The organism is Pseudonocardia oceanicola (genome assembly GCF_047200735.1).
Lineage (GTDB): Bacteria > Actinomycetota > Actinomycetes > Mycobacteriales > Pseudonocardiaceae > Pseudonocardia.
This window is the reverse complement of sequence record NZ_JBJZON010000014.1, coordinates 114,086-171,271: the sequence shown is the minus strand read 5'-3', so window position 1 is coordinate 171,271 and position 57,186 is coordinate 114,086. Positions and strand designations below refer to the sequence as shown.

Here is a 57,186-nt window from a genome sequence, read left to right as displayed (position 1 = left end):
CGGCGGTGAGGGCGTGCTGGGCGCGTCAGCCCGTGCAGTGGCCGGGGACCAGCACCTCCGGTGCCAGCTCACCCGCCGGGCTGAGCGTGGGCAGGGCGGATCGGGTCAGGGCGGATCGGGTCGACCGCGGGCCCCTCGGCCGGCCGCGGGACGCTCCGCCCGACCTCGGCCCGGCCCGCGCGTTCGTCGCACACGGACCGACCGTAACGCCGCCGGCACCCCGCCGAACAGCCACCAGAGGACCGGCGGTCACGGCACGCCCGCCGCGGGGAGGCGATGATGACCGACGGCACGACGGCCCACGCCCGGCTCCTCCCGGCCCTCGTCCCGCTGGCGTCCCGGGCGACGACGCTGGTCCGCCGCACCCCGTTCACCAGCGCCGTCGTACTCGTGATGATCGTCGCCGGGCTCGCGACCGGCGCCTTCTGGCGGGCCGCGGCCGACCAGCCCTGGTACCCCTGGATCGCCTACGGCGTGCCGTCGCTCGAGAGCGGGCGCTGGTGGACGCTGCTGACCGGGCCGTTCCTCGCCGTGGTCCCGCCCTTCTACCTGGCCATGACCGGCAGCTTCGCGGTGTTCGTGGGCTGGGCGGAGTGGCGGCTGGGCACCGGGCTCGCCGCTCTCACGGCGGTCGCCGGGCAGCTGGTGGGCATCCTCGCCGCACTCGTCTTCCTGCTGCTGGTGCGCGGCACCGGCTGGCCGTGGGCGGAGGCGACCAGTCGACTGCTCGACGTCGGGTTCTCGGCGGGAGCGCTCGCCGCGCTCGCGGTGACCAGCGCGACCCTGCGCCCCCCGTGGCGGCTGCGGCTGCGGCTCGCGCTGACCCTCTACGTCCTCGCCTCGGCCGCCTACCTCGGCACCCTCGCCGATCTCGAGCACCTGGTCGCGGTGCTCATCGCGCTGGCGGTGGGGCCACGGCTCGTCCGCGGGCGCGCGGTGCCGGCCGGCCGGCCGAGCCGCCGGGAGTGGCGGCTGCTCGCGGTGTTCCTGCTGCTCCTCATGGCGGCCGGATCGGTGCTCGGCTTCCTGGTCCCGAACGACGGCCCGCTAGGCCCCACCGGGGACCCGGAGGCGAGCTGGCTGGATCTCGTCATCACCCTCGTCGGGGTGGCGCTTCTGGTGAACGGCCTGCGCAAGGGGTACCGGGTGGCGTGGCGCTGGGCGGTGGGGCTGGCGGGGGCCAACGTGGCCGTCGGCCTGCTCGCCGCGGTCGTGTTCGTCCTGGCGGCGCTGTTCGAGGACGCCACCGCGGTCCTCGACCAGCCGGGCATGTTCGTGGCCGACCGGCTCGCGTGGGCGGCCCTGCTGGTGCTGCTCCTCGTCGGGCGGCGGGCGTGGCGGGTGCCCTCGCGACGGGCCCGGCGGGCGGTCGGCGGGATCACCGACCGGGAGACGGCGGTCCGGCTGCTCGAGCGGCACGGCGGCGGGACCGTCTCGTGGATGGCCACCTGGCCGGACAACGAGTGGTTCGTGACGGCCGACGGCGAGGCCTGTGTGGCCTTCCAGCGGCACGCGGGCGTGGCCATCGGCCTCGGCGACCCGATCGGACCGGAGCCGCTCCCGGCCCTCGAGGAGTTCGCGGTGCGCAACGAGACGGCCGGGCTCGTCCCCTGCCTGTTCTCGGCCTCCGACGCGACCGCCCGCGCCGCTCGGGGGGCGGGCTGGCTCACCGCGCAGGTCGCCGAGGACACGCTGGTCGACCTGCCCGGACTGGAGTTCCGGGGCAAGGCGTGGCAGGACGTGCGGTCGGCGCTGAACAAGGCGGCCAAGCAGGGCATCACCCACCGGCTCGTCCGGCTCGGCGAGGAGCGGCGCGCCGTCGTCGACCAGGTCCGCGAGCTCTCCGAGCAGTGGGTGGGCGAGAAGGGGCTGCCCGAGATGGGGTTCACCCTGGGCGGCGTCGACGAGGCACTCGACCCGCACGTCCGCGTGGGTCTGGCCGTCGACGCCGACGGCCTGGTGCACGGCGTGACCTCGTGGCTGCCGGTCCACGCGCCCGGCGGGACCGTGGTGGGCTGGACGCTGGACGTCATGCGACGGCGCGAGGGCGGGTTCCGGCCGGTCGTCGAGTTCCTCATCGCCTCGGCCTGCCTGGCGTTCCGCGAGGAGGGAGCGAGGGTCGTGTCGCTCTCGGGTGCACCGCTGGCCCGCACCGACGTCGCCGGGGACACCGCGGTGCTCGACCGGCTCCTCGACACTCTCGGCGCGCGGCTGGAACCGCTCTACGGCTTCCGCTCGCTGCACGCGTTCAAGGCGAAGTTCCAGCCGCGGTACGAGCCCATGCACCTGGTGTTCCGGGACGAGGCCGACCTGCCGCGCCTGGGTGTCGCGCTGACCCGCGCCTACCTGCCGGACACCTCGGCCCGGGAGCTCGTGCGCCTCGCCCGTGGCTAGCGCGGACGTCTCCCCTGGTCAGGCGCTCTCGCTAGAGTCCGCTGCATGGCCGAGACCCCCGCTCAGGTGACCGACGAGGAGTTCGCGCCGACCGAGCGTGGTGCGGCCGAGCGCATGACGTTCTTCTCCGACGCCGTCGTCGCGATCGCGATCACGCTGCTCGCGGTCGACCTTCCGGTTCCCCAGGGCGACACCGTCGCCGAGCTGGCGGCCGGGTTCGCCGCCAACCGCGGCGAGTACCTGGCCTTCCTCATCAGCTTCGCGGTGATCGCCCGGCACTGGATCAGCCACCACCGGGTGTTCCGCTACGTCGGGCGCGCCACGCTCCCGCTGATCTGGCTGAACATGCTGTGGCTGCTGATCATCGTGCTCACGCCGTTCTTCACCCGGCTCATCGCCGAGGACCACATCGACTTCGCCCGCTTCGCCGCGTACGCCCTCGCCGAGACGCTGCAGATCGGGACGTTCGCCGCCGTCCTCGCGGTCCTCAGCCGCACCCGCGGGTTCATCCCGGGGACGCCGCAACAGCTCGTCCGCTACGGCTGGGTACCCTCGGCGATCACCGGATTCGCCTTCCTGGTGTCCATCCCGCTGTTCCCGCTGCTCGGCGCCTGGTCGTTCGGGGTCTGGGCGGTGGTGCCGTTCCTCGGCGACCGCGTCACCAACGCCATGGGCATCACCGGCCGGGACGACGTCTAGGGGCGCCCCCAGGCCGGCGGGGCGTCACCGCAGGACGGCCCCGACCCGCTCGGCGGCAAGGGCGACCGCGGCGTCGCGCGCCGCGTTCGCCTCCTCGTTCGTGAGCGTGCGGTCCGCCGCCCGGAACCGGAGCGCGTAGGCCAGCGAGCGGTTGCCGTCACCGACCTGTGCGCCGGTGTAGACGTCGAACAGCCGGACCTCCTCGAGCAGCTCGCCGCCGCCCTCGGTCAGCGCCGCGGCGACGTCGGCGGCCGGGACGGCCTCGTCCGTGACCAGGGCGACGTCGACCGAGACCGGCGGGTACGGCGAGATCCGGGGCGCGGGACGCTCGTCGCGCAGCGGGATCGCGTCGAGGTCGAGCTCCATCGCGCAGGTGCGCGGCGGCAGGCCCAGCGCCTCGACGACCTTCGGGTGCAGCTCGCCGGCGTGCCCGACGACCCACTCCCCCACCCGCAGGGCGGCGCACCGGCCCGGGTGCCACGGCGCGAGGTCGGCCTGGGTCACCCGCAGGACCACGCCCGCCGCCGTACCCACGAGGCGGCCCGCCTCGATCGCGTCCTGCCAGCCGGCCCGACGCCCCGGGCCCCACCATCCGCGCGGCTCGCGGTCCCCGGACAGCACGACGCCGACGTGCACGGGCTGCGCGGGCAGCGCCGCCCCGATCCTCGCGATCTCGGAGTCGGTCGGCCGCCCGTCGACGCCGGGGTCGGGCATCGGCACGGGATCGTGGTGCGGGAGCACGACCTGCCCCACCGTGTACAGCGCGAGGTCGTCGAACCCGCGGGCCTTGTTGCGCACCAGGATCTCGAGCAGCCCCGGCAGGAGCGTCGTCGCGAGCCGGTCGCGGTCGGCGTCGAGCGGGTTGGCGACCGTCACGGTGCGCCGCCGGACGTCGTCGGCGGGCAGGCCCAGCGCGTCCCAGGCCGCGTCGCCGACGAACGGGAACGGCTCCACCTCGACGTGCCCGGCCTCGGCAAGCGCGCGGGACACGGCCCGCTTCCGCAGCTGGGCGGGGCTGAGCCCGCGCCCGGCGGGCGCCGGCGGCAGGATCGACGGGATGGTCTCGAAGCCCTCGAGCCGCAGGACCTCCTCGACCAGGGCGGCGGGCAGGTCCAGGTCCGGTCGCCAGGAGGGGGGTGTGGCGACGACCGTGGTGGTCGAGCCGGTCCGGCCGACGCCGCTCGTCTCCAGCTCGACCGAGCAGCCGACCTGGGTGAGCCGCGCGACCGTGGCCCCGCGCTCGTAGATGACACCGGCGGTGCGGTCCGGCAGGTCCAGCGGCATCCGCACCGGCGGGAGCACCGGCGCGGCGCCGATGTCCGTGCGGCCCGGCTCGATCCGGCCGCCGCCGTGCTCCACCAGCAGGTTCGCGACGCGCTCGGCCGCGATCGGCGGCAGCTGCGGGTCGACGGACCGCTCGAACCGCTTGGCCGCCTCGCTGGGCAGCTTGTGCCGGCGCGCGGCGCGCGCGATCACGGTCGGCGCGAAGTGCGCGGCCTCGATCACGACGTCGACCGACCCGGTCTTGTCCAGCGGGATCTCGGTGGACGCGCCGCCCATGACGCCGGCGAGGCCGACCGTGCCGGAGTCGTCCGCGATGACCAGGTCGTCCGGGTCGAGGGTGCGCTCGACGTCGTCGAGCGTGCGGAGCTTCTCCCCCGCCTCGGCCCGGCGCACCACGATGTCGCCCTGCAGCCGGGTCGCGTCGTAGGCGTGGATCGGCTGGCCGAGGTCGAGCATCACGAAGTTGGTGACGTCGACGGTCAGCGAGATCGGGCGCATCCCCGCGGCGAGCAGCCGGCGCTGCATCCACCACGGGGTGGGCGCGCCGGCGTCGACACCGGTGACCCGGCGGGTGACGAAGCGCGGGCACGCCGCCTCGTCGGCGATGCGCACCGGCCAGGCCGGGCCCTCCGCCTCCGGGACCTGCACCCGTCGCGCGGGGTCGGTGTAGTCCTCGCCGAGCGAGGCGGCCAGCTCGCGGGCGATCCCGCGCACGGCGAAGCAGTAGCCCCGGTCCGGGGTGATGGCCAGCTCGACGACCGGGTCGTCGACCCCCAGGAGCGGCAGCGCGTCGTCGCCGGGCTCCGCGGTGCCGGGCGGCAGCACGAGGATGCCGGAGTGGTCGGCGCCGAGGCCGAGCTCCTTGGCGGAGCAGATCATCCCGTCCGAGGTGCGGCCGTAGGTCGTGCGCGCCGAGATGGGGAACGGCCCGGGCAGCACGGCACCGGGCTGGGCGACCACCACGAGGTCGCCGGCGACGAAGTTCCGCGCGCCGCAGACGATGCCCCTGGTCTGCCCACCCGCCCCGCCGCCGAGGTCGACCCGGCAGAACCGGATCGGCTTCTTGAACTCGGTGAGCTCCTCGATCTCCAGGACCCGCCCGACGGTCAGCGGGCCGGTGAGCTCCGGCGTCGCGTGGACCTCCTCGAGCTCCAGTCCGACGCGCACGAAGGCCTCGCCGACCGCCTCCGCGTCGACGGGCACCTCGGCGACGTGGTCGCGCAGCCAGGACAGGGGGACTCGCACCGAATACTCCTCAGATACCGAACGCGCGGCTGAACCGGACGTCGCCCTCGACCATGTCCCGCATGTCGGGCAGACCGTTGCGGAACTGCAGCGTGCGCTCCAGGCCCATGCCGAACGCGAAGCCGGAGTACACCTCCGGGTCGACGCCGCAGGCACGCAACACGTTGGGGTTGACCATGCCGCAGCCGCCCCACTCGACCCAGCCGGCGCCGCCCTTCTTCTCCGGGAACCAGACGTCCACCTCGGCGGACGGCTCGGTGAAGGGGAAGAAACTCGGTCGCAGGCGGGTGGTGGACTCCTCGCCGAACATGGCGCGGGCGAAGGCGTCGAGCGTGCCCTTGAGGTGCGCCATGGTGATCCCCTCGTCCACCGCCAGGCCCTCGACCTGGTGGAAGACCGGGGTGTGGGTCGCGTCGAGCTCGTCCGTGCGGAAGGTCCGGCCCGGGCAGACCACGTACACGGGCAGCTCGCGCTCGAGCAGGGCCCGGACCTGCACGGGAGAGGTGTGCGTGCGCAGCACCGTGCCGGAGTCCTGCCCGGCAGCCCCGGATCGTTCGTCGGCGAGGTAGAACGTGTCCTGCATGGTGCGGGCCGGGTGGTCCTTGCCGAAGTTGAGCGCGTCGAAGTTCAGCCAGGAGGACTCCACCTCGGGACCCTCGGCGACCTCGTAGCCCATCGCGACGAACACGTCCGCGATCCGCTCGGCGATCTGCGTGATCGGGTGCCGGGCACCGCGGGGCCGGCGGTCCCAGGGCAGGGTGACGTCGACGGACTCCTCGGCCAGCACACGCGCATCGCGCTCGGCGAGGAGCACCTCACGGCGGGCGTCGAAGGCGGCCTGGACCTCCTGGCGGGCGGCGTTCACGCGCTTGCCCGCGTCCGCCCGCTCCGGGCCGGGCAGGCTGCCGAGGGAGCGGCGGGCCAGCAGCACCGGGGCCTTGTCGCCGAGGTGCGCGGGCTTGACCGCGGCCAGGGCGTCGAGGTCACCGGCGGCGTCGAACGCCTCGACCGCGGCCTTGACGGCGGCGTCCAGCGACGCGGCGTCGAGCAGGTTCTCGGTCATCGGGTTCCCTCATGCACGGTCGGTGATCCTAGAACGGCGGGTCTGACGGAGTTGCGCGGCGCTGGCGTACAGGCAGATCGCCGCGGCGGCGGCCAGGTTGAGACTCTCGGCGCGGCCGTACAGCGGGACCCGGACGCGGTGGTCGGCGGCCTCCAGCACGGACTCCGGGAGCCCGTGTGCCTCCCCGCCGAGAATCCATGCCACCCGGCCGCCGAGGACCTCGGCGGCCTCCGGGGAGTGCAGGTCGAGCTCGCCGTGCCCGTCCGCCGCGAGCAGGGTGAGCCCGGCGTCGCGGCAGGCCGCGAGCACCCGGGGGGTGTCCCGGTCGCGGGCGACCGGGAGGTGGAAGACGCTGCCGGTGGAGGCCCGCACGGCCTTGCCGTTGTGCGGGTCGACGCTGTCCCCGGCCAGCAGCACGGCGTCGGCACCCGCCGCGTCGGCCGCGCGCAGGACCGTGCCGGCGTTGCCGGGCTCCGCGACGCCGGCGAGGACCGCGACGAGCTGCGGGCAGCCGGCGAGCGCCTCGGCCACCGGGACGTCGATCAGGTCGCAGACCGCCACCAGGCCCTGCGGGGTGACCGTGTCGGAGAGGATCTCGGCGACCCGGTCGCCCACGGTCGTCACCGGGATGCCCTGGCCCTCGGCGGTCCCGATGATGTCGGGGTTGCGCTCGATCGCCGACGGGGTCGCGAAGAGCTCGTGCACCCGGACCTCTCCGGTGACGGCCTCGCGGACGGCCTGGGCACCCTCGACGAGGAAGCGACCGGCCTTCTCACGGCCCGCGCGCCGCAGCAGCTTGCGGGCTGCCACGACGCGCGGGGTGCGTTCCGTTCCGAGCATCTGCTCGGTCAGGCGGCGCTCTCGTTCTGCGCCGCCTGGGCCGGGACGTTGGCCTTGGCGACCTCGACCAGGGCGGCGAACGCGGTCGGGTCGCTGATCGCGAGCTCCGACAGGTTCTTGCGGTCCACCTCGACGCCCGCGGCCTTGAGGCCCTGGACGAAGCGGTTGTAGGTCATGCCGTTGGCGCGGGCCGCGGCGTTGATGCGGGTGATCCACAGCTGCCGGAAGTCGCCCTTCTTGGCACGACGGTCCCGGTAGGCGTAGGTCATCGAGTGGAGCTGCTGCTCCTTCGCCTTGCGGTACAGCCGCGACCGCTGACCGCGGTAACCGCTCGACGCCTCGAGGATCGTCCGGCGCTTCTTCTGGGCGTTCACCGCGCGCTTCACGCGTGCCATGGGTCTGTCCTGTCTCTCGGGTGGCCGGCCCCGGGGGCTGGGCAGGCCGGTTCAGCGGGTGGGTGCGGCGAGCCTCGCGCAGACGTTCGCTACGCGAGCTCCGCTCGCATCGACGTTCGCTACGCGAGCTCCGCTCAGCGGCCGAGCAGCTTCTTGACGCGCTTGACGTCGGCCTTGTTCACGGGGACGACGCCGGAGAGGTCCCGGGTCTCCTTGCTCGACTTGACCTCGAGGCGGTGGCGCAGACCGGTCTGCTGGCGCAGGAGCTTGCCGCTGCCGGTCACCTTGACCCGCTTGGCCGTTCCCTTGTGCGTCTTGTTCTTGGGCATGGCTGATCCGTTCGGTGTCGCGGTGCGCCCGGGGACGCACCGTGGGGGACCTCCCGGCCGGGACCGGGAGGTTCGTGCCGCTTGCTGCAGACTCAGGCCTGGGGCTCGGCCTCCGCGGCGGCGGCCTGTTGGGCCGCCGGACGCTTGGCCGGCTTCTTGGTCGGAGCGAGCACCATCGTCATGTTGCGGCCGTCCTGCTTCGGGGCGGCCTCGACGGTCCCGAGCTCCTGCACGTCCTCGGCGAGCCGCTGCAGCAGCCGGTAGCCCAGCTCGGGCCGGCTCTGCTCACGACCGCGGAACATGATGGTGACCTTGACCTTGTTTCCACCCTCGAGGAAGCGCACGACGTTGCGCTTCTTGGTCTCGTAGTCGTGGGTGTCGATCTTCGGCCGGAGCTTCTGCTCCTTGATCACCGTGAGCTGCTGGTTCCGCCGGGACTCCCGGGCCTTCTGCGCGCTCTCGTACTTGAACTTGCCGTAGTCCATGAGCTTGCAGACGGGCGGGCGGGCCTGGGCCGCGACCTCGACGAGATCGAGCTCGGCCTCCTGCGCCAGCCGCAGTGCGTCCTCGATACGCACGATGCCGACCTGCTCGCCGTTCGGGCCGACGAGTCGGACCTCGGGAACGCGGATGCGGTCGTTGATGCGTGTCTCTGTGCTGATGGGGTCTCCTCGTTGTGCCGTCATGTCCCGCGACGACAAGCAAAGACCCGTCGATCGGCGGACCGCTCGATGGCGTCCGCCGGACCGTGACCCGGACACCTGTCAGGCGGTGAGCGGGTGGGAGCGGGGCTCCACTTGATCGCCCTGACGCGCGGTGCAACGCGCGACGGGGTGGTCGCATTCCGCAGGGTACACGGCGGCTTCTCCCCCGTCACCGCAGGGGGGCGGGGCTGGCGCATGATCGTCGCACCAGGAACGAAGTCCGCGCTGAGCGCGGATTGCGTTCCACTCCCGGCGATCACGATCGGGATGTCGGCACGAGTTCTCGCGAAACGGCCCGCAGCGACCACCGCGCGGATCATCCTGCCCGGCATGTCCCTGGATCGGATCGTGGAACGGCAGGCGGGCGTCGTCGGCCTGGCACAGGCGCTGGACTGCGGGCTGTCCGAGGACCAGATCGCCCGCCGCGTCGCGAGCGGCCGCTGGGTCCGGCTGCACCCGCGGGTCTTCCTCGTCGCCGGCCACCGCCGGGGCGACGAGGCGCGCATCCGGGCCGCTTCCTTGTGGGCCGGTCCGACCGGTGCGCTCTCCGGGGCCACCGCCGCGCACCTGCACGGCATGCTCGCCCGGTGCCCGCCGATGGTGCAGGTCACGGTGCCCGCGCGGCTCCGACGCCGACCGACGCCGGGGATCACGCTCCGTCGCCGCGACCTCGCCCCGGCCGATGTCGAGGTCGTGGAGGGCATCCGGGCGACCGCGGCGCCGCTCACCGCCCTGGAGACCGCCCTCGCCCTACCCGACGGCTCGGCGTTCCTCGACCGCGCCCTGCAGCGGCACGTGCGGTTCGCCGCGGTCCTCCGCGCCTACCACCGCAACATGGGGGCGCGCGGCTGGAAGCGGACGGGCCGGTTGATCGCCGCCGCGGCGGACCGGGCGGAGTCGGAGGCCGAGCGGCGGTTCCTCGCCCTCCTGCGGACAGCCGGCATCACCGGCTGGGTGCTCGGTCTGCAGACCCCTGCCGGCGAGGTCGACGTCGCGTTCCCGCTCGCCCGGGTCGCCGTCGAGGTGGACGGCTGGGCATGGCACGTCGACGTCGAGCGCTTCCGCGCCGACCGGCGGAAGCAGAACGCACTGGTGATCGACGGGTGGACGCTGCTCCGGTTCACCTGGCACGACCTCGTGAACCGGCCCGAGGCCGTCGTCGCGCAACTGCGGACAGCCCTCCGCCGCGCGGCGTGATCGTCAGATGTGGAACGACGTCCGTGCTGAGCGCGGAGTGCGTTCCACAGCCGGTGATCAGCGGGCGGTGAGCGCGCCCTGGCGGGCGGCGCGGCGCTCGAACCAGACCGTCATCAGCGGGGGGATGCTGGAGATCAGGGCGAGGACCAGGGTGCCGGCGCTCCAGCGGAGGCGGCGGGCGGCGAGCAGCGTCACGACCAGGTACAGCACGAACAGGGCGCCGTGGATCGGGCCGAAGACCTGCACGCCGATCTCGTTCTGCACGACCACGTACTTGAAGAACATGCCGATCAGCAGGCCCGCCCAGGAGCAGGCCTCGGCGATCGCGACGGCGCGGAAGAGCCGGCCGATACCGGTGACGGTGCTCGACGTGGTCGGGTCGGTGCTCGTGCTCATCGCGCTCCCAGTCTGGTTCGTCCGGATCGGCGGTCCCCCTCCATGGTGCCGCACCACGACCGCGCAACTTCTACCGGGTGTCGAACTCCACGTCGGCGATGAGTTCCGGCGGCGGGCCCGGTCACCCGTACGACAGCCCGACCACCGAGGAGGAGCCGTGACCGCCGCGACCGCCCGCACCGTCCCGACCCTCGACCTGGAGCCCGCCGCGCGCCGGCTGGCCGCGCTGCTCCCGGCGATCCGGGCCGAGCAGCTCACCGACCCGACGCCGTGCCCCGACTTCACCGTCGCCGCGCTGCTCGACCACCTGATGGGCCTCACCACGGCCTTCACCGACGCCGCCCACAAGACCCCGACCGGTGGCGCGCCGACGCCGTCGGCCGACCACCTCGACCCCGACTGGCGCACCGAGCTGCCGGACCGGCTGGCCGCGCTGGTCACCGCCTGGCGCGAGCCCGCCGCGTGGGAGGGCGAGACCGAGGCCGGTGGCGTCGTGCTGCCGGCGCACGTGCACGGCGTCGTCGCGCTCGACGAGATCGTGCTGCACGGGTGGGACCTGGCCCGCGCGACGCGGCAGCGATTCTCGGTCGACGCCGCGAGCGCGGCCGCGTGCCTGGAGTTCTGCTCGTCGTTCGCCCAGGGCGACGCGGTCGAGGGGCTGTTCGGGCCGGCCGTCCCCGTCGGCGAGGGAGCCCCGGTCTTCCACCGGGTGCTGGGCCACGCCGGTCGCGACCCCCACTGGTCCCCGACCCGGTAGCCGCCGGGGGCGCGGCGACAATGCCGCTGTGGAACGGCCCCGTCTCCAGACCCTCGGCGTCCATGCGGGCAACGACGTCGACCCGGGCACCGGCGCCATCCGCACGATGTCGGGGTTCGGCGGGATGCTCGCGTTCGCGGTCCGCGGGGACGCGGACACCCAGAACCGGTTCGTCGCGAACCTGCGGGTGATCACGTCCGCGGTCTCGCTCGGGCACGACGAGTCGCTGATCGTGCACGTCTCGGCCGGCGACGAGCGCGCCGCCGCCTACCCGGAGGAGTTCCGGCGCTGGGGGGCACCTGCGCTTCTCCGTCGGGCTCGAGGACCCGCGGGATCTCGTCGCCGACCTCGACCGCGCACTGACGGAGACGCTCGGCCCCCGCTGACCCACCGGCCCTACGCCCACCCGTAGCCGGACCTCTCGCCCGCGGGTGGCTTCCGCCTGACCAGCGTCACGGGGACGTCGCCGGCGATCGACCTCAGATCACCTCGTCCAGCTCGGCCTGCATCTGCGCCGCTTCGACGTCGCGCGCGACGGCCTGGGCGAGCAGCGTCCGCAGCACGAGCACGATGAGCGCGACCCCCAGGACGGCCACGCCGACCCCGCCCATGATGACGGTGACGCCCGGGTCGTCGCGCTGGCCCGGCGCGTTGAGGACCGTGACCGCGAACCACACGAGGGCAGCCGCCACGATCGTGCCGGTCAGGACGTCCACGTACCGGAAGGCGGCGTGGGAGAACACGGTTCCTCGCCGCACCATCGTCACCAGCCGCCAGATGCAGACCAGGGCGACCTGGACCGACACCATGCCCAGGATCGTGACCACGCGCAGCGGGGTCAGCGGGAGCGTCCCGTCCTCCGGGTCGGTGGCCAACGCCCATACCATCCCCGCCTGCACGAACACGGTGCCGGCGAGCACCGCCACGAGCACGGCGCGCAACGCACCCGTCGCCAGAGTCCCCATGAGCACCATCCTCTCGATCGTCGACAGTAATCTATCGATTTTCGAGAGGGTGGACAAGGGTCGGGCACCGAGGAGGGCGACCGGTCGACTCGTCGCAGTGCTCCTCGCGGTCGTCGCCGCGACCCCGTTCCGAACGCGCGACTCACGCCGCCGGAACGCGCGACTCACGCCGCGGAACTCGCAACCCGCGCTGCCGGAACTCCCGACTCGCGCTGCCGGAACGCGCGACTCGCGAGTCAGCCGTTGTCGCCGCCGGGGCCGTTGCCGCCGCCGTCGTTCCCGCTGTTCTCGGTGCCGGCGTCGTTCCCGCGGGTGGAGGTCGTGTCGCCCTGGTCGGGGGCGGGCGGTGCGGCGACCCGGACGGACGGGATGGTGCCGGTGAGGTAGCGGGGGTCGGTGGGCGGGAGCGGGACCACCGGCTGCCCGGCGAGGATGTCGCGGAAGGCGCGGTAGAAGGTGCGCGCGGGGGCCTTGCCGCCGTAGATGGTGCCGCCCGCGCAGGTGTGCGGCGGGTTGCCGTCGCAGATCGGGCTCGGCGAGCGGGAGTCGTCGAACACGATGGCGGCGCCCGCGAGCTGCGGCGTCGCGCCGACGAACGCGGCGGACTTGTACTCCTGCGTCGTCCCGGTCTTCGCCGCGATCGGCCGGTTCCAGCCCATCTGGTCGGCGGCGGCAGCCGAGGTCCCGCCCGCGGCGTCGTCCTTCGACAGGCCGGTCATCAGGGTGTCGGCGATCGCGGGGTCGAGCGCCTGCCGGCAGGCGGGCCGGGTGACCGGCACCGCCGCGCCCGTCCGGTCCGTGACCGCCTGCAGCGGCGACGGGGGGCACCAGGTGCCGTGGCTCGCGAGGGTGGCCTGCACGTTCGCCAGCTCCAGCGCGCTGGTCGGCGTGACGCCGAGGGTGAACGACGCCTGGTTCTGCCGCTTCATCACGTCGGCGATCGAGGCCGTGCCCGGCGTGCCGCTGTACGGCGTCTCGGCCAGGGAGGTGAGTCCCAGCCGGACCGCCATGTCGACCACGGGCGCGACGCCGGTGCTCTCCTCCAGCTTGACGAAGGCGGTGTTGGGCGACTCGGCCAGCGCGTCCTGCAGGGTCAGCGCCGTGCGGTAGGTGCCGGCGTTGCCCACCGGGATCGGCCGCCCGGCGCCGTTCCGGTAGATCGGCGAGGTGTACCCGCTGGGCGGCACCGGGATCACCGTGTCGATCCCGACGAGGTGCTGCTCCATCGCCGCCGCCGCCGTGAAGATCTTGTAGACCGACCCCGCGCCCATGTTCTCCGGCTCGTAGGGCAGCCCGTAGCTCGACTGGCCCGGCGCGTTGCCGAAGGTGCGGTTGGCGGCCAACGCGACGACCCGGTGGGTGTCGGCACCGGGCCGGACCACGGCCATGACGTCGGCGACGTGCGGCTGCCGCGGCGGGACCTGCTCGTCGATCGCCGCCTTGGTCGCGGCGAGCGCGTCGGCGTCGAGGCTGGTCCGGAGCGTGTAGCCGCCGCCGGCGAGGTCCTCGGTGCGGAAGCCGGACCGCTCGAGGTAGGCCAGCACGTAGTCGCAGAAGTAGCCCGCGTCGCCGGCGCCGATGCAGCCCTCGGCCGGGATCGAGGGGTCGGGCACCACGCCGAGCGGCGCCGCCGCCGCCTCCGCGGCCTGGTCCGGGGTGATCGCCCCCTGTTGCCGCAGCGCCTCGATCACGACGTCGCGCCGGCCGGCGGCGACGTCGGGGTGCGCGACGGGGTCGTACTCGGCCGGGCTCTGCACCATGCCGGCCAGCAACGCCGCCTGCGGGACGGTGAGCACCGAGGCGTCGACGCCGAAGTACGTCCGGGCCGCGGCCTGCACGCCGTACGTCCCGTGGCCGAAGTAGACGACGTTGAGGTAGCGGGTGAGGATCTCGTCCTTCGACAGCTCGTGGTCGAGGCTGACGGCGAGCTCAGCCTCCTTGAGCTTGCGCGCGTAGCTGGGCGCGACCGCGGCCCGGCGCTCGGCGTCGGTACGCGCGGCGACGTAGAGGTCGTAGTTCTTGACGTACTGCTCGGTGAGCGTCGAGGCACCCTGCGTCGCCCCGCCGTTCGAGTTGTTGACCAGTGCGCGGACGGCGCCGATCGGGTCGAAGCCGCCGTGCTCGTAGAAGCGCCGGTCCTCGATCGCGACGATCGCGGCCTTCATCGCCGGCGAGATCCGGCCGCTCGCGACGGGGACGCGGTACTGGTCGTAGAGGGAGGCGACGGTCCGGCCGCGCGAGTCCTGGACCGTGGTCACCGCGGGCAGGACCCCGGCCTCCAGGTCCGCGTTCGTGCCGACCGCGGAATCGCTCACCGCGTCCGCCAGCAGCCCGATTCCGCCGGCGAACGGGAACAGCATTCCGGCGACCAGGACACCGGCCACGACGGCCAGCACCACCAGCCTCCGCACACCCCAGGAGAGACCCACGGGTGCATTGTCTACCAGCAGGGACCGTGGGCCGCCGGTGAGCCGGACGGCGTCGCGAAACACCTCTTCCGGACGATCATCAGCAATTCGGACGCGATTCCCGGGGACCGTTCGGGAATTGCGGACCCGGCTCTGGAAGACGATTCCGGGGAGGCGCACACTGGCGGCTCGGACGAGCGGGAGGTCGACGATGGGTGAGCTGAGCGTCTGGCACTGGCTGGTCGTGCTCGCGGTGTTCGTGCTGCTGTTCGGCGCACGCAGGCTGCCCGAGGCCGCGCGCAGCCTGGGCCGGTCCGCCCGCATCCTCAGGGCCGAGCTGCACGCCGAGGACCCCTCACCCGTGGCGCCCGCCGCGCCGCCGGCGACCTCGGGATCGCCTGCCGCGGAAGGGCAGCGTCCCGGCGCGGGCTGAGGAGTCCCGTCCGTCGGCCGGTCGACAAGGGCGCGGACGCGCGCCTAGCGTCACGCCCGTGAAGGTCAGGATCGGCATCGGGTCGTTGCCCGTCGGGAACGGCACGGGCGAGGTCGGCGGGTTCGCGGAGCTGGTCGACGAGCTGGAGGCCCGCGGGATCGACTCGCTGTGGTTGCCCGACCTGGTCGGCACCGACTCCGTCGACGCCCTGACCGGGATGGCGTTCGCCGTCGGCCGGACCCGCTCGCTCAAGGTGGGCACGGGGGTGGTCGTGCTGCCCGGCCGCAACCCCGCGCTGGTCGCGGCGCAGCTGGCGTCCCTGGCGGCGCTGGCGCCCAAGCGGGTCCTGCCCGTGTTCGGCGTCCGGTCGGCCCGGCCGCGGGAGCGCCAGCTCTACCCCGTGCCCGAGGGCCGGCGGGCCGCGGTGTTCGAGGAGGCGCTCCTCGTCGTGCGGCGGTTGCTGGCCGAGGAGCGGGTCACGCACCACGGCGAGTTCTTCGACCTCGACGACGTCACGATCGGCCCGCGTCCGCCCGGGCGGCTCGACCTCTGGCTCGGCGGGCGCGCGCCCGTCGGGCTCGAGCGGATCGGCCGGCTCGCCGACGGCTGGTTGGGCAGCTTCGTCACACCGGTCGAGGCCGCCGAGTGCCGGGCGACGATCGAACGGGCGGCGGCCGCGGCCGGCCGGGAGGTCGAGGAGGACCACTACGGGACGAACCTCGCCGTCGTCCCGCCCGAGGCCACCCCGGCGCAGGTCGACGCCGCCCTCGCGGCCTCCCTGGACCGGCGCCCGGACGTCGACCCGCAGAAGATCGTGGCGCACGGCTGGGCCGAGGCACGCGACCGGATCCGCGAGTACGTCGACGCGGGGCTGTCCAAGTTCGTCGTGCGCCCGGCCACGCCCGTCGGCTCCTGGCGCGGCTTCCTCGACGCGTTCGACCATGAGCTGCGCCCGCTCGAGACGTGAGCGGGCGCGACCGGTGTGGCAGGGTCGACGACGTGAGCGCGCGACGGGTCCGTGATCGGGACGAGGCGGGCCGGGCGCGCAACGCCCGCCCCCGCGACGCGGCCGGGCGCCCCCTCCCCTACGGCGCCCCCGGGGTCCCGCAGATCCCCGACGATCTCGACCTCACCCCCGAGGAGACCGTCGCCGAGGCCCAGCGGCTGCTCGACGACGGCCTGCCGTTCCAGGCGCACGAGGTGCTGGAGGCGGCGTGGAAGTCCGCCGGGCCGGAGACCCGCGACCTGTGGCGAGCCCTCGCCCAGTACGGCGCCGGGCTCACGCACGCCCAGCGCGGCAACGCCCGCGGCGCCGTCTCGCTGCTCGAGCGCGCCTCGGACGGCATCGCCCGCTGGGTCGGCGACCCGCCCGCGGGCCTCGACCTGCGAGGCCTGCAGGACCACGGCTTCGCCCTGGCCGCGCGGATCGAACGGGCGGGCACCACGGACGGCGTGACGCCCGAGGACCTCCGCCCGTCCCTCCGCCCCTGACCGGGACCGGCGACGCCGACCGCGCCGCTCCCGACCCCGCCGATCCCGACCCCGCCGATCCCGACCCCGCCGATCCCGACCCCTCCGATCCCGAGCCCGCCGATCCCGAGCCACGCCCGTCGCCGAACCCCGCCGGCCCGGGCCCTCGCCGCCTCAGGACACGGCGACCTCGTCGACCGCGCGGAGCACCCGCAGGACGTTGCGGCCGGCCAGCTTCCCGCAGTCCGCGGCGCTCCAGCCGCGGGCGAGCAGGGCGTCGAACAGCCGCGGGTAGGCGCTGACGTCCTCGAGGCCGGCGGGCAGCTCGGCCACGCCGTCGTAGTCGCCGCCGATCCCGATGTGGTCGATCCCCGCGACCTCGCGCACGTGCTCGAGGTGGGCCACGACGTCGTCGAGCGTGGCGCCGGGCGGCGCCGGGCCGTCCCAGGCCGCGGCGAAGACCTCCCGCGCCCGCAGGTCCCGGTGGTCCTGCCCGGCGGCGGCCATGGCCTCGGCGAGCCGGGCGTCCCACTCGGCGACCGCACGGGAGACGAACCGCGGGACGAAGGTCACCATGCAGACGCCGCCGTTGCGCCGCAACGACTCCAGGACGTCGTCGGGCACGTTGCGGGGATGGTCGGTGACCGCGCGGGCCGACGAGTGCGTGAACAGCGCGGGTGCGGTGGTGGTGGCGAGGGCGTCGCGCATCGTGGTGGTGGCGACGTGCGACAGGTCGACGATCATGCCGATCCGGTTCATCTCGGCGACGACCGCGCGGCCGAAGTCCGTCAGCCCGCCGTGCACCGGCTCGTCGGTCGCGGAATCGGCCCACTCGGTGTTCAGGTTGTGCGTGAGGGTCAGGTAGCGGACCCCGGAGCGGCGCAGCGCCCGCAGGACCTGCAGCGAGCCGCCGATGCTGTGCCCGCCCTCGGCGCCGAGCAGCGAGGCGATCCAGCCGTCGGCGAAGGAGGCCTCCACCTCCTCGGCGGTGGTGACCACGCGCAGCTCGGCCGGGTAGGTCTCGGCGAGCCGGTGCACCCGCTCCACCTGCTCGACGACGGCGCGGACGGCGGCGTCGCCGGTGAACGAGCAGGGCACGTAGACCGACCAGAACTGCCCACCCACCTTCCCCGCGCGCAGCCGCGGCAGGTCGGTGTGCAGCCGCGGCTCGCCCCGGGCCAGGTCGGGCTCGGGGTCGTCGAGGGTGCGCAGGGCCCACGGCAGGTCGTTGTGGCCGTCGATCAGCGGGGTGCCGGAGAGCAGGTCGGTGGCGTGCACAGCCGAGCAGTGTGCACCGGTGATCGTGGACCGGCAGACTGGGCCGCGTGGACGGCTCCCCCGCGTGGCCCGCCTGGCCCTGGTCCTGCCGCCGCGCGACGACGTCCTCGGCAACCCGGGCCTCCTCACGGTGCGACGCGCTGGTCGTCGCCACGGCGGGGTCCTCCGTGTACGGCTACGCGGCCGGTGGACCGGTGGCGTCGCCCTCGGTGAGCGGGATCGTGGTGACGCCCTCGGTGCCGACGTCGGGGATCTCTCGGCCGCTGGTGTTGTCCGAGACGGACACGGTGCGGCTGGAGCTCACCCCGCGGTGCGGGGCGCTGGCCCTCGAGGCGGACGGGATCGGCCACGGCGAGGTCGGGCCCGACGACCGGGTGGAGATCGCCGTGCAGACCGCGGCCGGGCGGGTGGTCCGGCTGTATCCGGACGTCCGGGCGCCCCGCAGCCGGGTCGAGCCGAGCCTGGTGGACCTCCCGCTCCTCCCCGAGCAGCTGCGCGAGCTGCTGCCCGGGGAGCTGCGGACCCGGCTGGAGGCCCGCGGCGGGTCGGCCTAGTAGAGGATCACGCCACGGATGTTCTTGCCGTCGTGCATGTCCTGGTAGCCCTGCTGGATCTGGTCGAGCGAGTAGGTCTTGGTGACCAGCTCGTCGAGCTTGAGGTGGCCCTGCTGGTACATCTCCAGCTGCCGCAGGATGCCGAAGCTCGGCGCGGAGGCACCGAACAGCGAGCCCTGCAGGCGCTTCTGGAACAGGGTCAGCTCGGAGATCGCGATCGGCACGCCGACCTCCGAGATGTCGCCCAGGCCGGTGACGACCGCGGTACCGGCCTTGCGGATCGCGCCGAAGGCCTGCGCGACGTGCTCGGCCTTGGTCACGCCGACGGTCACGATCGCCGAGTCGGCGCCCTGGCCGTTGGTGAACTGCTTGGCGAGCTCGGTGGCCTCCTCCATCGAGTCGACCGCGTGCGTGGCGCCCAGCTCCTGCGCCTTCTCGCGCTTGAAGGCCACCGGATCCACGGCGATGATGTTCGACGCACCGGCGTGCCTGGCACCCTGCACGGCGTTGATCCCGATGCCGCCGATGCCCATGACGATCACGGTGTCGCCCGGCTTGACCTCGGCGGAGTTCACCGCCGAGCCCCACCCGGTACCGACGCCGCAGCCGACGAGGCAGGCCTTGTCCAACGGGATGTCGTCCGGGACCACGACGGCCGAGTCGATCGCGACCGTGGTGGTCTCGCAGAAGGTCGAGATGCCGCACATCTGGCCGACGGGCCGGCCGTCGAGGTGGAGCCGGAAGCTCTCCGGGTCGTCCCAGCGCGACCCCTGCAGCAGGGTCGAGCCGAGGTCGCACAGGTTCTGCTGCCCGGTGGCGCACCACCGGCAGCGGCCGCAGCCGGGCAGGAACGAGAAGACGACGTGGTCACCCTCCTTGTAGCCCCGCGTGCCCGGGCCGACCTTGGTCACGATGCCGGCACCTTCGTGCCCGCCCGCGAACGGGTACACCCCGACCGGGATGTCGCCGGTGGCCACGTGGTCGTCGGAGTGGCACATGCCGGACGCGACCATCTTGACCTGGATCTCGCCGGACTGCGGGTCGTCCACCTCGAGGTCGACCACCTCGTACTTGCCCGGCGCCTGACGGATGACTGCTCCGCGGGTCTGCACTTCCTGTTCCTCCTGGGACACCGTCGTCACATGGGGAGATGCGCACCAGACACTATGGCCGGCTCCGGAAAAGGGGAAGAGGGAGGCCGTGGCGCGTCACGCATCTGTCGACTGTCCGCGAGTCGGGCCCTGAGCTCCCGCGAGTCGGGGTCTGGGCTCCCGCGAGTCGAGGTCTGGGCTCCCGCGAGTCGAGGTCTGGGCTCCCGCGAGTCGAGGTCTGGGCTCCCGCGAGTCGAGGTCTGGGCTCCCGCGAGTCGAGGTCTGAGCTCCCGCGAGTCGCGCCCTGGGCTTCGGCGAGTCGGGGTGCTCAGCGGGGCATGCGCCGCCAGAGCGCGCGCGGCGCGTGCCGGAGCAGGGCGAAGATCGGCTGCAGTACCCGGGGCACCCACACCTCGTCCCGCCCGGCGCGCACCGCGGCGACCGTGGCCTCGGCGACCTGGTCCGGGGTGCTGGAGAACGGCGCCGGCCGCATGCCCTCGGTCATCCGTCCGATGACGAAGCCCGGCCGCACCAGGACGAGCCGGACCCCCGACCCGTGCAGCGCGTCGGCGAGGCCGGAGGCGAACCCGTCGAGCCCGGCCTTCGCACTGCCGTAGACGTAGTTCGCGCGGCGGACGCGCGCTCCCGCAACGGACGAGAACACGACGATCGTGCCGCTCCCCCGGGCTCGTATGACCTGCGCGAGCTCGGTGAGGACCTGCACGTGCGCGACGTAGTCGGTGTGCACGATCTCTAACCCGCAACACACGTAAACCGGACAGACGAAAAGGCCCCCCTTGCCTCCGGAGCTGAGGGGAGACAAGGGGGGCCAAGACCGTTTCGCGGTAAAGAATTACGGATGGAGCCAAGCGAGATTGAGGCGGCCGAGAGCGTTCGTATTGTCAGCCTTAATTGTCACGCTGGACCCGCGCTCGTGGTAAACGTTGATCGTGAGGACGTCGTTCAAGTTGGCCCGGAAGGTAAGCGCAACATGCAGAACGAGAATCGAGCTGGTCGTCACTGCCTGAGACACAATCTGTGTCCCGTTGAGGGTACAGTACACCGACGAGAAAGCCGACGATCCGCCGCTCTGGTAGCGAATGGTCGCGGATGCTGTCCAAACGCCTGCGCGGTTCAGAGTGAAAGTCGATCCGCTTCCAGACGTCCCCTTAGTGACCAGGGTTGACGAAACGACCGTTGTGCCGAATAGAACCGGCACGACGGTTGCATGCGCCGCGCTCTGGTCGACGGCCATATTGAACTGCGCTTCGCAGCCTGCGGCAGCAAGGGCGTCGTTAAGGTCTGCGGCCCGGACCTTCTGTCCGGCGGTAAACGCCATGATGACTCCTTAAAGTCCGAGAACTGCCGGGTGGTAGAGCTGTACCGGCGCTCCGGCGGCCAATGCCTTAGTTACTGTCGATCCGTCTACGGCAAATGTCTGCGTAGTGCTCCCGCCCGTGATCGCAGTCACCGTCACCGGAATGCCGCCGATCTCGGCGGTCAGCGGGAAATCGTCGGCCGTAGTCGTCCACAGCGGGCCGGATGGCGTCGAGACAGAGAGCGACGTAGCTCCTGCCAACGCGGACGAGGCAAGCGTGGAGCCTGAGGTATCCGGCCGCCATACGAACTCGCCGTCGTCGTCGGCGTCTTCGGAAATAACCGCGATACGCCAGCGATCAAACGGGGAACAGTTCGCCTGAAAAGTAACCTGATACCTGCTAATCGACCACGTATATCCCTCTACAGTGAGGCTAACCGTGCCCGCCGGATGACCGGCGAGAGTCGAGGGCAAACCGCTCACGTCGATCCGGTGTCCGACCTGAATGTCGAGCAGGTCCGCGGCAAGCTCCGGAGCTGACGCGAGGTTCACCGATACCGTCGGATACCGATATCCGACCTGTGTACCCGAGTGCACTTCCCAACCGGCCCGCACCGGTAGGGCGTCGCTTGACTCATAATTGACGTCCAGCGACGAGTCATAGGTGCCGATTACCGCCGTACCGAGTTCGCCGGCCACATCTTCGTAGGTTGCAGTGAAACCGTCCGACCGAGAAACGGAGACCTTATTGACGATGCCCGCGTCGTCGTGAACAGGCTCGAACGGGTCGAAAAGCTGTGTCGCAGCGATCGTGACCGTCGGCGTCCGGTTCTCTAAATAGCGACGCGAGGTGTAAACGAGGCCAATAGCCGGACCGTCATAAAGAACGCCGCCGTCGACAGTCTCAGACTCCCGTAGAAGCTCCAGAAGTGAGGGCGTCGGTGCCTGCGGGCCCATCGTGTCGGTAATGCCTGCCACGTTCGGAGTGTCGACTGTGTGGTAAAGCGTCAGCGCAACACCACCCTCGTCGGCGATCCTCACTAGCCGTTGCGACCGGGACGTCTCGCCGGTGTATGCGTTCAATGCGAGGATATTGTCAGCCTCGGCGGTAATCTCCGCCTGCACTAGGACGTGGCCAACCACGAGCCCCGAGTCGTCCGTCGGAGCGGAAAAGTCGGGCGAGGAGTTAATCTCTATGCTCGTGGCGACGCCCAACGTCTCGCCGGTATCTGTCCCGCTATAGCCACCCGAAGAGGACGCGCCAACGGCGAGGAAGTCGATATCCCAGTCGATATCGGACAGGTTCTGAGCTAGCTGCACGCCAACCTGTCCAGCTTGGCCGTTCAGTCCAAACGCGATATAGGTCGAGTCAAACGCCGTGGTGGACGAGGTAATAACGTTCCGGTAACCGACCAGACGCAGACTCCCGGCCGGGTTCAGCAGAAGGGCATACTGGTAAATGGTTCCCGTAGTCACGATGCGCATGAGAACGGTCTCCACGTTGACACCGTTCTCGGGAACCTTAAGTAGCATCCGAGCCTGAATCTCACCGGTCCCGGCATAGGACAGGATCGAACCGACCAGAGTTGCACCCGACGAAAGCGACGGTAACGGCCGACTACACTTGAACGACGAGTCCGAGGCCAAATCGGGATCTGTGGAATACTCCATCGGAGGGTGCCCGTCGAGACCGGACACGAATACTGGGGAACCCTCGCCATCCTCTAAGGGCCAGTACCCGACGACGTTACTCATCGTCGAGCTAGTGGCCGCCCGCCGAAACGGTGAAAGAATAGCCCCGATCCCCTGGCCGAGACGACGCAGGGCACCCGACGCGGACACCTGCACGGTAGCCACGTTGCCCCGCACGTTCCATGAGGGAGTGAAACCGTCAATATGTCCAACGAACAGATGGACCGGGCCAGCCCCGGCGTCGAGACGGACCCGCAATGGAGTGTTCCGCTGCACGTTCGGCCAGTTCGGCGATCCTCCACCTAGACTGTATTGCCCGGCCGAGTTGTCCAGGGTGAGGGTGCAGGCCGCCGGTTGCGCGGTAGACGCCTCATCGGAGCGTCCAACCTTAATCGAAACCGCGTCCGAATCAGCCTGATAAACGTCCCCCGTAACATCGGTCCACGTCCACGTGGCGCCTGTCAAATCGGTGAGATCGGCGCCCCATGCGATTTCTACGGTGAACTCCGCGTCGAGCTGCGCAGGCAAAATGAAGTCCGACACGCCTTAACTCCTAATCTGAATCTGCCCGGTCCGGACCAGCTTCATGAACGCGGTAGCAAAGGCCGAATCGACGTTGCCGGAGAACTGGATTTCTAGGGACCGGCCCGCACCCACCATCGGCGCCCTCCCGACTGGACCTCCGTCGGCCATGCCGCGGATGGAGCTGAGCATGTGGTCCACGCCCTGAAAGCCGCCGAGCCGGGCCACGTCCCGCGCGGTGAGGACGTACTCACCGTTGGACAGGGCGAAGAGGCCAGCGGTGTCCGAGGTGCCCGTACCGGGGCCCACGACCGGGCCGCCGGAGGCGAGCCGACCGGCCGAGGCGATACCACCGGAGCCTAGACTCGTCGTGAAAATCCTAATCTTCCGACCGTCGTTCATCCGAATGAACTGGTTAACCTGCCACTGAGCCTCAGAAGTATCGGCCGCAATGTCGAAAACGCCCCGCGCGGCGTTGACCTGATAGAGCATGTCGCGAAGGGCTTGACCGGCGGGGATAGAGTTGCCGTTAATGTTGACGACGCCATACGCTTCGTCAATCTGTGCGACGATCCGGTTCAGCGCGTCCTGTGCGGGAATCGGCTGCCCGTCAATCGTGACGCTCTCGCGTCCGTCCTTAATAGCCTGGATGACCTCACTGAGAGCCTGACCGGCCGGCTCGGTTCGCCCGTAGATATTGACGGTGCCGCTCTCGCCGTTAACGTCCGAGATCAGATCACTTACCTGTTGCCGTGCGGGCCCCAGTTCAAAGCTAAAGTTGATCGAGTTAAACGCGTTGTTCCACTCTTCACGCGCCTTCTTCGCAATGCCTTCGAAGTCACCAGTGAATACACGCTTGGCGAGCTCGGATAAGCTGTGAAGGCTATCCTGCATTCCAAGGATATCGTCATCGGCGACGCCGGCCTTCTGCGAAACCTCGTCCAGGCCAATCGTCACGGCGCCAAGACCGGCGATCCCGGCGACCGCACCCAGACCCTTAATTGCTCCCTTAAGCCCCTTGCGCTTACGCTTACCGCCACCCTCACCCAACGCCAACGCTGCATCCTCTGCAGCGTCGCCAATCTCGCCAAGCGCCTTTTTACTGGCGCCCGCGCTGCCCGGCAGCTTGTTCTTAAGCCACCCGTAAGCGCCCTTGGCCTGTGGAATAAGAAAGTTCTCGAAACCGGAGGCGAGGTCACCGACACCCATACCGAGAGTGAAAAGACGGTCGCCGAGGGGGAGACTGTCATCGGTCAGGCCCTTAAACGAATCCTGGAGACCGGTAATGGTGTCACGAAAACCCATGGCCTTCGTGTCAACCTCGCCCGCCTTATCGGCAAAGCCGTCCATCTTATCGCCGGACTTGCGGAGCCGGTCCATCGACTTATCGACATCGCGGGACATGCTGTCCGCGCCCTTGCCGACCTTATCGAAAGTCTTCTCAAGGTCCTTAGAGTCGCCGGCGAAGGTGAGCTTCACCGTAGGTCCGAGGCTGGCCATTAGCTACGCCCCGTTCCAAGAATCGCCTCTACGGTGGCCAGTCGCTCACCGTGCCGATGTACCTCCGTACGGAGGTACCTAACGTCCTCCTCGATCCGCTTCGTGGAGTCGGCAATGCTCGAACCGTGGTTCGGCGTGACGGCTTGCACCACGGTCTCCTGACGACGACGAGAGCGGATCAGCTCGACTAGCACTCCCGACATAATGAGGCCAATCGCGGAAACGAGGGCGACCATAACAGCCTCAGTCACCGGAAACCCCCAAACCTGCATTCTGAGCGACCTTCTTAAGCTGGTCGACTAGCTCCTCTTGGATGCGCTCGTCGTTGGCCGCATATGCAGCCCAAATGTATCGACCCTCGCGGAGAAACGGACGCCTAATGCTCCGCTTCCGACCGACCCTGCCGCCGAAATCGAGCCACGGATAATAGGGGAACCTCTTGCCGCCACCCTGCACGCGAGCTGCCGTCCTGGTGCTGGCCGCCTTAATACTGCTCTTGGCGTGACCACCCTTACCAGGTCCCGTCGGGACCTTCGGCTTAGCCGCGTTAACAACGATCTTCGCTGCCGCGTTACCGGCTTCGCGAAGCCCCTTCGGCAAGTCGGCGTCCATGCGGCGAAGGCTCCGGGAAAACTCCCGAAGCCCCTCGACCCTAATCGGCTTGACCAGCGCCACTGTTACCTCGCGTGTTTAGCCATCTTCTCGGCCAACTCTTGACGCTGACCGATTCGTGCGTAGTAGATACCCCATTGGACGAACTCGCCGTTACTCATCTCATTGCGGAGTTGCCCAACGGTCATGCCTAGCCGATCCGCCAAGAAAAACTCGAATTCGAGATCCGAGTTACTCTCGAAAGGACTGCATCGCCTCCTTAGGCGACTCCTTGCGCATACCGGAGAGGGTGAGGATACTGCCGATTACCGGCTCCAGCCCCGTTGCCGGGCACGCGTCCTGCCAGGCCTGCACGTCGTCCTTACTAAGAGCGGGCTCGACAACGGCCAACGCGAGAAGCGTGCGCTCGAACTCCAGAACCGGAAGCTCTCCACTCCTGATGCTCAGGGCTTCCGACCTCGAAAGAGCCCGCACCCGAACGGTGCCGACCCCGGGAATCTCTACCTCGTCCGTTGGCATGCGAGACGCCAGCAGCGATTCCTTAGTGGCAATCATCTTAAATCTCAGCTCCCAGGTGAAAGAAATCAGACCGACTGCGCCGTGTCATCAATGTCGTCGCTAAGCTGCAAGGTAGCGCTCCACGAAATCATGTCGGCGACCGGCGCCGTCTCCTCGTAAGCGGTAACGAGAACGTCCACGGAAGCCTGAGGCTTACTGGAGCCCGTCCCCTCCGGCTGGTAGAGCAGGGTTACCGCAGCGGCGCCCACGAGCGGCCGGAGCACTGCGCCCGGACCGGTGCTGGCCGTGCTGTCATAGATACCCTGAATCGTCGCGGTGCCGTCCTTGAGACCCGGCGCGTACACCTTCGAATCCTTGCCGAAGGTGGTCACGTCATGCGAATCAGCGGAGCGGTTAAACTGCACGCTGTTCGCGAACGCCGAAAGATCGTCACCGTCAATCGAGGTGACGACGCCCTTACCATGAACGAATGCCATCTCAGGCTCCTGTCCCAATCACATCAATGTAGAACGTGGCCGCCATGTATTCGACGTTCGCCACGGTGATAACTCCGAACTCAACCCGGGTGACCCGCGCAGAGCTATAAGCAGTTGCCGGGTGCGCTTCGATCGCCGCCTTAATCGACGCCGAGCCGGAACCGTCCGCGTAAACGGAAAGCCGGTCCCGCGCGGTACGCGCGTCCACCTTGCCGACGAGGACCATGATCGGCAGCTCGGCCCGGTCGCCACCACGTGTAAACGTCTCGTCGTACGTCAGCGGCTCCGGCCATCCGACCACCGCAGCGGGTGGTGTGACTCGGTCCGCCCAGTACGGGAACACTCGGAGACCGGTGACCGTATCGCAAGCGGACCCAAGGTCGTCCATAACGGCACCCAAATTCATGCGACCCTTGGCCCCTTCATGTAAGCGCGCAGGGACACCGCGACGTCAGGATCAACGCGGGAGAGGAGACGGACCTCCGAACCGTTCTCCGGACTGCCTGCGACCCCGAACGGCGCGTCTCGACGAGCGATAAGCCGGGATGCCTGCAATAGGGTGGCCTGCACCACCGCCGTAGGGACGGAGGACCACCCGAACAGGGCCGTGACGCGCACGGAGCCCTCACAGGAGTCCGGCTGCACCGTGCTAGCCGGGAGGACCGCCACGCGCGTGTAGGGCCGCCCCTTGGCCGCAGCGTTGATCGGCAGCATCCGGTAGCTCGTAATCTCCTCCGAGTAGGACTGATCCCCTGCGGAGTCGTAATGGATCTCTAGACCGGTAACGTTCTGCACGTCGTCAATCTCGATTTCCCACCGCCGTTCACTCCTGCTCCATGTCGGCGTGTAGTAGCGACTCCCTGCCGCCTCACCGAATTGACGATCGCACGTCTGGTCAATGGCGCGAGAGGCAGCGGTAATGGCATAGCCCAGTTGCGTATCATCGTCCGTGTCGACAATACGAACGTAACCACGTAAATCCGCTGCTGTGGCGTAATCAGGTGCCCATGCCATTACCGCTGCCTCCGCTATTCAATCAGGCTCGAGGGAGAGCCAGGACAACACACTGCGCGACGAACGTGTCGCTGGCGCCATTGCTCGTGACCCGGCAACGAAGCCACGGACGACCAGGCTGCAGGCGAACGGCAGTCTTTGCGTACTGATCGCCCGTCCCACCGGTCAAGGTGCCATCCGTGACCGCAGTGGCGGGGGTGCCGATCGAGCCCGCCGAATCGGGCGCGTCCTGGACGGAAAACGACACGATGTCGGTACTGCCAGAAGTGCTGGCCACGAACACGACGAGCACCTTGTCCCCCGGCTCATAATTCGAGAGGGACGCGAGGTCCAGATCGTTCGGCGTGCCAAAGTCAAAATTAGACGTGGTCGCGGAACTAATCGAGACCTTAGCCGAACCGAGAATCTTAAAGTCCGCGCTAAACAGATCCTGAATAGGCATTGTCTCTGTCCTCCTGTTACGCCGTGTAGCCAGCGAGGGCGACGTAGGCGTTAGTGTTCTGCTGCGCGGCGTCCATTCGGGCCCACGCGGTGAACTCCACCTGGCCATAGGCTGCACGGGTCCACGGGTTCACAACGAGCGTGATCTCCTTGACGCGACGGACCACGTAGCCCTCACGCAGATCACCGAACACGCCCCAGTTGTCGTCCGCACCATTCGATCCGACAATATCGCCGAACGCCTGGTCAATCGTGACGGGGTAACCCATCAGAACGCCGCCGCCGAGATCTGTGGCCATGTTCGCGTCCGTCGGACGCCAGATCGGGTCACCGTTAGAGTCGACCATCTTCTTAAGCGTCGCCAGGCTCGCGTCATTGAATGCCCAACGGCAATTACCACTGTCCCGATAGGCCGGATCGACCGCGTGAATGAAGTCCACGAGATCGTTATAGACCGGACCATCGCTAGACATTTCCTGACCGACAATGCCGGTCACGATGCCCTGCGGCTGAGACACGCCGGTCCCGGTAACAAGGTGCGACGCCTGAATGCGCGCGATACGCTCCCCCAGCTTATTAGAAACCAGGCGCTCGATATCAAATGCGGCATCCTGCAGCAGTTCCACGGAAACGCGAAGCGGAGTGCTCGAACCGCCACCGGCCATATACTTGTACGCACCGAGATTGGCGGTACCAACGACGAGGTCCGCGCCCGACGAGAAGGTGCCACCCTCGGCGACAATCTCACCGGTATTGGACGTGTCGTCAACGGTCGGCCACTCAATGCTGTTACCGGTCGAGGTCGTAAACTCCTCGACGACGTTGGCGATTCCACCAAACGCCTTCATCCGATCGACCAGCTTATTCCGGAAACCATCCGGAACGAGATAGCCACCCTCGGAACCGGTCCCCTCGCTCTGCGCACGAAGCTCGACGAGGTCGGCGTCCTCCTTACCGGTGCGCAGGTAGTGATTAAACGCACGCTCTAGCGTTTCATCGTCCTTAGGCTTTGCGCCAGTCTGCAGCGCCGGAGTGCGCACGGCCTTGTACGCGGCGTTGCGCTTCTCGATTTCCTCGCGCTTACGGCGAGACTCAATCTGCGCCTCGATCGCCTCGTAATTGGCGACCTCATCGTCGGTGAGGTCGCGCTCCTCAGCGCCGTCCAGAATCGCCTGAAGCTCGGCGATCAATTCCTCGGTGGTCTTAAGCATTTTCACGCCCTCCCAAGGCGCACACGGGCACGCGCCCGAATGAGTTGCGACGCCCGACGGTTCGGGCTGCCGAATGAATACGCACGCATGGCGACGGAGGCTCCGTCATATGCCGGGAAAGTAACTGGCGATACGTCAACCAAGCGGCTAACGCTAGTATGCGTGCGCATTCGCCTTTCCCCAACGGTCGACCAACTATCCTGCCCAGGCACAAAGCCGAAGCTAGCCCCGGTAAGGTCACCCCTTTCGGCGAGAATTCTTACGTCCCTCCCTACGGTCGTATCCGGAAGGTCCACCTCGAATTGCAGTCCCTCGGAGTCGGTAGACAGTCGCAGGGTTCCCGACGACTGCCTACCGAGCAGGTGGTCCGAGTTGTGATTCCACAGAGCCCGAACGTCCGTGTTTACATCGGCCAGCACCGACCGGAAGGCCGTAACCGCCAACTGCTCCAGGTGCGAGCCAAGGTCCGCCGCCTGACCGAAAACCGCTGCGTGACCGTGCAGCTTATTGCCCGTAATCTCTGAACGGATCTCTACGGCGAACCGCGTAACGGCGTTCACGCGGCCCCTCCTTCCGCGGGGCTCGATTCCCCACCGTTAGCCGCCCCTAGCGTCTGCTGATCCGCCGGGAGCGATCCTGCGGGCAGACGCGGTACGTCGCCCCCTTCGACCGCCGGAAGATTCCGAATTCGCCGCGCCTCATTCAGCGTGAGCAGGCCAGAATTGACCTGGTCGATCAGTAGGCGAATTTCGTCCTCAGGGGCCGGCTTAATGAATGCCGAATAGTCGAACTCGGCCTTACGAGACGCCGAGAGCAACCTAGACACGCGCTGCTCAATGGGATTCGTCCACGCGGTAAGCGTGTAGCGAGCAAGACCGCGATTCTGCTCCGCAATGCCCTGCCCCCAGGAGGTCGACTTTTCCGTAAGACCGAGAAGGTGCGGCGGAATACCGAACCATCGCCCGATCTCGTCGACCTGGAAAGTCCGACTCTGGATAAACTGCGCGTCCTCTGGCGAAAGCTGCCACTTTTGAAATTCGAGCTTCCGATTGATGACCATAATGTCACCGACGCCCTGCGTACCGCCGTAACGGTCGATAATCGCGTTCTTTAGCGCTACGGTGTGCTCGTAGGTCATGTCATCCTCACCCTCGCGAGGAGTAATCATGCCTGCGACCATGAGGCCGTTACGGAACTGTGTGTTTGCGGCACGATCACCGCAAATTGCGGTGTGCAGCGACATTCGAGCAAGAGTAATCGGCGAAACGCCCTGCAAACCGTCGAGCGAGACACCCATAACGTGAGTCATCGTCGACGAGTCCAGCGAAACGATGCGGTCGAGGCCATCGGACCCCTTAACCTTGATATCGAATCGCTTACCGCCTGGTCGCGCGTCATCCCAAACCGGCGTCACCATGCTTGGATGAACCGGATACAGGCCGACGAGACCGCCAGCACCGTTAAACATGTGCTGTAGATACGCGTTGCCCTGCAATAGCAGGTGGACCATGACGAGCTGTGCCCATTCAAAGCGAGTGAATCGCTCGCCGCCCGGTTCGTCGAGGAAGCTCGCTACGCGCCGCTGCTGACCGTCCGACTCCTCTAACGTCCGCAGCGGGAGACCCGCAACCGCGTCCGCGATGAGCGAGACTGACCGAAACACGGCCGATAGACTGAGTGCGGTTGCCTCCGACACGTGCGCAGCCGACCCGATATTGAGGCCGAGCATTGCGGCGAATACGGGATCAATTAGCGGGTTACTCGGAGCGGTTATGCTTCGACTGCGCTCCTCATGCTCATCCTGCTTCCAGGGCCACCTCATTTAAATGTCCTATCGTTAAGTAGGATTACAGACACGCGAAATCTGGCCTCGACTTAGGCATGCCGTGCTGCGCGCGGTCATAAGCCATTGCCAAGGCGTACGCAGCGTCAATCTTCCCGCGACTCTTGGCCTTCATGAGCGTAAAACCGCGCTCGTTATACCGTGGAATGCCATTGAGGACCTGCTGACCGAATCGACTATCACCGTCGTGAGTCATCTTTCCGCCCTTAATGACCTCGTAAAGCGTGCCGAAGGCCGGCGTCATGCGCTCCAATGACTGATTCATTTCGGTCATCGGGATACCCTCGTCGGCGAGTTGTGTAGCCGGAAACTCGAAATGACGGGGGTCATAAGCGACCTCGACGAGCTTATACAGCCGATCCAGGCGTCTAATCTGCTCCATTACCGCCGTCACGTCGACCACGTCATCCTTGGCCGGCATCCAGAGCTTGCATGCGGCGTGAATTCGACCGTCGGGTCGATATTGCAGCATTACCAGCGCCGTGGAGTCATGCTTAAGGCCGACGTCGAGGCCGAGCCACGTAGGCGCGCCCTTGACGAACTTGAAAGAGGGATCGGCGATAGCGTCCCACGTCTTGCGGCCGTCATTACCGAGCCACGCGTCCGTTCCGTCGACCCACTGGCCCAAGTGGAACGTCCTAAAGTGCGCTTCGGTACTCATTTCGACCGCAGTACGAAGGGCGGCGATATTCTGGTAACCGCCATCCAGGGCCGGATTAGCGAGCCGCCACATTTCTTCGTCGCGGATATCGCAACCCTCGGGTGCGCTGTGCTCACGAAAAACGAAGCCCTCAGGCGACCGCCCTTCAAGGTATGCGGACCGGAGGTGCCACAGGGCGTTGTCTCGGTCAAATCCCGGCGTGCCCACGCCGACGACCAGCGAGCGAGGACGCTTGCCGGACGCGAGGATTACCGACTCCCACGATTCGAGCGACTGAAAGCCGATCTCATCGACAATGGCTAGTGACGGGTCCAAGCCCTGCAAGCCATCCGGGTTATTAGCCATAGGGAACAGTTCGCCGCCGGTCTGTTCACAGACGATGCGGTTAGTTCCAATGGCAGTGAACGCCAGCGACCGGGACGCTAGCTCCGGTTCGGCCTGCACCATCTTAACGGCGGGGTCATAAACGGAACGTGCGGCTTGCTGCACGCGCGTCGCGATAATCGGAATTTGCGGCTCACCGGAATCGGAACGATCGAAGAGTGCCCAAACGGCAAGCGCGGCGTGAAACGTCGACTTTCCCTGACCGCGTGGCATTTGGTCGACGGCTGCCGTTACACCGGGGGCGAGGATTTGCCTCAGCCACTCCCGCTGAAACGGGGCAAGTCTAAGTGGCTTACCATAACCGTAACCTTTGGGCGAACGACAATATGTGCTAATGAACTTTTCGGCCCGTTCCGCTAAGTCCGTTTCGGGCCACTTCATCCACGGACCATCGTCGTACCGATCTTGCTTTCTACGGGCGTTACCGCCCTTACCGGCGGATGGCATCGGAGACCACGACCTCACTCGTTGAGAGGGGAGCCGCCCCGGCGCCCCTCTCCCGACCCCCTCAGACGGCCGCAGACACGACGAGAGGCCGTCCCCGGTCTCCGATACCGGGGACGGCCTCTGCGTTGCTGACAGGCTGTCTGAGGGGGTACTGGGGAGCGGACTGCGCGGCGCTCCGTCGGTGGACGTGGGGCACACGTCCTCCGACTGTGAACAAGATACGTTGCACCCTGTTCAGGCGTCAACCAGGGTTGACGGATGGAGCTACGTCGCCTCGTCTACGGCCTGCGGCCGGGCCAGCACCACCGCCCACGCCATCAGCTCTGCGACCGGCATAGACGAGGACAACGTCAAGCACTACCGCCCGGATGGCGGGGGTCACTTGACCCCCGCCAAACGAGTGAACCGGGTCTCTGACCAGGAAAAACGGCAGGACTAACCTGCGACCTTGCCGATTAGGCTTTGCCCAGCTCTAACCTTTATACGCAAAATTTGGGGTTCGGCGGGTGAACTGGCCGCCTCGGTTCGCGAACTTTTCGCGGTCCCCCGCGTTCCGAAGCTGCCATGATTACAGTGGTTAGTCGATTACCGTAACCGATTGCGCTTAGAAGAATTACATGCGCGACACGCTGGTTGAATGTTAGATGGATCATTAGTTCCACCTTTGTCTAACGGGGTAATGTGGTCACGGGTCGTGGCTTCTCCGGTGCAGATACCTGGATACCTAAGGGCGCAACGCCTACCCCGTACCGGGATGCTTCGGTACCGACTGTCCGCGTAGGCCTGACGTTCCGGCTTGGCGTTGCGCCTCCGGTCGTACGCCCCCTGGCACTCGGGGCACCGGGCACCCCGTCTCCCGCCTACCGCGAACCGGGGGCACTGGGGCTCGATACAAGGGCGTCTCATGATCCGTTCCTCGGACTGGGTGGACAGGGTGGACAGGGTGGATGCGTCGAGAGACGAATCCGAGCGAATCCGCTTAGGGTCACCTAAGAACCTGCAACCCATCTACCAGGTAAAATATTAACGATCATGAATTTATGAACTTCACATGATGAGGAGAGACAGGGACAGGGTGGACAGCTGTCCACCCTGTCCACCCTTCCCTGTCCACCATCGGAGTCACGGAGAGCGTGTGGCTCGGTAGCTCAGATCGTCCTCTCTGACGATCTTACCTTCGGTCACGAGTTCCCCGAGTGCGGCGTCAAAGAACTCTCGCAGATCGGATCGCACTGCCTTACGAAGTGCAGCCCTCTTCAACGAAGCCCCTTCGCTCCACAACTTCCGGTGGATCGAATGCTTAACCTTAGGAACGTCGAACTCCTTATTGGCGCGCTTCCTGTCACGCTGAATCTGCGCTGAGGTAATCTTGGACTCGCGCTCTTGCCGTTCCTCTTCCGCCTGCTCTTCGCCCCACTGGACAACGCTGTCCCGGAAGCTGCACGACGTTAGCCACAACAGCTCCGCCAATTGCCAATCCTCGCCCGCTACCGAGTCCCTGCCGTCGAATAAAGCGAGAAGCGCGGCCGCCTTAGCCTTCATGAGCGACTTGTGGCTATCGAGCGGGTTGCCCCCGGTGCTGGCCGGTTCCCCTCGCAGGATGCGAACAGCCTCACGCCGCAGCTCCTGAGTGATCGTGTGAGCGAACAGGACGGCACCCGTCCTCGCGTGTAGCCCGCTCGCCGTCTCAGCGTCCATGAGAGGCCCCGTCCACGGTGGAGGGTCCTCCGGTGCCCGGGGGTCGTCCGTCGGCAGCCACAGGAAGCGCTGTGGCGTCCCAGGGCCATGATCGGCGAGCATGGGTTGGGCGGTGCTCATCTGAAAGTTGACGAGTAGCCCGAGGCTGTAGTCACCCTCCGGGACGAGCCGACGCCGATCCTCGGACGCGTTCATGTTGCCGATGGCTTCGCCGTTCCACGCCGAGCGGAGAGTGGAGCCGATCGTTGCGCCGTTGCGTTGGTTAATCTTCGTGAGCTGTTCGCCCTCGTCAACGAAGAGGAAGGCGTTATGCCTAACGACGTCCCGAACCTTGACCGTCTTACGCTTAGGTTCGCCGTCCGGTCCTGTGGTCGTCTCGTCCCGCTTAAGCCATCCCATGAACGACTCGGAGATACCCTCACCGGACCCGATAGGCACGCCGTCCCAAAACTGGACTTCCCCCTCAGCGTTCTTCTCCAGAAAGCGCGGCGTCGTGATGAGCTTCCGAGCCACCGAGGCCGAGGACGACTTTCCGCCGCCCGACCTCGACACCAGCGCAACGAACATGTTGAGCGACGACTCGGGGTTCTTAACTCCAGTGTTAAGGTAGAGCCGATGGTTAGTGATTGCCGACAAACGGGCCAGCACGGCGCCGAGGACGGCATCGGGGCAGGCGAATCGGGAATACGCCGCCCGTCTAACGTTGGCCAGCGACGCCCGCGCCTCCCAAAACTCGGGAGGGAGGTTCACTCAAATGCCACCCTCTGCGACGAACTCACGCCACGCCCGAGTGTCAACGCTCAGGCCGAGCCCCTTACGCGCCCGGTAGATGACGGCCTTACCGCGCCGGATCTTGAACTCGTCGGCAGTATCGGACTTATCGGCTACGATCTCATAGATAGCGCCGTTGTCGCTCAGGAGATCCCTGAGAGGAGTGAATACGCCGTTATCGTAAATGGCCGGCTCTGTCCGCCAGTCGACCCAATCCTCGTCGGAGGTCGAATCGTTGACCTCGTAAACGAATGCGGAGACCTGAACGTTCTTGAAGTCGAAACAGTCGCTCGCTTCTCGATAGAACACGACCCGGGCCCACATCGGACAGCTAACGATCTCAGGCTTGGGGAAAGTTGCAAAAGGCAGTTCGATACTCATGGGGAGTGTCCCCTCCGCTAAAGGACTGCGGTCTCAGCGCCTCCGTTCGCCCTGACCGCGGGTTAGATGTTACTGACAGATACCTGACGCAGCGACAGTCAGGAGTTGACCGAAGCAATAGATACCGATGCTGAGAATCGCGACGCCCCAAATGGCGATGATGACGAAAGCGATCACGTCGAGCGGAGTTCTCACAGCTTCCCAACCTTCTCTAGAATCTCGGAAGTCATAAGGTGAATCTCACGAAGCGCGACGAGGACGGCCCGTTCATATCCGCTATCGCGCACAATGACTGCTTGTTCCTCCGTAATCGGAGGGGCCGCTTCGAGGAGAGCCTTCCGGTACTCTTCGAGGTCGACAATCTCAGCCATTGCTCTTCACCGACTCACGCAGATGCGAGCAAAGATCCTCGACGTGCCACGGTCGGAGCTGAGGTGCGAGCCGGTCAATGTGCTCACGAAGTTCCGCCGCAGCAAGTTCCTCGCGAAGCTCCGGAATGCGGGGGCTGTCCGGATGAAACCGGTTGAGACTGGCAATCTGTGCGGCGATTCGAGTCCGCAAACGAACCTGAGACATTTTCTGAGCTTTCGCTCTGGGGCCGGATTATCGGCTTTGCCGTTCCGGTTTGCCCGACGCCGCAGACGTTATGCGGTTCCGATCCGGTTCCGCAAGACCCTCCACACCGGACACCCCCGGCGCCACAGTGGACGGAGCTACCGATCCTGCCCCTCGCTGACTCTTGCTGACAGATCCTGCTACTTCTTATCCGTGTTTGAGGTCACATTGCCTCGTTTCCATTCGATCTTCAAAGTCTCCGGCCGCAGCTCCCGGACGCCCTTGCCCGCGCTGTACAGGGTGATCGAGACGAAGGCCTCGACGATGCGCCGCTGCTGGCCCGTGTCGAGGCCGAGGAAGGCGGCACGGGGGTCCTCACCCCTGGCCAGCACCGACAGGCCGTCAGCGGCCGTCTCGGCGCCCATCCTGGCCTCGACGTCGGCGAGCCGGGCCAGAACCTCGCGGTTCATGATCTCGAATTGGCGCGGCGTGATCTTCCGGGTCGCGCGCTCCATCGCGAGGGTGTCCAGCTCCCGCCGCAGCTCGTCGGCCTCCGCTGCCAGGTCTAGGCCGTCCGGGGTGGCTTCGAGTCGCAGGGACGCGAGGACGTCCGGCATGGCGAGCCGGTCCGCGATCAGCCCTAATACGAAATCCTCGATCGGCTTAGCCTTGCGGATCATATGACCCGTCGGGCACCGGTAAACTCCGTCCGTTTGCGCCCCACCGCTTCGACCTCGCCCCGCTTGGACGGTTAGCCCGCATTTCCCGCAGACCGCGACGCCGGAGAGTAGACGGCGACCGCCCCGGGGCTTAAGCGCCGCACTGGCAGAATCTAGTAGCGCATTGACGGCGCGCCACGTCTTTTCGTCGACCAGCGGAGGCCATGCGGCCGGGTAAAGGAATTCCTCGCCGTCGGTGCGGTGACGCCGCATCCCGTAGTAACGAGGATTACGTAGAATCCAGCGGACTCCCGAGCTATTCCACTCGGTCGCCTCACCCGTGTCTTTCCGGTGCTGGCCAGACAGCAGACCCGCACGATTCCAGCGGCGGGCGATCTCGTTAAGCGGGGTCCCGGCGAGGTAGTCCCGGTAAGCGGCCTGCACTGCCACCGCCTCATCCGGCCGGACCGTCGTCCCGTCCTGCTCGTACCCGAACGCGCGTCGTCCGCCGAGCGTCCTGCCCTGCGCGGCCCGCTGCCGGTGCGCCGCGCGCTGCCGGTCCGCCTTGGCGTCGATTTCCTGCCGCGCGAACGCGCCGAGGACGTCCGCCGTGAGGCGCCCGGACGGCGTCGAGAGATCCAGGTCCGATCCGCGAGCCAGGGCGATGGTGATCTTGCGCTCCTGGCCGAGTTCGAGCAGGCGCACGCGGTCCCGCAGTGACCGGCAGACACGGTCCAGCGTCCAGCCGACGAGGACGGTCGCCCGGCCCGCGTCGAGGTCGGCTAGCGCGTCCTCGAATCCCTTGCGCGCCTTGCCCTCTGCCGCCGACACGTCGTTGTCCGTGTAAACGGCTTGGACCGTCCATCCTCGACGCTCGGCGAGGGCTTCACAGTCCGCGCGCTGCCGATCGACTCCGGCCCCCTCGCCGAGCCGATCTTGGCTGATCCGCAGGTAGATCACGCAGCGCGCGACGTGTGTCATTAGAGCAGGTTAGCGTGCACGATCTGCACGGCGTGCGCCGGGTCGGCCTCGGCGCGCACCTGGTCCCCGAGCAGTCCGAACGCGACGACGGCGACGTCGATCCCCCCGTGCCGCGCGGCCACGTCGTCGAGCAGGGGGCGGTGCGCGGCGAGGTCGTCGGCGTCGAACTCGACGCGCTCGACCTCCGCGCCCTGCTCCCGGACCGCCTTCTCCTCGGCGTCGAGATCGTCGCTGCGGCGGGCGGCGAGGACCACGGTCGAGGCCTCGCGTCCCGCCAGCCGCCGCGCCACCTCGACCCCGATCTCGCTCCGCCCACCCAGCACCAGCAGCGTCCCGGTCATGGGCGGGAGTCTCGCAGGGACGGTCGGCCGCCGAGGGAGAGGCCGAGGCCCGCGCGCAGCTCGTCGGCGGTGTAGGGCAGCGTGCCGCGTGCGAGACCTCGACCTGGTAGAAGTCCTCGCCGACCGGGACGTCGGGCACGGTGAAGGTGACGTCGCAGGTGGTCGAGCTGCTCGCGCGGCCGGGAGACAGCGAGCCGGTGGCGATCGCGGCGTTCGCGACGGTCACGCCGGTGCCGGCGTGGATGTCGGAGTAGCCGCCGTCGCCGCTGCAGGCCGAGCCGGAGCTGAAGCCGCCGTAGCCGTGGTAGCCGCAACACCGGCGAAACACGGCCCACCTACGGTCGAGCCGTGCCCGAGGTGCTCTTCGACGTCCGCTGGCCGGACGGCTCCACACAGTCCTTCTCCTCCCCGTCGCTGATCGTCGAGGAGTACTTCCGCGCGGGTCACACCTACCCCGTGGGCCACTTCGTCGACACCAGCCGGACCTGCATGCGGATCGCCGACCAGCGCGTCCGGCAGAAGTACGGCTTCGGCTGCGCCCAGTCCGTCGCGACCATGGCGGGCATCGAGCAGGCCGCGGCGCGGTTCGCCGCCGACGAGCACGTCACGCTGGAGGCCTTCCGGCGCTCACCGAGCGCTGGACCATACTGACCCGGTGACCGGCGAACGACGGGCCGCGGTGCTCGGCTCCCCCATCCGCCACTCGCTGTCCCCGGTGCTGCACCGCGCGGCCTACCACGCGCTCGGCCTCACCGGCTGGTCCTACACCGCGCACGAGGTCGACGAGGCCGGGCTCCCCGCCTTCGTCGACGGGCTCGACGACACCTGGGCCGGGCTCTCCCTGACGATGCCGCTCAAGCGCGTCGCCCTCGAGGTCGCCGACCGGGTCAGCCCGCTCGCCGCCGCCACCGGCGCCGCGAACACCCTGGTCCTGCGCCCCGAGGGGCGGCTGGCGGACAACACGGACGTGGCCGGGATCGTCCGCGCGCTGCAGGCGGCGGGGGTCGGGGCGGTCGAGCGGGCCGTCGTACTGGGCGCGGGCGGGACGGCCCAGGCCGCGCTCGCGGCGCTGCGCGAACTGGGCACCAAGGACCCGGTCGTCCTGGTCCGGGACGCCGGCCGCGCCGGCGAGCTGACCGCCGCGGCCGAACGACTGGAGGTGCAGCCCGACATCCGCGCGCTGCTCACCGACACCGCGGCCGACACCACCGCCGCGGCGGGCCTGCTCGGCGAGGCCGACGTCGTCATCTCCACGCTGCCGGCCGGGGCCGCCGACGAGTTCGGCGGGCTGCGCTGGAACCCGGCCACCGTGGTGCTCGACGTGATCTACGCCCCCTGGCCGACGGCCCTCGGCGCCGGCGCGGCCGCCGCGGGCTGCCGGGTCGCGAGCGGGCTGGACATGCTGCTTCACCAGGCGGTCGCGCAGGTCGAGCTGATGACGGAGCGGCCCGGCCCGGCCGACGCGATGCGCACGGCCCTCGACAAGGCGGTCCTCGCCCGCTCCTGACCCGCACGAACGGCACTCTTGTGCGGACCTACCGCACGAACGGGCCGTTCGTGCGATGCTCGAGCCGTGACCGACCCCGCCGAGCGGGCGATCCTCGACCTGCTGGCCGCCCGGCGCCTGGTCGCAGCGGGAGAAGTCGAGATCACCCGTCGCGGCGAGGTCGTCGATCCGGACACCGCCCGGGGCCCGGTCCGCATCCGTGGGGTCGGGCCCTGAGCGACGCCGGTAGCGCACCGGACCCCCGGCTCGGACAGGGCGGCCACGCGGTCCCCGGGCCCGGCCGGGACGGGTCTGCGCCCCGGCCCGCCGCGTCGTCAGCCCGGAACGGGGACGATGTTGTTGTTCAACTGGAAGAAGTTGTCCGGGTCGAGGGCGGCCTTGATCCGGCCGAGGCGACGCAGGTTGCGACCGAAGGCGGTGTCCGTGCCGGCCTGCAGGGGCTCGTCCTGCCGACCGGTGAAGTTCAGGAAGACCCTGCCGTTGCCGTACTTCGTCATCTCCTCCCAGGCCGCTCGGCCCCAGGCGACCGCGGCCTCGTCCTGCCCCGGGTCGGTCCACATGACGTCGAACGACACCATCCAGGGCGAGGTCCGCTCGGCGAACGCGGTCGCCTCCGGGTCCACCGCGTGCACGGCCCCGCCCAGGCGGAAGGTGTTCACCAGCGTGAGCGGGGCCGGCCGGTCCAGCGCGCGGCGGGCCAGGGCGTCGATCGCCTCGTCGGTGAGCTCGTCGAGGTACTGGGACTTCCAGTAGGCGCGGAGTCCGCCCCGCGGGAAGAACGGGTCGAACGAGGACTGGACGACGGCGTACGGCATCGGCTGGGACATGTCGAACACCGGCGTGCCCAGCTCCCGCAGTGGTTGCAGCACTCGCATCCCCTCGTCCGGGTCGGGACCGCAGTGCACCGCGGCGACGATCGCGACGGGTCGGTCGTGGATGACCTCGGGCATGCCGGGCGCAGCCGGGAACGTCAGGGTCACGATGAAGGTGGTGACCTCGTCCGGTGCCGCGGCGGCGTACTCCCGCCAGCCGCGCTCGATCACGCCGAGGTCCTCCAGCGGGTACAGCACGGCGGCGAACGCGACGACCGGACCAACCGGGTGCAGCCGGAAGGTGAAGGAGGTGACGACGCCGAAGTTTCCGCCACCGCCGCGGATCGCCCAGAACAGGTCCGGGTTGTCGGTCTCCGACGCGGTCCGCACGCTGCCGTCGGCGCACACGACCTGTGCCTCGACGAGGTTGTCGCAGGACAACCCGTACTTCGCGTTGAGGTGTCCGTAACCGCCGCCCAGCGTCAGCCCGGCGACGCCGGTCTCCGACACGCGCCCCAGCGGGGTCGCCAGGCCGAACGCCTGGGTCTCCCGGTCCACGTCGCCGAGGACGGCCCCGCCCTGGACCCGCGCCAGCCTGCGCTCCGGGTCGACCTGCACACCCCGCATGGCCGACAGATCGATCAGCAGGCCGTCGGGGATGCTCGACAGACCAGCGACGGAGTGGCCACCGCCGCGCACGCCGACCAGCAGTCCGCGCGAGCGGGCGAAGCGCACCGCCTCGATGACGTCCGCCGTCCCGGTGCACCGCGCCGTCAGCGCCGCCCGGTCGCCGTACATCGCGTTCCATTCCCGGCGGGGCTCGGGGGTACCGGCCTCGCCGCCGGGCATCAGGGGCCCGCGCAGGGCGCCGTCCAGCTCGTCGAGCACGTCGTCGGACAGCTGCTCGCGGGAGCCGTCGGCACGGGCAAGCGTGATGGTCATGACGCACCTCTCAACCCGGCCGCCTCGACAGGCGGTCGTGTGGCGTGCCGATCGCGGACGCGATCGGGTCGTGAGCAGGCACGGCCGTGGGCGGGCCAGGGTACCGACATCGACGGCCCGCCGAAGCGGCCGATCGGCGCAGCGCACAGGGTCGGGCCGTCCGGGGAACGGCGGACGCGACGCAGGTCGTCGACCCGGACACCGCCCGCGGGCCGATCCGGATCCGTAGGGTCCGCTGAGTGAGCGGCACCTACACCCACGGCCACCACGAGTCGGTCCTGCGCTCACACCGCAACCGGACCGTCGAGAACTCGGCCGCGTACCTCGCGCCACTGCTCCGGCCCGGGCTCGACGTGCTCGACGTCGGCTGCGGCCCCGGCACGATCACCCACGACCTCGCCGTGCGCGTCGCGCCGGGTCGGGTCAAGGGGATCGACCTCGTCGAGGCACCGCTCGCGGAGGCCCGGGCGGCGGGCGGGGGCGTCGAGTTCGCCGTGGACGACGTCTACGGGCTCGCCGACCCCGACGAGTCCTACGACGTCGTCCACGCCCACCAGGTTCTGCAGCACCTGTCCGACCCGGTCGCCGCGCTGCGCGAGATGCGCCGGGTCGCCCGCCCCGGCGGGGTCGTCGCCGCGCGGGACGCGGACTACGCGGCCTTCACCTGGTTCCCGCACGACGAGCGGCTCGACGCCTGGCTCGTCCTCTTCCGGGCCGTCGCGCACAGCAACCACGCCGAGCCCGACGCCGGCCGGCGCCTCCTCGCCTGGGCGCGCGCCGCCGGGTTCGCCGAGATCACCCCGTCCGCCTCGGTGTGGTGCTACGCCACGCCGGAGACCCGCGCCTGGTGGGGCGGGCTGTGGGCGGAGCGGATCGTGTCGTCGTCGATCGCGACCCAGGCGGTGGAGCGCGGCCTCGCCGCCCGCGCCGACCTGGAGGACATGGCCGCCGGCTGGCGGGCCTGGGCCGCGAGCCCGGACGGCTGGTTCCTCGTGCCCCACGGCGAGATCCTGGCGCGGGCCTGAGCGACCGTTCGGCGAATCATCCTGAACGAACGCTCAGCCGCACACCACCTGGCGGGACGGCCGCTGGGAGATCCGGACGGACGGCGGCGAGGAGCTGACCGCCACCCACCGCGTCTTCGCGACGGGCTGCCTGTCCGTGCCCGGACCTCACGCCTCCCGCACGTCCGGCCCGTCGACCTGCGGAAGACGCCGATCGTCGCGGTCGAGCCGACCGGCGTGCGGACCACCGACGAGCTCGTCGAGGTCGACGACCTGGTCCTCGCCACCGGGTTCGACGCGATGACGGGCGCGCTGCTGGCCGTCGACGTCCGCGGCCGGGACGGCGTGCGGCTGCGCGACGCCTGGGCCGCGGGCCCGAGCACCTACCTGGGCCTGGCATCGCCGGGTTCCCGAACCTGTTCACCGTCACCGGGCCGGGGAGCCCGTCGGTGCTGTCGAACTTGCTCGTGTCGATCGAGCAGCACGTCGAGTGGATCACCGACTGCCTCGCCGCGCCGGCCGCGCGGACGATCGAGGCGGACGAGCAGGCTCAGGAACGGTGGACCGCGCACGTCGCCGAGGCCGGCGCGCAGACCGTGATGCACCACGCGAACTCGTGGCACCTGGGCGCGAACGTGCCGGACAAGCCCCGGGTCCTGCTGCCGTACGTCGGCGGGGTGGGCCCCTACCGGCAGATCTGCGACGACGTCGCCGCCCGGGCTACGAGGGCTTCCGGCTGACCGAGACCGCGTAGCCGCCGCCGGTGTAGGGCTCGCGGTCCCAGGTCGCGAAGCGGTCCTCGGCCACGAGCCCGGCGGCGGCGCACCAGCTGTCGTACTCGTCGAGGCCGGGCCAGCCGACCTGCAGGCTGAACCCGGCGACGAGCCGGCCGCCCGGGCCCAGGTGTCGGGCGCTGCCGGCCACGACCCCGGCCCGCTCCCGCGCGTAGGGGATCACGTTGCCGGCCAGCACGACGACGTCGAAGCGCTCGGGGATCGCCAGGTCCTCCAGTCCGCACTGGATCCAGCGCAGCTCCGGGGCCCGGGCGCGCGCGGCGGCGATCATGTCCGGGTCCGGGTCGACGCCGATCACCGCGATCCCCCGGCGCGCCAGCTCGATCCCCACGCGCCCGGTACCGCAGCCGCCGTCGAGCACCGACGCCGGCTCGTACGCGGCGACCAGATCCGCCTCGCCGTGCACGTTCTTCCCGGCCGCGGCGAGCGCCGCCCAGCGCTCGTCGTAGCGGCCGACGTCGACCGTGTCCTTCCACTGCGACCAGTTCTCCGGCAACGACACGCCCGCCAGCCTAAGGGGCGTCAGGCCGGAGCGCGTGCGGCGAGGCGCCTGCGCAGCCACCGCCCGAGTCGCATCCCGCGGTAGTGCGGGTGCACGAGCAGGACGACCTCCTCGTCGCCCGGTGCCGACCCCTCCAGCGCGGCACCGAGCCCGACCAGCGTGCCCGTCTCGTCGCGCACCACGAGGGCCGGCCCCCGGGGCGTGACGAGCAGCTGGCGGAGCTCGCGGTCGGTCCAGCGGGCGGAGTAGCTCTCCCCCGGCCCGAGCGCGGCCAGGCAGGCACAGAGCAGGTCCTCGAGGGCACCCACCTCGTCCCCGGTAGCGGGCTCGGCGACCAGCTCGTCGCCGGAGAGCAGCACGATGTCCCACCGCGGCCGGACCGGCTCGAGGTGCGCCGCGCGCAGGAACGCCTCCGCGCGGGCCTGCTCGGTCACCGTGAACGGCGCCCAGTCGCGCATCGCGACCAGCCAGCCGCCGTGCGGGGCGGGGACGGCGAGGACGTGCGGATGGTGCGGCGGCTCGACCGGCCGGAGCCGGACGTCGTCGGCATGGACGAGCGCACCCAGGCCGCGGGCCAGCGCGGAGTCGTCACCCGCGGCGGCGCCGCCGACCGCCTGGACGGCGAGGTCGAGGGCGCGGGTGGGCGCGTCCACCAGGTCGTGCGGGTCCGCGGGGGTGACCAGGACGGCACCCGGATCCTTCGTGCCGAGCCCCTCCCGGATGGCCCGGGCCAGCTCGTCGGCGCCGCGGGCGGACCCGACGAACATCTCGTCGACGACCGAGCGCGAGTCCTGCCCGTGCACGGCGAGCCCGAGGATGTTGCCCTCGGCGCCGGCGACCGCCTCGGTGAGCCGGGCGAGCGCACCGGACTCGTCGGGCAGCCGGACGCGGACCTTGTGCAGGACCTGCGGGTCCTCGGGGCCACCGCCGCCCCGGCCACCAGGCTGCTCCTCGCGCGGCGCCGGCTGGTCCGGGACGAGGCGCAGGTGCGGGGGCGGGGTGGCCGCGGCGCTGCCGTGGATCAGCGCCTGGCCGGGCCCGACGGCGCGGTGCCCGACCGCCCGCAGCGCGGCCCACATCGTCACCTGGTTGGCCGTGATCACGGGCTTGCCGAGCAGCCGCTCGAGCGGCGCGATCACGTCGTAGGTGGACAGGTTGGTGCAGCTGATGAAGACGGCCTCGGCCTCGGGCCGGTCCGCGGCGCGGACCGCGCGCACGACCTCCTCGTAGGACACCCGCCAGATCTGGCCGAGCAGCCCCAACCCGACGCTCGCGACGGTCTCGATCCCGTGCGCGACGAGGAACTCCTCCAGCCGTCGGGTCAGGTCGTCCACATAGGGCGTGACGACGGCGACACGGGTGGCGTCGAGCGAGCGCAGGCCCGCCACGAGCGCTCCGGCCGTGGTGAGCGCGTGCGGCGCGCCGGCCTCGCGGATCACCCCGGTCAGCGCGATCTCGCCCGCCGCGCCGTCGACGAAGCTGCCCGAGGTGCAGGCGTAGGCGACCACGCCCGGCTCGGGGACCAGGACGTCGCGGGTCGCGCGACGGACCGGCTCCGGGTCCGAGATCGCCCGCGCCATCTCGGCGGTGACCGGCGACGGCACGAACGGGGTCCGCGTGACGTGCAGGGCCGCGTCGTCGGGCACCCAGCGCCACAGCTCGCGGTCGAGCGCGAAGTCGAACGGCACGATGACCCCGACCCCGGAGGTCGGCGACGGACCGGGCGCCGCCAGCGCCTCCGCGCCGTGCACACGACCGCCCACGGGGCCCCCGACGCTCTCCTGCATACCGCCACGGTGGATCTCCCGTGTGTCCGCACCGGATCCGGCGCGTTACCGGGAGGTAAGGGGGCCGGACATCGCGGCGAGCCGCAGCTCAGCGGGATGTGATCCCCGCGGTCGTCGGCGGCGAGATCCCCTCGGCCTCCGCGTGCCGGCGCAGGGTGGTGAGCGCGCGGTGCTGCATCGCGCGGACCGCGCCCGGCGTGCTGCCGACGACCGCCGCCGTCTCGTCGGCGGACAGGCCCAGCGCGACCCGCAGCACCAGAACCTCGCGGGCGGCCGCGCTCAGCCGGTCGAGGGCCGGCCGCAGGCGCGCGACGTCGTCGTGCACCAGCGCCCGCTCCTCGGGTCCGGCCGAGCGGTCCGGGCGGTCCGGGACCAGGTCGGCCAGCTCCGGACTGCGCGCGGCGGCGCGGTAGGCGTCGCCCACCTCGTGCACGGCGATCCGGTGCACCAGCGCCAGGAACGGCCGGCCACGGTCCTCGTACCGGGGCAGCGCCCCGAGCACCCCGATGCAGACCTGCTGGGCCAGGTCCTCGGCCGTCAGGCCCGGCAGGACGGTCCCCATCCGCGCGCGGCAGTAGCGCAGCGCGAACGGCCGCACGATCCGCAGGACCTCCGCGACGGCCGCCGGATCCCCCGCCGACGCCCGCGCCACCGTCTCCCGGTCCGGTCCGTCCGGCCGCCTCGCGCGCTCCCCCGTGTCTCGTCTCCCCCTCAGCACCACCCCTCGACCTTGGCCCGAACCGCTCTCCGAGCGGTAGCAGGGCGCTGAGAGGAGCCTGTGAGCCGCTCCGGCGACCACATCGTCGGCATGATCCCGTCGGCGGTCCCGGCGGCGCGCATGCCGAGGGTCGCGTGGTGCAACGGGACCGCGACCGGTGCGGGCTGCGGCAGGTGCGTGGTCGGACCCTTGCCGGCGAACCAGTCCCGCAGCTCGGCGGTGTAGCGCACCAGGTCGCCGGCCGGGTCGTCCATGGCGATGCCGAGCGCGCCGTTGACCGGCCGGTGGCTGACCCCGAGCCCGAGGACGAGGCGGCCGCCGGTGTCGTCGGCGACCAGTTCGGCGCCCTTCGCGAGCACGTACGAGTGGCGCAGGTAGCTGCCGGCCACCCGCGCACCTGCGTACTCAGCCCTCCGCGGCCGGGGTGGGCAGGTGGTCGTCCACGGAGCCGTCGCCGTAGAGGGCGACGAGGCCGGCGGCGATCCACATGAGGGCGGCGAGGTAGTCGTCGCCCAGTTCCTCGGCGACCGGGCCGATCGCCCCGGAGCGCTCCTCCTCGGAGCCCAGGATCCCGATCACCCGGTCGACGGCGGCCGCGGGCTCCTCGCCGAGCGTGGACCGCACCCACTCCGGGACGCGGGCACGCGCGGCCGCCGGGATCGGGCGCGGGCCACGGTTGGCGAGCCAGCCGAGCAGGACCGCGAAGGCGAGGGCCTGGGCGGGCGCCGCGGTGGGGTCGTCCGGCGACGGTCCGGGCGGCGCGATCTCACCGTCCGACGCCACCAGGCACCGCACCTCCTCGCGCGCGGGCTCCGGCGACGACGAGGCGAGCGTGTCCGCGACGGCCCGCCGGACCCGGTCGTCAATGATCTCGACGACCAGGTCGTGCTCGTCGGCCCCGGCGAGCGCGTCGACGTTGCCCTCCAGCACCTCGAGCCACTCGGGGTTGCCGTCGTAGGGGCCGACCGCCCGCACCGTACGGATCTCCGCGACGGCGTGGCGCATCTCCTCGACGGCCGCCAGCTCCCCGCCGGGATCAGGCGCGGAGGCGTCGGCCGGTCCGTACTCGTCGAGACCGGGGAGCGTCACGACGGGGCGCGGCCGCTCCTGCGGCCGCGTGACCTTCTTCCGCCGCGCCGCGACCTTGGCCGCCCGCTTCTGGCCCCGCGACTGTTGCTTCTTCCCCACACCGCTCCTCGGACGCGTTCCGGCGCGGGCCGGTCCTCACGAGCAGACCGCCCCCTGCGCCGCCGACCCCACGAGTCTCGCGTACTTGGCCAGCACGCCCCGACGCCGCCCCGCGTCGCGCGGCGTCCAGTCGGCCCGCCGCTTCTCCAGCTCCTCCTCCCCGACGTCGAGGTCGAGGGTCCGGGTGGCCATGTTCAGCACGATCGGATCGCCGTCCTGCACCAGCGCGATCGGGCCGCCGTCGGTCGCCTCCGGCGCCACGTGCCCGATGCACAGGCCGGTCGTCGCCCCGGAGAAGCGGCCGTCGGTGACCAGCAACACCTCCTTGCCCAGCCCGGCCCCCTTGATCATCCCGGTGACGGCGAGCATCTCCCGCATCCCCGGGCCGCCGCGCGGGCCCTCGTACCGGATCACCACGACGTCGCCCGGGACGACGGTGCCGTCGCCGACCGCGTCGAGTGCGCCCTGCTCGCCGTCGAACACCCGCGCGCGGCCGCGGAACTCGGCGGCGTCGAACCCGGCGCTCTTCACCACGGCGCCGTCCGGGGCGAGCGAGCCGCGCAGGATGGTGATCCCGCCCGTCGGGTGGATGGGGTCGCCCAGCGCGCGGATCACCGTGCCGTCGAGGTCCGGCGGGTCGATCTCCGCGAGGTTCTCGGCCACGGTGCGCCCGGTGCAGGTGAGGGCGTCGCCGTGCAGGAGCCCGGCGTCGAGCAGCGCCTTCATCACCACGGGCACCCCGCCGACCTGGTCGACCGTGCTCATCACGTGGGCGCCGAAGGGCTTGACGTCGGCCAGGTGCGGGACGCGGTCGCCGATCCGGTTGAAGTCGTCGAGCTCCAGCGGCACCCCGGCCTCGGCCGCGATGGCGAGCAGGTGCAGCACGGCGTTGGTCGACCCGCCGAACGCCAGGACGACCGCGATCGCGTTCTCGAACGCCTCCCGGGTCATGATCTGCCGGGCGGTGATCCCCTTCTCCAGCAGGCCGATCACGGCCTCGCCGGACTCGCGGGCGATGCCGTCACGCCGCCGGTCGACCGCGGGCGGGCTGGCCGAGCCCGGCAGCGCCATGCCCAGCGCCTCGGCCGCGCTGGCCATCGTGTTCGCCGTGTACATGCCCCCGCACGCGCCCTCGCCGGGGCAGATCGCGCGCTCGATCTCGGTCAGCTCCTCGCGGCTGATCAGCCCGCGCGCGCACGCCCCGACGGCCTCGAACGCGTCGGCGATGTTGACCTCGCGCCCGTCGACGTGGCCGGGCAGGATCGACCCGGCGTAGACGAACACCCCCGCGAGGTCGAGCCGGGCCGCAGCCATCAGCATCCCGGGCAGGGACTTGTCGCAGCCGGCGAGCAGGACGGTGCCGTCGAGCCGCTCGGCCTCCACGACCGTCTCCACCGAGTCGGCGATGATCTCGCGGCTGACCAGCGAGTAGTGCATGCCGACGTGGCCCATGGAGATGCCGTCGGACACCGAGATCGTGCCGAACTCCATCGGGTAGCCGCCCGCGCGGTGCACGCCCTCCTTCGCCGCCTGCGCCAGCCGCTGCAGCGACAGGTTGCACGGGGTGATCTCGTTCCAGCTCGACGCGATGCCGATCTGCGGTCTCTCGAAGTCCGCGTCGCGCATCCCGACCGCCCGGAGCATGCCGCGGGCGGCCGTGCGCTCGATGCCGTCGGTGACCTGGCGGGACCGGGGCTTGAGATCGGGCATGCGGCACTCCTCGTCGATCGCGATCCGTGGTGGGCTCGGTGCGGATTCCCACGTGCCATCGTGCTCCCTCGCGGCCGCCTCGGCAGCCCCTCGGGGCACAAGATCGACGAAGGACGATCCGGACTCCGGACACGTCCGGTCGACTTGCGGTCACGGCCCGTCACCTGTACCGCGCGCCGTCGTTGCGGCTTCGAGAACGGGCGAAGGGACGACGAGAAGATGGCACGACACGCCTGGCGCGCCGAGGGCGGCCGGCGACGCATCACCGGGCTCGCCGCGGCCGGCGCGCTCACCGCGCTGCTCGGCGGCGCGGCCCTCACCGGCGCGGCGTTCGCCGACGACGGTCACCACTGGAACCACACCGACGGCACGCCCTGTTCGAAGCACGCGCGGGCGTGCGTCGACCTCGCGAGCAACCAGGCGTGGCTGATCCACGACGGGACGATCACCCGCGGCCCGGTCGGCATCTCGCACGGCGGGCAGGGCAAGGAGACCCCCACGGGGGACTTCGAGGTCCAGTGGAAGGACAAGACCCACAAGTCCGGCGAGTTCGACGACGCGCCGATGCCGTACTCGGTGTTCTTCGCCGACGGCGGCATCGCCTTCCACGAGGGCAACCCGCAGAACCCCTCCGCGGGCTGCGTCCACCTCGCCCACGACGACGCCGTCGCCTGGTTCGAGGACCTGGAGGTCGGTGACCCGGTGGAGATCCACTGAACCGGTGACCGGCGGAGGTCGCCGGCGCGACCGCCGCGGGGCACGCACGCGAAGGGCCCCGCACCTCGGGTGAGGTGCGGGGCCCTTCGACCTGCGCGGGTCAGTTCGTGGCGCGGTCCCGGCGGACGTTGGCCCGCCGGCCCTTGAGGGTGGTGACGCCGCGCAGCGAGCGCAGCACGTCGTCCGCCGCGTGCTCGGGGATCTCGACCAGCGTGTGCCGCTCGTGGATCTGGATGGCCCCGATGTCGCGGCCCGACAGCCGCGACTCGTTGGCCAGCGCCCCCACGATGTCCTGCGGGCGGATGCCCGCGGCCCGGCCGGCGGAGACGAACAGGCGCGTCGCGCCCTCCTTCGGCGGACGGGCGCCTTGGCCACGGCTGCCGAAGCGGCCGCCCTCGCGCGGGCCACCGCGGTCACCGCGGTCGCGGGGACCCCGGCCCTCGCGGGGCGCGGACATGGTCGGGATGTCGACCTCGTCGTCCGGGGTGGTCGTGCCTGCCCGCACCAGCCGCACGGCCGCGGCCGCCACGTCCGCCGGGTCGAACTCGTCGGCCAGGGACTCGATCACGGCGAGGACGCCGTCGGGGTCCGAGTCCGCGTCCTGCCGCAGGTCGGCGACGATCTGCTCCTGCAGCTGCGCGCGGGTGCGGTCCAGCCGGGCCTGCTTGAGGTCCGCGACGGTGGGCACCGGGGCGACCGGCACGCTCTTACCGATCAGCCGCTCGATGTTGCGCAGGTGCCGGATCGCGCCGTTCGGGACGAGCGTGATCGCGACGCCCTCGCGCCCTGCGCGGCCGACCCGACCGATGCGGTGCACGTAGGCCTCGGGCGACTTCGGCACGTCGTGGTTCACGACGTGCGAGAGCTGCTCGATGTCCAGGCCGCGGGCCGCGACGTCCGTGGCGACCAGCAGGTCGGTGCGGCCGTTGCGCAGCCGCTCGACGACGCGGGTGCGGTGTTCCTGGTCCATGCCGCCGTGCAGCGCCTCGGCCCGCAGGCCGCGGGCGGTGAGGGTCTCGGTGACGGCGTCGACGTCCGCGCGGGTGCGGCAGAACACGATGGCCGCGGTGGGCCGCTCGAGCTCCAGGATCCGGCCCAGCGCGGTGGTCGTGTGCGTGCGCGGCACCATGTAGGCGGTCTGCCGCACGCGCGGCGCCTCGCCCGCCGGGACCTCCTCGCGGGCGATCCGCACGGTGACGGGGTTGCGCAGGTACTCGCGGGCCAGCGACTCGATGCGCCGCGGCATGGTGGCGGAGAACAGTACCGCCTGCCGCTCGTCCGGGGTGGCCTGCAGGATCGTCTCGATGTCCTCGGCGAAGCCCATGTCGAGCATCTCGTCGGCCTCGTCGAGCACGACGGTCTCGAGCGCGTCGAGGGACAGCGCGCCGCGGTTCATCAGGTCGATCGCGCGGCCCGGGGTGGCCACGACGACGTCGACGCCGCGCTTGAGGGCGCCGAGCTGCGGGCCGATCGGGGCGCCGCCGTACACGGCGAGCACGCGCGCGCCGATCTCGGAGCCGTAGCGGGTGATCGCGTCGTTGACCTGCATGGCCAGCTCGCGGGTGGGGGCGAGGACCAGGCCGAACGGGCGGCGCTCGGCCCTGCGGTCGGTCCCGCTCAGGCGCTGCAGCATCGGCAGGGCGAACGCGGCGGTCTTGCCGGTGCCGGTGGCGGCCTGCCCCAGCAGGTCGCGGCCCCCGATCAGCGAGGGGATCGCCTCGGCCTGGATCGGGCTGGGGCTCTCGTAGCCGAGCTCGGCCAGGACGCCGAGGAGGCCGGGCGCGAGGCCCAGCTCGGCGAAGCCGCCGCCGGCGGCGTCGGTGTCGGGCCCGCCGTCGTGCTCGGGCTCGTTCTCGGGGTCGTTCCCGGCCTCGCGGTCGGCCTCAGGGCCGGCGGCGAGGTCGTCCTCGAAGTCGGTGGTGTCGTTCTCGGGCAGGTCCAGCAGAGTGCTCACTCATGTCCTCGTCGCAGCGGGGTGGCCGTCCGACATCCGGACGGACGACGCACCCGCGGGGAAGCCCGCGGGCCCGGAGCGGCTCGGTGCCGCCGGAGAAGGACCATGGGGCTCTCGGCTGACGTCATCGCTGACAGCCGACGGCACCCATTGTCACACGTGGGTCGCGGGAGATCGCGGCGGGCCGGTCCTGCCCGCCGACACAGGGGTCAACACCTGCCGGGGCCGGCCTGTTCCCCACCGTTCCCGCCCTGTTCAGCTCCTTGATCGCGACCCGACCGTGATCACGGGCCGACCGGGCCGTGGGTCCGGTCACCATTCCACCTGTCGTTCACCCGGGACCGCCACCCTCGCAAGGTGAGCGTCTCGCTGCCCTTCGCCCTGCGCACCCCGGCCAACCTCCGCGACGTCGGTGGCCTGCCGACCATCGACGGCCGGCGGCTGCGTGCCGGCGAGTACCTGCGCAGCGACGCCCCACAGCCCGGTGACCTGGGGACACCGGCTCCCGGCACGGTCGTGGACCTGCGCTCGCGCGCCGAGACGCGCGGCCTGTCACATCCCCTGGCGGAGATCGCCGACGTGCACGAGGTGCCGCTGGGCGCCTCGCTCGCGCCCGAGGTCGTGGCCGCCACGCCCGCGGACCGACGCGACATCGCGTGGGCCTATCGGCTGCTCGTGACGGAGGCCGCACCCGCGCTGGCCCGGATCCTCCGGATCGTCGCACGCTCCCGCGGCCCGGTACTGGTGCACTGCGCGGCGGGCAAGGACCGCACCGGCATCGTCACGGCGGTGGTGCTCGGCGCGGTCGGGGTGCCGCGCGAGCACGTCGTGGCCGACTACCTGCGCACCAACGAGAACCTGACCCGGTTGTGGGCGCGGCTGGAGGCGACCGGGGTCCCGCTGCCCGACGACGTCGCGGGCCTGGTCGGCGTCGACGGTGCGGCCCTGGAGGCGGTGCTCGACGACATGGACGCCCACCCGGGCGGCCTGCGCGGGCACCTGCTGGCGCACGGGACCGACCCGGACGACCTCGACCTGCTCGCCCGCCGCCTCGTCGGCTGACGACGCACGAACGGCGCCCTCGCTCACTCCTCGTGAACGAGAGCGCCGTTCGTCCTGCTCACGCCTCGTGAGTGGCGATCGTCGCCATAGCGACCATCGCCACTCACGGGTCACTTGAAACCGGCGCGCTTGAGGGCGTCGGCCATCGCGTTGTTCAGCGGGGCGGGCTTCTCCTGGCGGTTCCGCTGCCCGCCCTGCCGGCCGCCCTGGCCCTGCCGACCCTGGCCGCCCTTGCCGCCGCGGTCACCCTGACCGCCGCGGCCGCCCTGGCCCTTGCCGCCGCCCTGCCGGTCGCGATCGCCGCGCGGGCGGTCCCCGCCGCCGCGGTTCTGCCGGCCGCCGGCACCACCCCTGCCCGGCTCGTCGTCGAGACGCAGGGTGAGCGAGATCCGCTTGCGGTCCTCGTCGACCTCGAGCACCTTGACCTTGACCACGTCGCCGGACTTCACGACCTCGCGCGGGTCCGACACGAACTGCGTGGACATCGCCGAGACGTGCACGAGGCCGTCCTGGTGCACGCCGACGTCGACGAACGCGCCGAAGGCGGCGACGTTCGTCACCACGCCCTCGAGCACCATCCCCGGCCGCAGGTCCGCGATCTTGTGCACGCCCTCGGCGAAGGTCGCGGTCCGGAAGGCCGGGCGCGGGTCGCGGCCCGGCTTCTCCAGCTCGGCGAGGATGTCGCCGACCGTCGGGAGCCCGAACCGGTCGTCGACGAACCGCTGCGGCTGCAGGTTCTTCAGCTTCGTGGTGTTGCCGATCAGCTCGTCGATGCCGACCTTGGCCGCGTCGACCATCTTCCGGACGACCGGGTAGGCCTCGGGGTGCACGCCGGAGACGTCGAGCGGCTCGTCGCCGCCGCGGATGCGGAGGAAGCCGGCGCACTGCTCGAAGGCCTTCGGCCCCAGTCGCGGGACGTCGACGAGCGCGGTGCGGGTGCGGAAGGGCCCGTTCGCGTCCCGGTGCGTGACGATCGCCGCGGCCAGCGACTCGCTGATGCCCGACACCCGGCGCAGGAGCGGCGCGGAGGCGCTGTTGAGGTCGACGCCGACCGCGTTCACGCAGTCCTCGACGACCGCGTCGAGCGAGCGGGACAGCGCCGCCTCCGGCAGGTCGTGCTGGTACTGCCCGACGCCGATGGACTTCGGGTCGATCTTCACCAGCTCGGCGAGCGGGTCCTGCAGCCGGCGGGCGATGGACACCGCGCCGCGCAGCGACACGTCGAGGTTCGGCAGCTCGGCCGACGCGTACGCCGAGGCCGAGTAGACCGACGCGCCCGCCTCGCTGACCATCACCTTGGTCATCTTGAGCCCGGGGTTCATCGCGACGAGCTCCCCGGCCAGCTTGTCCGTCTCGCGGGAGGCGGTGCCGTTGCCGATGGCGATCAGGTCCACGGAGTGCTCGGCGGCCAGCCTCGTGAGCGTGACGAGCGCGCCGTTCCAGTCCTTGCGCGGCTCGTGCGGGTAGATCGTGTCCGTGGCGACGACCTTGCCGGTGCCGTCGACCACGGCGACCTTGACACCGGTGCGCAGGCCCGGGTCGAGGCCCATCGTCGCGCGGGTGCCGGCCGGCGCGGCGAGCAGCAGGTCGCGCAGGTTGGAGGCGAAGACGCCGATCGCGCCCTCCTCCGCGGCGGTGCGCAGCCGCACCCGGATGTCGATGCCCAGGTGCAGCAGGATCCGGGTGCGCCAGGTCCAGCGCACCACGTCGTTCAGCCACCGGTCCGCGGGGCGGCCCTGGTCGGAGATCCCGACGTGCGCGGCGATCAGGGTCTCCCAGTCGCTGCGCTGCCCGGGCTCGAGGACCTCGGTGTCCGGCTCCAGGGAGACGTCGAGGACCTCCTCCTTCTCGCCGCGGAAGACCGCGAGGATGCGGTGGCTCGGCAGCGAGGTGAAGGCCTCGGAGAAGTCGAAGTAGTCCGCGAACTTGGCTCCCTCGGCCTCCTTGCCCGGGCGGACCTTCGACACCAGCACGCCGCGGCTCCACATCCGCTCGCGCAGGCCGCCGATGAGGTCGGGCTCCTCGGAGAAGCGCTCGACGAGGATCGCGCGGGCGCCCTCGAGCGCGGCGGCGGCGTCGGCGACGTTCTCGCCGAGATACTTCGCCGCCTCCTCCTCCGGGGTCAGCGAGGGGTCGGCCAGCAGCGCGTCGGCGAGCGGCTCGAGGCCGTTCTCGCGTGCGATCATGGCCTTGGTGCGGCGCTTGGGCTTGTAGGGCAGGTAGACGTCCTCGAGCCGGGCCTTCGACTCCGCGGCGAGGACCTGCTGCTCCAGCTCGGGGGTGAGCTTGCCCTGCCTGCGGATCTCCTCGAGCACGGCGGTCCGCCGCTCCTCCAGCTCACGCAGGTAGCGCAGCCGCTCCTCGAGGGTGCGGAGCTGGGCGTCGTCGAGCCCGCCCGTCGCCTCCTTCCGGTAGCGGGCCACGAACGGCACGGTCGACCCCTCGTCGAGAAGGTCGACGGCCGAGGCGACCTGGTGCCGGCGCACACCCAGCTCGTCGGCGATGCGCTGCTCGATCGACGGCTGGGGGGTGGGCTGCTGGGCCGAGGACTGCGGTGCCGACGCCACCCCGGTGGGGGCCGCGGAGGCCGCTGCGGGAACCGAACCTGTCACTCCCCCATCCTCCCCGGGCGGTCCCCCGGCGGGTGCGGGCGGGGTCGGGTCGCAGGGTCGAGGTGGTCAGGAGGGGGGACCGGAGCGGTCGGTCCCGCTCCGCCCACCCCGCTCGCCCGCCCCGCTCGCCCGGCCGCGCATGCGCCGAACCCGGATCAGGCGAAGGTGACCTGCCCGGTGATGCTCGGCTCCGCACCGGGGACGCCGCAGACCAGGTCGGAGCCGTCCGGCTCGCCCGTGGCCACCACCGGCGCGCCGACGAAGGCGGGGCGGCGCAGCCGGTAGGAGAACTCGGCGACCTGGCGGTCCGGCGCGAACCGGCGGGGCAGCTCCAGCAGCATCAGGGCCAGCAGCGGGCCGTGCACCACGAGGCCGGGGAACCCCTCGACCTCCCGGGTGTAGGGCAGGTCGTGGTGGATCCGGTGGGCGTTGTAGGTCAGCGCGCTCATCCGGAACAACAGCACCTCGTCGGGGCGCAGCACCGCCTGCCACTGCCCCGGCGCCGCCGGCTCCGGTTCCCGTGCCTCCGGGGCGGCGGGGGCCGCGGCAGGCGAGGCCCCGGGCTCCTGCTCCCGGTAGACGACGTCGTGCTCCTCGACCTGGGCCACCTCGCCGTCGCGGAGGTACTCGTGGGTCAGGGTGACGAAGAGCATGTCGCCCGAGCGTCCCGACTTCGGGGTGACCGAGGTCAGGGCGCTGCGCCGGATGATCTCGTCGCCGACGCACAGCGGCGCGTGCACCCGCAGCCGCCCGCCGGCGAACATCCGCCGGCGGTTCGGGATCGGCGGCAGGAAGTGCCCCTCGCGCGGGTGCCCGTCCTCGCCGAGCTCCGCCGTGGCGGGGCGTTCGAGGAAGTGGAACCCGGTCCACAGGGGCGGGAGCGCGGTCGAGCCCAGCCCGGTGGCGTCGATCGGCGAGGGCTGGTCGAGCAGCCCGGCGAAGGCGTCGGACGGGGCGCGGTCCAGCACCTCCCGCACCTCGACCGGCCCGGGCTCCCAGCCCTCGACGTACTCGGCGATGCCCACGACTCCTCCTGTCCGGTGTCCGCTGCTCAGGGATGGTCGCGCACGGGGTGGAACAGCGCGACCGACTCCAGGTGGTGCGTCATCGGGAAGGCGTCGAAGGAGCGCAACGCGGCGAGCTCGTAACCCCGGACGCCGAACAGCTTCACGTCCCGGCCCAGAGCGGCCGGGTCGCAGGCCACGTAGACGATCCGCTCCGGTGCCCGCGCGCACAGCTGGTCCACCATCGCCTTGCCGAGTCCCTTCCGCGGCGGGTCGGCGACCACCACGTCGGGGTCGGGCAGCTCGGCGAGCAGATGTTCCACCCGGCCGGACCGGAAGGCGACCTGCGGCAGGTCGCGCAGCGCGCGCTCCCCGTCGGCCACGGCCTGCCGCGCCGACTCCACGACGGTGACCGACCCCTCCGGCCCCACGTGCTCGGCCAGCACCGCGGCGAACAACCCGACGCCGCCGTAGAGGTCCCAGGCCGTGCCGCCCGCCGGTGCGGCGGCCCAGTCCCGCACCACGTCGACGAGCGTGTCGGCGAGCTCGGGGTGCACCTGCCAGAAGGCGCCCGGGGACAGCTCCCAGTCCCGGCCGGCGGCGTGCTGCACGGACGCACTGCGCTCCCGGGGCGGCACGCCCCCGCCCAGGTGCCGCTCGCCCCGGGCGTCGACGGCCACGTCGACCTCGTCGCCGGGCCGCCAGTGCCGGTCGAGCAGGTCCTCGAGCAGCCCGGCGGGGGCGAGCAGGCAGTCCGCGATCGGGACGACCTCGTGGCTGTGGTGGGCCCGCAGGCCGGCCCGGCCCTCGTCGTCGACCGCCAGCCGCAGCCGCTGCCGCCAGCCGAGCGGGCCGCCCGGGAGCTCCTCCACCTCGACGGTCGCGGCGAGCCCGCCGGACAGGCCGCCGAGGCGGGTGAGCTGCTCGCGCAGGACGGCGGTCTTCAGCGCGCGCTGTGCGGGCGGGGCGACGTGTTGGAAGTCGCAGCCGCCGCAGCCGCCGGCGCGGGCCCACGGGCACGGCGCCGGCACCCGGTCCGGGGAGGCCCGCAGCACGGAGATCGCGTCGGCCAGGCAGAACGAGCCGCCGTTGTCCTCGGTCACCACCGCCCGCACCACCTCGCCGGGCAGCGCGTGCCGCACGAAGACCACGCGGCCCTCGTGCCGCGCCACGCAGTGCCCGCCGTGGGCGATCGGGCCGACCTCCATCTCGAGGACCCGGTCCGTCCAGTCGAGGGCTCGCTCAGCGGACCGGGTCACCGCTGTCCTTCCAGGAGTTCGCGTCCGACCGGCCGGGGGTGCTGCGCGGGCCGGTGGTGCGGGTGGCGGTGGCGGCCGGCGTCTGC

56 protein-coding genes and 3 pseudogenes (1 of these 59 running past the window's edge) are annotated in these 57,186 nt (G+C 70.5%); 16 read left to right on the top strand and 43 right to left on the bottom strand.

Features of this window, described 5'->3' with window-relative positions; all coding sequences use genetic code 11:
- Positions 1-279: 279 nt before the first annotated feature.
- Together ACL02T_RS20490 and ACL02T_RS20485 are read left to right on the top strand one after the other, a co-directional pair.
- Complete coding sequence (locus tag ACL02T_RS20490) at positions 280-2,394, top strand: bifunctional lysylphosphatidylglycerol flippase/synthetase MprF (RefSeq protein WP_412832329.1); 2,115 nt, start codon at positions 280-282, stop codon at positions 2,392-2,394.
- A 45-nt stretch (positions 2,395-2,439) separates the two neighbouring features.
- Complete coding sequence (locus ACL02T_RS20485; protein WP_412832328.1) at positions 2,440-3,093, top strand: TMEM175 family protein; 654 nt, start codon at positions 2,440-2,442, stop codon at positions 3,091-3,093.
- A gap of 24 nt (positions 3,094-3,117) precedes the next feature.
- On the opposite strand, the gene pheT is transcribed toward ACL02T_RS20485, so the two are convergent.
- From pheT to infC, 6 genes are all read right to left on the bottom strand, one after another.
- On the bottom strand, positions 3,118-5,622 hold the full coding sequence (gene pheT / locus ACL02T_RS20480; RefSeq protein WP_412832327.1) for a phenylalanine--tRNA ligase subunit beta: 2,505 nt from the start codon (positions 5,620-5,622) through the stop codon (positions 3,118-3,120).
- 10 nt (positions 5,623-5,632) lie between these two features.
- The gene (gene pheS / locus ACL02T_RS20475; protein WP_412832326.1) at positions 5,633-6,685 is read right to left on the bottom strand and encodes a phenylalanine--tRNA ligase subunit alpha; all 1,053 of its coding nucleotides are present in this window, start codon (positions 6,683-6,685) and stop codon (positions 5,633-5,635) included.
- A gap of 9 nt (positions 6,686-6,694) precedes the next feature.
- Positions 6,695-7,525, bottom strand: a complete 831-nt coding sequence (locus ACL02T_RS20470; RefSeq protein WP_412832325.1) for a TrmH family RNA methyltransferase — start codon at positions 7,523-7,525, stop codon at positions 6,695-6,697.
- Between the two features lie 8 nt (positions 7,526-7,533).
- Positions 7,534-7,920 (bottom strand): 50S ribosomal protein L20, encoded by a 387-nt coding sequence (rplT, locus tag ACL02T_RS20465; RefSeq protein WP_412832324.1) that lies wholly within the window; start codon positions 7,918-7,920, stop codon positions 7,534-7,536.
- 134 nt (positions 7,921-8,054) lie between these two features.
- Positions 8,055-8,249: a 50S ribosomal protein L35 gene (gene rpmI, locus ACL02T_RS20460; protein ID WP_037051975.1), complete on the bottom strand. Its 195-nt coding sequence runs from the start codon at positions 8,247-8,249 to the stop codon at positions 8,055-8,057.
- Between the two features lie 92 nt (positions 8,250-8,341).
- On the bottom strand, positions 8,342-8,935 hold the full coding sequence (gene infC, locus ACL02T_RS20455) for a translation initiation factor IF-3 (RefSeq protein WP_233308256.1): 594 nt from the start codon (positions 8,933-8,935) through the stop codon (positions 8,342-8,344).
- Between the two features lie 348 nt (positions 8,936-9,283).
- On the opposite strand from infC, the gene ACL02T_RS20450 reads away from it, so the two are divergent.
- Entirely contained in the window at positions 9,284-10,150 is an 867-nt protein-coding gene (locus ACL02T_RS20450; RefSeq protein ID WP_412832323.1) for a DUF559 domain-containing protein, read from the top strand.
- 57 nt (positions 10,151-10,207) lie between these two features.
- Here the strand turns inward: ACL02T_RS20450 and ACL02T_RS20445 are convergent, their stop codons facing one another.
- A complete protein-coding gene (locus tag ACL02T_RS20445; RefSeq protein WP_412832322.1) occupies positions 10,208-10,546 on the bottom strand; it encodes a DUF3817 domain-containing protein in 339 nt (112 codons plus the stop codon).
- Between the two features lie 157 nt (positions 10,547-10,703).
- Here ACL02T_RS20445 and ACL02T_RS20440 point away from each other — a divergent pair, with 157 nt between their 5' ends.
- On the top strand, positions 10,704-11,303 hold the full coding sequence (locus ACL02T_RS20440) for a TIGR03086 family metal-binding protein (RefSeq protein WP_412832321.1): 600 nt from the start codon (positions 10,704-10,706) through the stop codon (positions 11,301-11,303).
- Positions 11,304-11,331: 28 nt separating this feature from the next.
- Complete coding sequence (locus ACL02T_RS20435) at positions 11,332-11,715, top strand: PLP-dependent transferase (protein WP_412832320.1); 384 nt, start codon at positions 11,332-11,334, stop codon at positions 11,713-11,715.
- Between the two features lie 67 nt (positions 11,716-11,782).
- Here the strand turns inward: ACL02T_RS20435 and ACL02T_RS20430 are convergent, their stop codons facing one another.
- A complete protein-coding gene (locus tag ACL02T_RS20430) occupies positions 11,783-12,268 on the bottom strand; it encodes a DUF2975 domain-containing protein (protein ID WP_412832319.1) in 486 nt (161 codons plus the stop codon).
- Between the two features lie 236 nt (positions 12,269-12,504).
- The gene (locus tag ACL02T_RS20425) at positions 12,505-14,697 is read right to left on the bottom strand and encodes a transglycosylase domain-containing protein (RefSeq protein ID WP_412832318.1); all 2,193 of its coding nucleotides are present in this window, start codon (positions 14,695-14,697) and stop codon (positions 12,505-12,507) included.
- 190 nt (positions 14,698-14,887) lie between these two features.
- Between ACL02T_RS20425 and tatA the strand changes: the two genes are divergently transcribed.
- From tatA to ACL02T_RS20410, 3 genes are read left to right on the top strand one after another with little or no spacing between them, the layout of a single operon-like run.
- Positions 14,888-15,109 (top strand): Sec-independent protein translocase subunit TatA, encoded by a 222-nt coding sequence (gene tatA / locus ACL02T_RS20420; protein ID WP_412832317.1) that lies wholly within the window; start codon positions 14,888-14,890, stop codon positions 15,107-15,109.
- 58 nt (positions 15,110-15,167) lie between these two features.
- On the top strand, positions 15,168-16,076 hold the full coding sequence (locus ACL02T_RS20415; RefSeq protein ID WP_412832316.1) for a TIGR03854 family LLM class F420-dependent oxidoreductase: 909 nt from the start codon (positions 15,168-15,170) through the stop codon (positions 16,074-16,076).
- A 32-nt stretch (positions 16,077-16,108) separates the two neighbouring features.
- Positions 16,109-16,600: a DUF309 domain-containing protein gene (locus tag ACL02T_RS20410; protein ID WP_412832315.1), complete on the top strand. Its 492-nt coding sequence runs from the start codon at positions 16,109-16,111 to the stop codon at positions 16,598-16,600.
- A 153-nt stretch (positions 16,601-16,753) separates the two neighbouring features.
- On the opposite strand, the gene ACL02T_RS20405 is transcribed toward ACL02T_RS20410, so the two are convergent.
- Positions 16,754-17,857: a dipeptidase gene (locus tag ACL02T_RS20405; protein ID WP_412832314.1), complete on the bottom strand. Its 1,104-nt coding sequence runs from the start codon at positions 17,855-17,857 to the stop codon at positions 16,754-16,756.
- Positions 17,858-17,904: 47 nt separating this feature from the next.
- Here ACL02T_RS20405 and ACL02T_RS20400 point away from each other — a divergent pair, with 47 nt between their 5' ends.
- On the top strand, positions 17,905-18,411 hold the full coding sequence (locus tag ACL02T_RS20400) for an NAD(+)/NADH kinase (RefSeq protein ID WP_412832313.1): 507 nt from the start codon (positions 17,905-17,907) through the stop codon (positions 18,409-18,411).
- Here the strand turns inward: ACL02T_RS20400 and ACL02T_RS20395 are convergent.
- The 21 genes and pseudogenes from ACL02T_RS20395 to ACL02T_RS20295 all read right to left on the bottom strand — a co-directional run.
- Positions 18,408-19,523, bottom strand: a complete 1,116-nt coding sequence (locus ACL02T_RS20395) for an NDMA-dependent alcohol dehydrogenase (RefSeq protein WP_412832312.1) — start codon at positions 19,521-19,523, stop codon at positions 18,408-18,410. The two genes, ACL02T_RS20400 and ACL02T_RS20395, sit on opposite strands and share 4 nt — an antisense overlap.
- Before the next feature lie 307 nt (positions 19,524-19,830).
- A pseudogene (locus tag ACL02T_RS20390) lies at positions 19,831-20,253 on the bottom strand (SDR family NAD(P)-dependent oxidoreductase); the annotation flags it as partial.
- 102 nt (positions 20,254-20,355) lie between these two features.
- Positions 20,356-20,841: a hypothetical protein gene (locus ACL02T_RS20385; RefSeq protein WP_412832311.1), complete on the bottom strand. Its 486-nt coding sequence runs from the start codon at positions 20,839-20,841 to the stop codon at positions 20,356-20,358.
- A gap of 9 nt (positions 20,842-20,850) precedes the next feature.
- Positions 20,851-23,055 carry a hypothetical protein gene (locus tag ACL02T_RS20380; protein ID WP_412832310.1) on the bottom strand — a complete coding sequence of 735 codons (2,205 nt, stop codon included), beginning with the start codon at positions 23,053-23,055 and terminating at the stop codon, positions 20,851-20,853.
- Between the two features lie 3 nt (positions 23,056-23,058).
- On the bottom strand, positions 23,059-24,513 hold the full coding sequence (locus tag ACL02T_RS20375; RefSeq protein WP_412832309.1) for a hypothetical protein: 1,455 nt from the start codon (positions 24,511-24,513) through the stop codon (positions 23,059-23,061).
- Between the two features lie 264 nt (positions 24,514-24,777).
- A complete protein-coding gene (locus ACL02T_RS20370) occupies positions 24,778-25,209 on the bottom strand; it encodes a hypothetical protein (protein WP_412832308.1) in 432 nt (143 codons plus the stop codon).
- Between the two features lie 168 nt (positions 25,210-25,377).
- Positions 25,378-25,701, bottom strand: coding sequence for a hypothetical protein (locus tag ACL02T_RS20365; RefSeq protein WP_412832307.1), 324 nt, complete (start codon positions 25,699-25,701; stop codon positions 25,378-25,380).
- Positions 25,702-25,730: 29 nt separating this feature from the next.
- Complete coding sequence (locus ACL02T_RS20360; RefSeq protein ID WP_412832306.1) at positions 25,731-26,141, bottom strand: hypothetical protein; 411 nt, start codon at positions 26,139-26,141, stop codon at positions 25,731-25,733.
- A 1-nt stretch (position 26,142) separates the two neighbouring features.
- Complete coding sequence (locus ACL02T_RS20355) at positions 26,143-26,484, bottom strand: hypothetical protein (RefSeq protein ID WP_412832305.1); 342 nt, start codon at positions 26,482-26,484, stop codon at positions 26,143-26,145.
- Between the two features lie 59 nt (positions 26,485-26,543).
- Complete coding sequence (locus ACL02T_RS20350) at positions 26,544-27,155, bottom strand: hypothetical protein (protein WP_412832304.1); 612 nt, start codon at positions 27,153-27,155, stop codon at positions 26,544-26,546.
- A gap of 22 nt (positions 27,156-27,177) precedes the next feature.
- Positions 27,178-27,597: a hypothetical protein gene (locus tag ACL02T_RS20345; protein WP_412832303.1), complete on the bottom strand. Its 420-nt coding sequence runs from the start codon at positions 27,595-27,597 to the stop codon at positions 27,178-27,180.
- Between the two features lie 16 nt (positions 27,598-27,613).
- Positions 27,614-28,807 carry a phage major capsid protein gene (locus ACL02T_RS20340; protein ID WP_412832302.1) on the bottom strand — a complete coding sequence of 398 codons (1,194 nt, stop codon included), beginning with the start codon at positions 28,805-28,807 and terminating at the stop codon, positions 27,614-27,616.
- 2 nt (positions 28,808-28,809) lie between these two features.
- Complete coding sequence (locus ACL02T_RS20335; RefSeq protein ID WP_412832301.1) at positions 28,810-29,367, bottom strand: HK97 family phage prohead protease; 558 nt, start codon at positions 29,365-29,367, stop codon at positions 28,810-28,812.
- Positions 29,364-30,503, bottom strand: a complete 1,140-nt coding sequence (locus tag ACL02T_RS20330) for a phage portal protein (protein WP_412832300.1) — start codon at positions 30,501-30,503, stop codon at positions 29,364-29,366. The genes ACL02T_RS20335 and ACL02T_RS20330 overlap by 4 nt, the downstream gene beginning before the upstream one ends.
- A gap of 151 nt (positions 30,504-30,654) precedes the next feature.
- On the bottom strand, positions 30,655-32,076 hold the full coding sequence (locus ACL02T_RS20325; protein ID WP_412832299.1) for a terminase TerL endonuclease subunit: 1,422 nt from the start codon (positions 32,074-32,076) through the stop codon (positions 30,655-30,657).
- A gap of 651 nt (positions 32,077-32,727) precedes the next feature.
- On the bottom strand, positions 32,728-33,048 hold the full coding sequence (locus ACL02T_RS20320; protein ID WP_412832348.1) for an HNH endonuclease: 321 nt from the start codon (positions 33,046-33,048) through the stop codon (positions 32,728-32,730).
- 216 nt (positions 33,049-33,264) lie between these two features.
- On the bottom strand, positions 33,265-34,590 hold the full coding sequence (locus ACL02T_RS20315; protein WP_412832298.1) for a hypothetical protein: 1,326 nt from the start codon (positions 34,588-34,590) through the stop codon (positions 33,265-33,267).
- A complete protein-coding gene (locus ACL02T_RS20310; RefSeq protein WP_412832297.1) occupies positions 34,591-34,992 on the bottom strand; it encodes a hypothetical protein in 402 nt (133 codons plus the stop codon).
- 191 nt (positions 34,993-35,183) lie between these two features.
- Positions 35,184-35,363 (bottom strand): hypothetical protein, encoded by a 180-nt coding sequence (locus tag ACL02T_RS20305; protein ID WP_412832296.1) that lies wholly within the window; start codon positions 35,361-35,363, stop codon positions 35,184-35,186.
- Between the two features lie 384 nt (positions 35,364-35,747).
- A complete protein-coding gene (locus ACL02T_RS20300; protein ID WP_412832295.1) occupies positions 35,748-37,187 on the bottom strand; it encodes a recombinase family protein in 1,440 nt (479 codons plus the stop codon).
- 8 nt (positions 37,188-37,195) lie between these two features.
- Positions 37,196-37,528, bottom strand: a pseudogene (locus ACL02T_RS20295) (SDR family NAD(P)-dependent oxidoreductase); the annotation flags it as partial.
- Positions 37,529-37,876: 348 nt separating this feature from the next.
- On the opposite strand from ACL02T_RS20295, the gene ACL02T_RS20290 reads away from it, so the two are divergent.
- The 3 genes from ACL02T_RS20290 to ACL02T_RS20280 all read left to right on the top strand — a co-directional run bounded on the left by ACL02T_RS20290 (position 37,877) and on the right by ACL02T_RS20280 (position 39,251).
- On the top strand, positions 37,877-38,179 hold the full coding sequence (locus ACL02T_RS20290; RefSeq protein WP_412832294.1) for an MSMEG_0570 family nitrogen starvation response protein: 303 nt from the start codon (positions 37,877-37,879) through the stop codon (positions 38,177-38,179).
- A gap of 4 nt (positions 38,180-38,183) precedes the next feature.
- Positions 38,184-39,035 (top strand): shikimate dehydrogenase, encoded by an 852-nt coding sequence (locus tag ACL02T_RS20285; protein WP_412832293.1) that lies wholly within the window; start codon positions 38,184-38,186, stop codon positions 39,033-39,035.
- Between the two features lie 66 nt (positions 39,036-39,101).
- On the top strand, positions 39,102-39,251 hold the full coding sequence (locus ACL02T_RS20280; protein WP_412832292.1) for a DUF3253 domain-containing protein: 150 nt from the start codon (positions 39,102-39,104) through the stop codon (positions 39,249-39,251).
- A gap of 98 nt (positions 39,252-39,349) precedes the next feature.
- On the opposite strand, the gene ACL02T_RS20275 is transcribed toward ACL02T_RS20280, so the two are convergent.
- On the bottom strand, positions 39,350-40,789 hold the full coding sequence (locus ACL02T_RS20275) for an FAD-binding oxidoreductase (protein WP_412832291.1): 1,440 nt from the start codon (positions 40,787-40,789) through the stop codon (positions 39,350-39,352).
- 239 nt (positions 40,790-41,028) lie between these two features.
- Between ACL02T_RS20275 and ACL02T_RS20270 the strand changes: the two genes are divergently transcribed.
- Positions 41,029-41,814, top strand: coding sequence for a methyltransferase domain-containing protein (locus ACL02T_RS20270; protein WP_412832290.1), 786 nt, complete (start codon positions 41,029-41,031; stop codon positions 41,812-41,814).
- 428 nt (positions 41,815-42,242) lie between these two features.
- Positions 42,243-42,533, top strand: coding sequence for a hypothetical protein (locus tag ACL02T_RS20265; RefSeq protein WP_412832289.1), 291 nt, complete (start codon positions 42,243-42,245; stop codon positions 42,531-42,533).
- Here the strand turns inward: ACL02T_RS20265 and ACL02T_RS20260 are convergent.
- The 6 genes and pseudogenes from ACL02T_RS20260 to ilvD all read right to left on the bottom strand — a co-directional run bounded on the left by ACL02T_RS20260 (position 42,514) and on the right by ilvD (position 48,492).
- On the bottom strand, positions 42,514-43,089 hold the full coding sequence (locus tag ACL02T_RS20260) for a class I SAM-dependent methyltransferase (RefSeq protein ID WP_412832288.1): 576 nt from the start codon (positions 43,087-43,089) through the stop codon (positions 42,514-42,516). The genes ACL02T_RS20265 and ACL02T_RS20260 overlap by 20 nt on opposite strands.
- Positions 43,090-44,111: 1,022 nt before the next feature.
- A pseudogene (locus ACL02T_RS20255) lies at positions 44,112-44,876 on the bottom strand (maleate cis-trans isomerase family protein); the annotation flags it as partial.
- Between the two features lie 88 nt (positions 44,877-44,964).
- The gene (gene shbA, locus ACL02T_RS20250; protein WP_412832287.1) at positions 44,965-45,528 is read right to left on the bottom strand and encodes an RNA polymerase sigma factor ShbA; all 564 of its coding nucleotides are present in this window, start codon (positions 45,526-45,528) and stop codon (positions 44,965-44,967) included.
- A gap of 59 nt (positions 45,529-45,587) precedes the next feature.
- The gene (locus ACL02T_RS20245) at positions 45,588-45,983 is read right to left on the bottom strand and encodes an LLM class flavin-dependent oxidoreductase (protein WP_412832286.1); all 396 of its coding nucleotides are present in this window, start codon (positions 45,981-45,983) and stop codon (positions 45,588-45,590) included.
- Positions 45,984-45,999: 16 nt separating this feature from the next.
- On the bottom strand, positions 46,000-46,782 hold the full coding sequence (locus tag ACL02T_RS20240) for a hypothetical protein (RefSeq protein ID WP_412832285.1): 783 nt from the start codon (positions 46,780-46,782) through the stop codon (positions 46,000-46,002).
- 36 nt (positions 46,783-46,818) lie between these two features.
- Positions 46,819-48,492, bottom strand: coding sequence for a dihydroxy-acid dehydratase (gene ilvD, locus ACL02T_RS20235; protein ID WP_412832284.1), 1,674 nt, complete (start codon positions 48,490-48,492; stop codon positions 46,819-46,821).
- Between the two features lie 219 nt (positions 48,493-48,711).
- Between ilvD and ACL02T_RS20230 the strand changes: the two genes are divergently transcribed.
- Positions 48,712-49,209, top strand: a complete 498-nt coding sequence (locus ACL02T_RS20230) for a L,D-transpeptidase (RefSeq protein ID WP_412832283.1) — start codon at positions 48,712-48,714, stop codon at positions 49,207-49,209.
- 100 nt (positions 49,210-49,309) lie between these two features.
- Here ACL02T_RS20230 and ACL02T_RS20225 read toward each other — a convergent pair whose 3' ends face one another.
- The gene (locus ACL02T_RS20225; protein WP_412832282.1) at positions 49,310-51,163 is read right to left on the bottom strand and encodes a DEAD/DEAH box helicase; all 1,854 of its coding nucleotides are present in this window, start codon (positions 51,161-51,163) and stop codon (positions 49,310-49,312) included.
- 357 nt (positions 51,164-51,520) lie between these two features.
- On the opposite strand from ACL02T_RS20225, the gene ACL02T_RS20220 reads away from it, so the two are divergent.
- On the top strand, positions 51,521-52,225 hold the full coding sequence (locus ACL02T_RS20220) for a tyrosine-protein phosphatase (RefSeq protein ID WP_412832281.1): 705 nt from the start codon (positions 51,521-51,523) through the stop codon (positions 52,223-52,225).
- Between the two features lie 110 nt (positions 52,226-52,335).
- Here the strand turns inward: ACL02T_RS20220 and ACL02T_RS20215 are convergent, their stop codons facing one another.
- The 4 genes from ACL02T_RS20215 to ACL02T_RS20200 all read right to left on the bottom strand — a co-directional run.
- On the bottom strand, positions 52,336-54,792 hold the full coding sequence (locus ACL02T_RS20215; RefSeq protein WP_412832347.1) for a Tex family protein: 2,457 nt from the start codon (positions 54,790-54,792) through the stop codon (positions 52,336-52,338).
- Between the two features lie 200 nt (positions 54,793-54,992).
- On the bottom strand, positions 54,993-55,862 hold the full coding sequence (locus ACL02T_RS20210; protein ID WP_412832280.1) for an HTD2 family dehydratase: 870 nt from the start codon (positions 55,860-55,862) through the stop codon (positions 54,993-54,995).
- Positions 55,863-55,888: 26 nt separating this feature from the next.
- Positions 55,889-57,049 (bottom strand): class I SAM-dependent RNA methyltransferase, encoded by a 1,161-nt coding sequence (locus ACL02T_RS20205; protein WP_412832346.1) that lies wholly within the window; start codon positions 57,047-57,049, stop codon positions 55,889-55,891.
- Positions 57,050-57,083: 34 nt separating this feature from the next.
- Positions 57,084-57,186: the end of an APC family permease gene (locus ACL02T_RS20200; protein WP_412832279.1), read on the bottom strand. 2,003 nt of this gene lie beyond the right edge of the window; 103 of the gene's 2,106 nt are visible here — the last part of the coding sequence; its start codon lies off the right edge, out of view; its stop codon occupies positions 57,084-57,086.

Excerpts from the sequence above, each read along its gene's own strand:
- ACL02T_RS20490 (WP_412832329.1), top strand. The coding sequence starts at position 280 with ATGACCGACGGCACGACGGCCCACGCCCGGCTCCTCCCGGCCCTCGTC.
- ACL02T_RS20365 (WP_412832307.1), bottom strand. The coding sequence starts at position 25,701 with ATGATTGCCACTAAGGAATCGCTGCTGGCGTCTCGCATGCCAACGGAC.
- ACL02T_RS20340 (WP_412832302.1), bottom strand. The coding sequence starts at position 28,807 with ATGCTTAAGACCACCGAGGAATTGATCGCCGAGCTTCAGGCGATTCTG.
- ACL02T_RS20345 (WP_412832303.1), bottom strand. The coding sequence starts at position 27,597 with ATGCCTATTCAGGATCTGTTTAGCGCGGACTTTAAGATTCTCGGTTCG.
- ACL02T_RS20445 (WP_412832322.1), bottom strand. The coding sequence starts at position 10,546 with ATGAGCACGAGCACCGACCCGACCACGTCGAGCACCGTCACCGGTATC.
- ACL02T_RS20485 (WP_412832328.1), top strand. The coding sequence starts at position 2,440 with ATGGCCGAGACCCCCGCTCAGGTGACCGACGAGGAGTTCGCGCCGACC.
- ACL02T_RS20470 (WP_412832325.1), bottom strand. The coding sequence starts at position 7,525 with ATGCTCGGAACGGAACGCACCCCGCGCGTCGTGGCAGCCCGCAAGCTG.
- ACL02T_RS20430 (WP_412832319.1), bottom strand. The coding sequence starts at position 12,268 with ATGGGGACTCTGGCGACGGGTGCGTTGCGCGCCGTGCTCGTGGCGGTG.
- ACL02T_RS20305 (WP_412832296.1), bottom strand. The coding sequence starts at position 35,363 with ATGGCTGAGATTGTCGACCTCGAAGAGTACCGGAAGGCTCTCCTCGAA.
- ACL02T_RS20320 (WP_412832348.1), bottom strand. The coding sequence starts at position 33,048 with ATGAGACGCCCTTGTATCGAGCCCCAGTGCCCCCGGTTCGCGGTAGGC.
- ACL02T_RS20230 (WP_412832283.1), top strand. The coding sequence starts at position 48,712 with ATGGCACGACACGCCTGGCGCGCCGAGGGCGGCCGGCGACGCATCACC.
- ilvD (WP_412832284.1), bottom strand. The coding sequence starts at position 48,492 with ATGCCCGATCTCAAGCCCCGGTCCCGCCAGGTCACCGACGGCATCGAG.
- ACL02T_RS20310 (WP_412832297.1), bottom strand. The coding sequence starts at position 34,992 with ATGAGTATCGAACTGCCTTTTGCAACTTTCCCCAAGCCTGAGATCGTT.
- rpmI (WP_037051975.1), bottom strand. The coding sequence starts at position 8,249 with ATGCCCAAGAACAAGACGCACAAGGGAACGGCCAAGCGGGTCAAGGTG.
- ACL02T_RS20300 (WP_412832295.1), bottom strand. The coding sequence starts at position 37,187 with ATGACACACGTCGCGCGCTGCGTGATCTACCTGCGGATCAGCCAAGAT.
- pheS (WP_412832326.1), bottom strand. The coding sequence starts at position 6,685 with ATGACCGAGAACCTGCTCGACGCCGCGTCGCTGGACGCCGCCGTCAAG.
- ACL02T_RS20325 (WP_412832299.1), bottom strand. The coding sequence starts at position 32,076 with ATGAAGTGGCCCGAAACGGACTTAGCGGAACGGGCCGAAAAGTTCATT.
- ACL02T_RS20205 (WP_412832346.1), bottom strand. The coding sequence starts at position 57,049 with ATGGAGGTCGGCCCGATCGCCCACGGCGGGCACTGCGTGGCGCGGCAC.
- ACL02T_RS20275 (WP_412832291.1), bottom strand. The coding sequence starts at position 40,789 with ATGACCATCACGCTTGCCCGTGCCGACGGCTCCCGCGAGCAGCTGTCC.
- ACL02T_RS20450 (WP_412832323.1), top strand. The coding sequence starts at position 9,284 with ATGTCCCTGGATCGGATCGTGGAACGGCAGGCGGGCGTCGTCGGCCTG.
- infC (WP_233308256.1), bottom strand. The coding sequence starts at position 8,935 with ATGACGGCACAACGAGGAGACCCCATCAGCACAGAGACACGCATCAAC.
- ACL02T_RS20350 (WP_412832304.1), bottom strand. The coding sequence starts at position 27,155 with ATGGCATGGGCACCTGATTACGCCACAGCAGCGGATTTACGTGGTTAC.
- rplT (WP_412832324.1), bottom strand. The coding sequence starts at position 7,920 with ATGGCACGCGTGAAGCGCGCGGTGAACGCCCAGAAGAAGCGCCGGACG.
- ACL02T_RS20385 (WP_412832311.1), bottom strand. The coding sequence starts at position 20,841 with ATGGCGTTTACCGCCGGACAGAAGGTCCGGGCCGCAGACCTTAACGAC.
- tatA (WP_412832317.1), top strand. The coding sequence starts at position 14,888 with ATGGGTGAGCTGAGCGTCTGGCACTGGCTGGTCGTGCTCGCGGTGTTC.
- ACL02T_RS20360 (WP_412832306.1), bottom strand. The coding sequence starts at position 26,141 with ATGGCATTCGTTCATGGTAAGGGCGTCGTCACCTCGATTGACGGTGAC.